Raw genomic sequence first — 51,937 nt, forward strand, 5'->3', positions numbered from 1 at the left:
CACCTGCAGCGGAAATCAACCAGCAGTCACTCATCCAAACGGTTTAAAACAACTAGCCAAATCAGCACCCAACCCAATAATCATACCCATTTCCCCTCAAATTTGCTAAAATTGACTTTTATCACTAAAAAATCAGAAATTAATAGTCAAAAAATGTCGTTAACATGGTATCATTATAGCAATGACAAATTATTAATGAAACATTCACATTCATATAGATGTCTACTGAATAGTTGAACAGGGGGCTTAAGATGCAATACGTCATCGCTGGAATAATACTTATCTTAATCGTATTCCTAATCGGATTTATCTCTAGAAAGAAATATTACGCCGAAATCGATCGGTATGAAGCCTGGAAAATAGATATTATGAACAAACCGGTTTCAGACGAACTTTCCAGAGTGAAGCAACTGAATATGACAGGTCAGACGGAAGAATTGTTTGACGGCTGGAGACAGGGTTGGGATGAGATTGTTGCTGTGCAGCTTCCTGATGTTGAAGAACTACTATTCGATGCAGAAGAGTACACTGATAAATTTCGCTTTAATAAAACCAAAGAGGTCCTGTCAAGAATCGATCAGGTTCTCACTGATATCGAAAAGAAGATCGAGCAGATCCTGAGCGAATTAAATGAACTGGTCGGCAGTGAAGAGAAGAACCGCGAAGAAATCCTGGCCCTTCAAGAAGAATTCCGAAACAGCAAGAAACAATTGCTCGCCTATCGTCATACATACGGTCAAACGGCAAAGCATATGGAAGCAGTCCTTGATAAGCTTTCTGAAAAAATCAATCAGTTCAATGAGCTGACAGAGCAGGGGAACTATCTGGACGCAAGGGAGATCGTCCTCAGCCTTGCAGAGGAAATGAAGTTGGTTGCCTACAAAATGGAGACGGTACCGAAACTGATCACCGACTTTGAGAACGTATTGCCGTCCCAATTGTCCGAGCTTGAAGCAGGATACATCGAGATGAAGGATCAGGGCTACACCCTTGATCATATTGAAGTGGACAAGGAAGTGGCCTCATTAAAGGAAACCCTTCAACACTTTAATAAAAACCTTGAGGAGCTTCAGGTCGAGGAAGTGGAAGAAGGCATACAGGAAATAAAAGTGAAGGTGGAAAGCCTTTACGATTTACTGGAAAAAGAAGTCCATGCCAAACATTTTGTAGAGCAGTATAGAGACCAAACGACGGAAGGGCTCATCAAGGCAAAGGAAGACAATGATGAGATTCAATCGGAAGTAAGCATCGTGAAGCAAGGCTACCATCTACATGATGCGGACCTTAGCACACCGAACGAGATTGATAAGAAGATCATCCAGCTCTCAAAGCGACATGAAATGTTGATGCATAAGGAAGAAACGAATGCGACGGCTTTCTCGAATTTAAGTGATGAGCTGAAAGATATCAGGAGTGGACTGGAAGAACTGAATCAACAGCAAAGTGAATTCTCCGTCTATCTGCAGAACCTCCGCAAGGATGAATTGGCTACAAGGGAAAAAATCCAGGAGCTTAAGAAAAAGGTGGCTGAAGCAAGCCGGATGATTTCAAAAAGCAATGTACCGGGATTGCCTGCCGATTACAAGGATCTTCTTGATGAAGTCCATCGTAAGATCGAGCAAGTGAATGCGAGCTTAACGGAAAAGCCTTTAAACATGAAGTTCATCCAGGAAACATTATTGGGTGCCGAGGATACGGTCGACCATTTCTATACGAAAACGGGAGATCTGATCGAGAATGTTCTTTTATCCGAGAAGATCATTCAGTACGGAAATCGCTACCGCAGCAAATATAGTTCGGTACGGGAAGGTCTTCAGACGGCTGAACAAGCCTTCCGTCAATATGATTACCGCAGAGCGTTGGAAGAAGCGGCCACAACCATCGAGAAGGTGGAGCCGGGCGCATTGAAGAAAATCGAGAAGATGATGGATCTTGAAGATCGATCATAAATAAAAGGACTGATGTAGATATTTCAATCTACATCAGTCCTTTTTTTATAAGACGATTGAACTTAACTGGCTTCAATCGTCCGTTTGGTTTGTCCTGCGAGTACGGCAATGACGAATCCGATGATGGCACCGATCATAGCCGGAACAATCCAGCCGATTCCTTGAGTATAGAACGGAAGGAATCCAAGAGATTGACTGATGGCCGTCACGTCGACGCCAGCGGTCTTGATGCCATCGATCAGACTGATCAGACCCGTTGGAATCAATGCCCCTACATACACAAGGGAGTAACCGTTGAATCCATTATGCAGGAATGATAAAAGAATCAGTACGATCGCCAATGGATAAATGAATATTAGAACAGGTAAAGAGACGGCAATCAACTGAGTCAATCCGATATTGGCGATGATCATGCTGAATAGAGAAATGATGATCACCAATTTAGGGTAGGATACCGGCAGGATCTTGGCGAAGAATTGTGAGCATGCCGACACAAGTCCGACTGATGTCGTAATGCACGCAAACGTAATCGCAAGTCCCAGGATGATCGTCCCCATTGAACCGAATAAATGGCTCGCTGCAGCTGAAAGGATCGCCCCACCGTTTGCCTGAACACCGATGGAATCCGTACTGCTCGCACCGATATAGCTTAAGGATAAATACACAAGGGCAAGTCCTGCAGCCGCAATGAATCCGGCAATGATCGTGATGCGTGTCAGGCTGGACTTATTGGTAATACCGCGGTCTTTGATGGAATTGATGACGACGATCCCGAACACTAAAGCAGCGATCGTATCCATGGTCAGGTATCCCTCGATGAATCCTTTGAATAATGGTCCATCCTGATAGGCTTCATGCGGTGCACCGAAGTCTCCCATCGGACTGATGATGCTTTTGACCACTAGAACTGTCAGGATGACAATGAGGGAAGGAGTCAAGATCTTCCCGATACGGTCGACTAGCTTTGACGGATTCATTGCAAGCCATGCCGTCAATCCAAAGAAGATAATCGTATAAATCAGTAAAGAGACACCGTATTTTGCTGTATCTTCAGGTAAGAAGGGGATGACCCCGATTTCATAGGCGACGGTCCCGGTCCGTGGTATTCCGAAAAACGGCCCGATCGCCAGGTACATAACAATGGTAAAGATAAGTCCGAATAATGGATGTACGCGGTTTGCGAGTGTCTGAAGATCCCCTCCGGACTTCGCAATGGCGATGACACCAAGCAGTGGTAGCCCCACTCCCGTAATAAGAAAGCCGATGATACCGGTCCAGACATGTTCTCCGGCCTGCTGCCCCAGGAATGGCGGGAAGATCATATTTCCTGCTCCAAGAAAAAGAGCGAAGAGCATTAATCCAATCGTCAAGATCTGACTGAATGATAGCGCTTTCTCGTTCATATATACCCCTCCGTTTGTAATCGTTATCATAAGCAAAAAATATCTTATCATAAGTTTGTAGAAAAATGTCGAAAAACTAAATAGTCTTACAATTTAGTATATTTAAATAACTTCCGTTTCTGCCACCTTTTAGATTCTCGCAAAAATTCTGTCATTTTTCAATAATAATTTTTGGAAAATGAAAAAATATTTGTGAATGATGTGAAAAATCGTTTTTCTACTATAATGAATCCTTATGCCGAAATGAATTTCATTTGGGATGGGCAGGATTTATGGTAAGATTAATGATTGAGTATAAAAGCGTCATGTAAAAGAAGGTGTAAACTTGATTTATTTTGATAATAGTGCGACAACCAAGCCATATAAGGAAGTGCTGGACACATTCCTGAAAGTAAATGAAAGCTATTATGCCAATCCATCGTCCATCCATTCGTTCGGTGGTCAGGTGGAAAAGTTAGTTCAACAATCCAGGGAGCAGATCGCTTCCCTATTAGGGATAAAAACAAAAGAGGTATTCTTCACCTCTGGCGGGACTGAATCAAATAATCTGGCGATAAAAGGAACCGCCCTGCAATACGGCAACAGAGGGAAGCATATTATTACGACCAAAATAGAGCATCCTTCCGTCATCAATGCCTTTAAGCAGTTAGAATCGTTTGGTTATACAACGACGTATCTCGATGTGGATCCAGAGGGCAAGGTCCGTCCCTCAGAATTGAAAGAGGCGATCCAGGATGACACGATCCTTGTTTCGGTGATGCAGGTGAATAATGAAATCGGGAGCGTGCAGCCCATCAGGGAGATCGCTGAGATCCTGAATGATTATCCCAAGATACTCTTTCATGTCGATGCCGTACAGGCATGCGGGAAGGTCCCCCTTATTCTCGACGAAAAGCTCATCGATTTATGCAGCCTATCCGCCCATAAAATTCATGGCATCAAAGGAACCGGCATGCTGTATGTGAGGGACGGACTTGAAATTTCGCCCATCCTCTCAGGAGGCGAGCAGGAAGGGAACCTCAGAAGCGGCACGGAAAACACCGGCGGGATCGTATCCTTCGCGAAGGCACTCCGGATGCATATGGAAGAAAGTAAACAGAAGTTGGTTATAATGGAAGAAAATCATCAATTCCTAAAGGAAGAGCTGGAGAAAATCGAAGGTGTGACGGTTCATACACCGGCACGGGATCACGCCCCCCATATTCTGAATTTTTCAGTGGCGGATTTTAAAGGGGAAGTACTCATTCACGCCCTCGACCGGCATGAAGTGTATGTATCGACGACAAGCGCTTGTTCATCAAAGCAAAGCAAGCCCAGTCAGACCCTCTTATCCATGGGTGTACCGGACAACCTTGCCGCTAATTCGATCCGGATCAGCCTGTCCTTCCATAATACGATGGAGGAATGCCAAGAATTTATTGGTTTACTAAATAAAGAAATTCAATACTTACAACATACAATGAGGAGATCAAGATGAAATATAATCGCATACTCGTACGATACGGTGAAATTTCAACCAAAGGAAGAAACCGTAAGATGTTCACAGCCAAGCTCCGTGAAAATATTTTGCACACGCTGAAGGATTTCCCGACGATTTCCGTTGCAGCGAGCCGGGATCGCCTCCACATTCAATTGGGAGACGAAAACGCAGAAGAAATCATTCCAAGACTTGAAAAGATTTTCGGGATCCAATCATTCAGTCCAGTCGTCAAAGTCCCTCAAAATATGGAGGACATCATGAAAGCAGGACTTGCTCTCGTTCAAAAGAGCTTTTCCCCCGGCAAAACCTTTAAAGTGGCTGCCAGAAGAGCGGATAAAAAGTTTGAACTCGACACGAATGAATTAAACTATGAAGTAGGGTCCTATATCCTCCGCAATTTGGATGGATTCAAGGTGGATGTAAAGAATCCAGACATTCAACTGAATGTGGAAGTGAGAAAAGAAGGCGTCTATCTCTCTTCTGAAATTTATCAAGGATCCACCGGAATGCCGGTCGGGGCGAGCGGGAAGGCGATGCTGATGCTTTCAGGCGGGATCGACAGTCCAGTCGCCGGTTATATGACGATGAAAAGAGGAGTGGAGATCGAAGCCGTCCATTTTCACAGCCCTCCGTTTACAAGTGAACGGGCGAAGCAAAAGGTAATCGACCTTTCGAAGAAGCTCTCTGCCTTCAGCGGAAAAGTGAAGCTGCATATCGTCCCATTTACGAAAGTGCAGCAAACGATTCATGATCAGGTTCCTGAAAACTATACGATGACGTCGACGAGACGGATGATGCTGAGGATCGCGGATCAGATCCGTGAGAAGAATGAAGGACTGGCACTCATTACCGGGGAAAGCCTCGGCCAGGTGGCGAGTCAGACGCTTGAGAGCATGCAGGCGATTAACGACGTCACGAATACACCGGTGTTACGACCGCTCATCGCCATGGACAAGCTTGAAATCATCGATATCGCGCAAAAAATCGATACCCATGACATTTCCATTCTTCCTTACGAAGACTGCTGTACGATCTTTACACCGCCTGCACCGAAAACTAGACCTAAAAAAGAAAAAGTGGAGTACTATGAAAGCTTCGTTGATTTCGAAACCCTCCTTACAGAAGCCGTGGACGGTACAGAAACGATGACAATCGACTTATCTACAGGCTCGAATGTAGAAAATACGTTTGACGGATTACTCTAAAAATTTAGGATAATTTACCAAAGAAAATAACTGTATGAAGCCATGTGTTTTGACACAATCTATATTCAACAAGGAGGTGAAAACACATGGCAAACAACAGTTCAAATCAATTAGTAGCTCCAGGAGCTCAACAAGCAATCGACCAAATGAAATACGAAATCGCTTCTGAATTCGGAGTTCAACTTGGTCCAGATGCAACAGCACGCGCTAACGGTTCTGTAGGTGGTGAAATCACTAAACGTTTAGTTCAAATGGCTGAACAACAAATCGGTGGCGGATATTCAAAATAATTAAATACAATGGCTACAAGGAGCGGGATTCCCCGCTCCTTTTCAATTTGTATAAAAAAGAAGGCTGTTTTTGAAAATTTAAGAAGCGAGTAGTGGTTGATTTCCGCTCCAGGTGCTCGCTTTCCGCCCGGAGGAAAGCGAAGTCTTGCACGGAAATCAATAGCGGTGCTACAAGTGAGCCTAAAAAATATTTTATAGAGATTGATCGTACTTAATCTAAATTTATTTATATCCCAGACCGTTTGTCGAATAATCTCACATATTGACGATGATAGAATATAACCAAATAATTTAAAAAATTAAAATTATTTTGTATAATAGAGAAGAATCGACAAACAAGGGGGAGTCATAAGTGAAGAGGGAAGAATTGATCGCACCGGAGAAGTACAATTTGGTGGAAGAAGTGGAGAAGTTTGCACGTGATGGAGAGAAGCTTGCCATCAAGTGGGAAAATGAAGAAGGTAAAAAAGAAGATATTACATACAAACAATTATTGAAGAATGTAAATAAAATTGGAAACGTTTTCTTAGGGGAGGGCCTTGAGAAAGGGGATGTCATCCTTGTCATGGTTCCCCGCTTAATTGAGGCATATGCTGTTTATCTTGCAGCACTAAAATCCGGGCTTGTCGTAATTCCAAGCTCTGAGATGCTTCGGACAAAGGATCTCGAATACCGGATCGATCACGGGGATGTGAAAGGAATTGTAGCGTATTCTCCGTTCGTCGAGCAGTTTGAAAACGTAAGGGGCATGGAAAATCTCAAGAAATTCGTAGTAGGGGAAGAGCAGGACGGCTGGCTTGCCATTGAAGAAGAAATGAAATCGGTCTCTGAAGATCTGTCATTCGCTGATACAAAACGGGCCGATATGGCCTTCCTTTCCTACACGTCAGGGACGACGGGAAATCCGAAAGGGGTTGTCCACACGCATGGATGGGCATACGCTCACCTGAAAACAGCGGCGCGTGAATGGCTGTGCATCGAAGAAGGGGATACGGTTTGGGCGACGGCAGGTCCAGGCTGGCAAAAGTGGATCTGGAGTCCGTTCCTGTCTGTCCTCGGTTCAGGTGCCACAGGTCTTGTGTACCAAGGGAAATTCGACCCGAACAAATATCTTCAGATGCTCGAGGATAACCATGTCAACGTCCTATGCTGCACGCCAACAGAGTATCGCCTGATGGCCAAAGTGGATAATCTGGGCACCTATAAGCTCGACCACCTGCACAGCGCCGTGTCGGCTGGGGAGCCGCTTAACAGGGAAGTCATCGATGCCTTCAAGAGACACTTCGAGATCGAAGTCCGTGACGGCTACGGTCAAACGGAGAACACCCTCCTTGTCGGGATCATGAAAGGGATGGAACTGAAACCGGGGTCCATGGGGAAACCGACGCCTGGGAATCGGGTCGAAATCATCAATGATGAAGGATACCCTTGTGAAGTCGGAGAAGTGGGAGACATCGCGGTTCACGTAGAGACGCCTGCCCTGTTCAAAAATTACTATAAAGATCCCGAACGGACGGCCATGCAGTTCAGGGGAGATTACTATATTACGGGAGATAAAGCGAAGAAGGATGAAGACGGCTACTTCTGGTTTGAAGGCCGTGGGGATGATATCATCATCAGTTCAGGCTACACGATCGGACCTTTCGAAGTGGAAGATGCCCTCGTGAAGCATCCATCGGTTCAGGAATGTGCCGTCGTGGGAAGTCCCGATGAAGTAAGGGGACTGATCGTAAAGGCGTTTGTCGTCTTACGCGAAGATGTGGAGCAAAACGATCCCGAACTGATCCCTTCCCTCCAACAGCATGTGAAAGACTTAACGGCTCCTTACAAATATCCGCGCAAGATTGAATTTGTGAAGGAATTGCCGAAAACGACATCAGGAAAAATCAGAAGGATTGAATTGAGACAAAAAGAACTGAGTTCAGTGAAAAACTGATCACGGATAGGGAGCCTATAAGGCTCTCTATTTTTTATGGTTTTTTCATTTCAGAATCTTCCTATAATATGATACATTTGAGAAATAGACTTTTAGGAAAGAAGGAAATGCATCATGGGTACTTTATGGAGAAACGGCACCATCTATACAATGCAACACGAAGGACATCATGTGGAAGCGGTTTTTACAGAGAACGGTCTGATCAAAGGTTTAGGTACAGCGGAAGAATTAGAGCGGAAGTTCACGATTGATTCAGTAGTGGATTTAGAGAAAAAGATCATGTTCCCGGGATTTGTCGATAGTCACATGCATCTCATCGGTCACGGTGAGACGTTGATGAGGCTTGATCTTTCCAGTATGAACAGCAAGCGTGAAGTGCTGGATGCCATCAAGGAAAAAGCCCAAGGCGTCGAAGAAGGAAAATGGATCATCGGGGAAGGCTGGAATGAGAATCTTTGGAGTGATGCAGCGGTCCTGACCAAGCAGGAAATCGATGCAGTCGTTCCGAACCATCCCGTGCTTCTAAAACGGATCTGCCGGCACGCCATGGTGGTGAATTCGCTTGCCTTCAAACATGCAGGCATCGACGAGAACACCCCGAATCCTGCAGGCGGCTTGATCGAACGAGATGATGAAGGCGGTTTAAATGGTTTATTAAAGGATAAGGCACAGGATCTGATGGTCGATGCCCTGCCTGCCATTTCCTCCGAGTATCTTGTCGAAGCCCTGACCAAAGGGATCGAAAGCTGCTGGGAGCATGGATTGGTCGGTGGACATACGGAGGACCTGAGCTATTACGGAAACTTCAAGAAAACATACAATGCGTTCCTTGAGGCCATTAATGAAGGCAATAGGAAATTCAGGGCTCATCTTCTCGTCCATCATGAAGTGATTGAGGATTGGAAGGAAGGTGGCCATAAGTTCCTGAGCGGAAATGAATTCATTGAGTTCGGCGCCATGAAAATTTTCGCCGATGGTGCATTGGGTGGCAGGACGGCACTGTTAAGCTATCCGTACGCCGATGATCCAAGCACGAATGGAGTCAGCATCCACACGAACGAGCGACTTCTTGAGCTTGTGAAAAAGGCAAGGAAGTATGAATTGCCGATTGCCGTCCATACGATCGGGGATCAGGCATTTGAAAATGTCGTAGACAGCATCCTGGAGGCACCTAGCCTTCATGGCAGACGGGACCGGCTCATCCATGCCCAGATCCTCCGAAAAGAACTGATCGAGAAGATCAAAGGGCTGCCTCTCATCCTGGATATCCAACCGAGGTTTGTGGCATCGGATTTCCCGTGGGTCGTTGAACGACTCGGAAAAGAAAACATGAAGTACAACTATGCGTGGAAAACGCTCCTTGACGAAGGCATCCCGTGTGCAGGCGGCTCGGATGCACCGATCGAACCGATCAATCCGCTTTGGGGAATCCATGCGGCGGTTACCCGTACGAATCCCCTGGACCCCGACAGGACCGTGTATCGTCCCGAAGAAAAACTGTCGATGTATGAAGCGATATCCCTTTTCACAAAGGGAAGCGCGTACGCCTGTCACCATGAGGAAGACCGAGGGGAGATCCGTGAAGGGTACACAGCAGACTTCACCGTCTTGGATATCGACCCGTTCAACGTCGATACGGACCAAATACTTGGCAAAGTCGTCGATATGACGATCGTCGACGAGACCATCGTCTATAAAAAAAATAAATAATCATTGCCCCCAAAACTTTTCACCGATATAATGGAGATATTTCGGAAATAGAAATAGTTTTGGGGGTGTTTTTATGAAGCAAGATCAAGCCGGGATCCTGTATACGGCATTTTCATACTTATTATGGGGGATACTGCCGATTTATTGGAAATGGGTCAATCATGTGTCGGCGGATGAAATCCTTGCCAACCGCATCTTTTGGTCGTTCTGGTTCATGCTTCTATTCTTGTTCGTCAGCAAGCGTTGGAAGGAATTCACCAACTATCTGAAAACATCTCTCACCAAAAAGAAGCAGTTATTCGCTTTGCTGCTTGCTTCACTGTTGATCAGTACGAACTGGTTTATCTACATATGGGCCGTGAATACGAATCAGATGGTGGAAGCAAGCCTGGGTTACTATATCAATCCATTGGTCAGCGTGCTGCTTGGCGTATTCATCCTGAAGGAAAGCCTGTCGAAGGCACAGGTCATCTCCTTTGGATTAGCCGCCATCGGGGTGCTGATCCTGACTCTTTCATACGGGGAATTTCCCTGGATTGCCATCGGACTCGCTTTCTCATTCGGCCTATACGGATTAGCCAAAAAGCTCATCCAGGTGGAATCATCCATCGGCCTTACACTCGAAACGATGACCATCGCACCAATATCTCTGATCTACCTTGGCTACATGTGGCAAGAAGGAACCCTTTCCCTCTTTCACGTTTCAGTAGGGACGGACCTTCTACTGATGGGAGCCGGGGCAGCGACAGCGATTCCATTATTGTTTTTCTCAAAGGGTGCCCAGCAGATCCCGCTGTACATGGTCGGATTTCTGCAGTATATCGCCCCGACGATCACATTGATACTCGGTATATTCATGTATCATGAAGAGTTTTCTGTTACCCATCTCGTTTCGTTCATGTTCATCTGGCTCGCCTTGACGGTCTTCACCGCATCGCGTGTACAGTATGCGAGGAAACGCAGACGGGATGCCAGATTGTCGGCATGATGAAAAACGCTCCAGTCATTTTGACTGGAGCGTTTTTGTGTGAAATTTAGTTAGTATTGTAAAACACCATTTTCAGAACCCATTCAACCTACAAAAACGAACGCTTCACTTTTTCCCAGAACGAGTTATCCTTCAATTTTACCGTTTTAATGACTTTGTCACTCAGTTTCGCTTCGACTTTTTCCACGTGCTGAATGCTTAATGCTTCATTGTCCATTCCCATGGCAGGGTAGTCGTTTCCGTCCTGGACGATCTTCAGTACGAGTCGGCGCTGGCCGCTCACGATGAAGGAGGATCCGAGTGTACGGTAGCGGTTGTTATTCAGGGAAGCCATTTCGCTCACCTGGATGCAAGGGAGCATGGGATCGACGACGGCGCCGTTGACGGATTTGTTATAAGCGGTGCTACCCGTCGGAGTCGCGAAGATCATGCCGTCGCCCCGGAATGTTTCGAAATGTTTGTCGTCGATGAAGACGTCCATGACGAAGGTTTTGATGATGCCGGAGCGGATGCTGAATTCATTCAGGCAGTGAAAGGACGTCTGATTGTCGACGGTCACTTCGATGGTCGGGTATTTACGTACTTCGATCTGCTCGGTTGTCATGGCTTCGATCATCTTGGATGTGTCATCAATATGGAAGTCACAGTACATGCTCAGCGTGCCGCCGGTTGAAATACCTGCATACAGGCAGTCCTCCCTGAAGCCGGTTTGCCGGACGGCCTGAAGGAATGTTCCGTCGCCTCCGATGCTGACGATGATATTCGCGTTCTTCGAAGATTCTACTATATTGAAGTCATATCGCCTTGCCAGTTCATATAATTGATCAAGTTTGGCCTGCATTCCTTCTTGATGAAGGGCATAGAAAAAGATATTTCGACGGTTATTCATCGTATGTACCTCCCAGGATAAAAGATAATTTTTCCCATTTACATGAAATTTTGCTAGAATCTAACTTAGTGAATATTCTATCATGTTTCCCCATGAGAATGATATTCATATCCTTACATAAGATAGGGTAAACGAGGGAGGAATATACAGATGAATGCAAAAAGGTGGACGGCATTAGGAATCGCTGGCGCATTATTCTTTGTTTCGGTAATCGTCAACTTTGCGACCTCTGCTGTGACAAGTGATGTTAATCAAGCATTTGAAGACATGTTCGGAGGGACGGACAATCCATTCTCCGAGGAAATCATCGATGAAGGGAATGCGAATAAACGGATCGCGGTCCTTGAAGTGGAAGGTGTCATCCAGGATACAGGTGGTGCAAGTTCCTTATTCGAAAGCCCGGGCTATAACCACGAGCTCTTTATGGATAAGCTTGATGCCGTTGAAAAAGACAAATCAGTCAAAGGGATCATTTTAAAAGTGAATTCTCCAGGCGGCGGTGTAGTGGAAAGTGCACAGATCCACTCGAAGCTAGTTGAAATCATGGAAAAAACGAAGAAGCCAATCTATGTATCGATGGGCGGTACGGCGGCATCCGGAGGCTACTACATATCAGCACCGGCTACAAAAATCTTCGCCAGCAAAGAAACGCTCACGGGTTCACTCGGGGTTATCATGCACAGCATCAACTACTCGGAACTTGCTGAGAAATACGGCGTCGATTTTGTCACGATCAAGAGTGGGCCGTATAAGGACATTATGAGTCCGACCCGTAAAATGACCGATGAAGAACGGAAGATCATTCAATCCATGATCGATAATTCGTATGAAGGTTTCGTGGATGTCATCGCTAAAGGCCGTGATATGTCTGAAGCGGAAGTGAAGAAGATTGCCGACGGACGTGTCTACGATGGAATCCAGGCGAAGGAAGTCAATCTGATTGATGAATTCGGCTATGTGGAAGATACGATTGCCGCGATGAAGAAGGATTATAAATTGAAAGATGCACAAGTATTTGAATACACGGCGGGCGATCCTTTCTCCGAATTCTTCAGTATGGGTGCAAAGAAAATGATGGGTCAGGATATGGAAGCGGCGGCACTGATGAAGCTTCTATCAAACCCGGGCTCTCCACGATTGATGTATCTCTATTCTGAATAAGGAAGGTGAATGAAGTGAGTGATCGCTATGAACATAATGAAACACGGGAGCATATCGAAGTCCAATCATCTTCTCCTGACTTTTCAAAGACCATCCCCCACGACGGATATTATTTGGCGGGATTCTGGATCCGATTCTGGGCGTATCTGGTCGATCTGATCGTCATCGGCAGCATCACGCGGCTGATCGTGAATCCAATCTTTAAACTATTGGACATTTCCTTATCCGACGGCTCGATGTTTGCCCCAATCTCAATTCTGACGAGCATCGTTTTTTACGGATACTTTATCCTGATGACGAAATACTTCAGCCAGACCATCGGCAAAATGGTATTCGGCATCCGGGTCATCGAGTTGAAGGGCACGAAGCCATCATGGGGAACCATCCTCTTCAGGGAACTGATCGGCCGGTTCATCTCGACGACCATCTTTATTTTATATGTGGTGGTGGCATTTACCCATAAGAAACAAGGGATCCATGATCTGTTTGCGGACACGACAGTGGTTCAGGAAAAGAAGAAGCTGGAATTTACTCCGGCTGTGTGAGGAAGAGAAGCAAACCTGCTGATGTGGCGGGTTTGTTTTTTTGTGTTTTAATTACATTTTATAGAAAATAACGCTATGACCTGATGAAATGACGCAATTATAAAAATTGTGACGTAATCTCCCGGGAAATGACGCAATAAGTCAAAAAATGACGCAATCACCACCCGAAAGGACGCAATCCCCATTCAGGACCCATCCTCAAGAGCCGATTCCCCCCACATTTTCATCTCACCGGAGTTTATTTTCCCCAACAAAGGCCATAATAAGAGGTTGAAGGGTGTGAATTTATGAGCTGGTGGATCTGGACGTTAATCATTATTGCGGCACTTTTTATTTTTCTATTATTCACTCTTATTATCACGAAGCTGACCATCACAATCTCCTTGTACCATGGAAATGACAATGATCATTTCAAGGTGAAGCTGAGGGCGTGGTTAGGTCTGATCAAATATACGATCGACATACCCCTCGTGAAGCTTGATGACGACGGTCCGAATGTTGTGGTCGAACAGGAAACGAAAAAAGGGAAGGAGAGCGATCCTTCCAAGAAAAAGGCTTCCAAAAAGAAGATCACGCCTCACGATTTCATTGCGAGTTTACATGATACAAAGGAAATCGTCATCCACGTCCAGTCCATGCACCGGATCATCCGTGGGTTTCTTAAAAAAGTCAAAATGGATCAGGTCGAGTGGAAGACTTTATTCGGGACAGGGGATGCGGCATCGACGGGGACGCTGACTGGTGCGATTTGGGGAATGAAGGGGAGTATCATAGGCATCCTGAGTGGGTATATACGCCTTCAATCTATGCCTGTCATCGAGGTGACCCCGACTTTTCAGCATGCAGTGATCCAAACGCAATTTTCATGTATTATCCAGTTTCGCATAGGGAATGCTATCCTAGTAGGTTTCAAGATACTTCGGTACTGGAGAGGCGGTATGGCTAAGTTCAAGACAAAGCCCCTTTCCACCATTTCTGGAGAAAAACATTCAGTTTAACTAGGAGGTCTTCATATGTCAGAACATCCGATTGAAGGTCTGATGACCACGGCAATGGAAAATTTAAAAGAAATGATCGATGTGAATACGATCATCGGTGATCCCGTTGAAACACCCGATGGAAGTGTCATCCTTACCGTTTCAAAGGTAGGCTTTGGGTTTGCTGCAGGTGGTAGTGAGTTCATCATCGACAGTAAGGGGAAAGACGACAGCGGTAAAGGCGGAGAAGGCGGCGGTGACAAGTCATCCCCTAAGCAGCAGCCGTTTGGCGGAGGTAGCGGGGGCGGTGTCTCCATTACACCGATCGCATTTTTGATCGTCAGTTCGAAAGGGATCAAGATGCTTCATTTAGATGAAAGCACTCACCTGATCGATCGCCTGCTGGACCTTGCTCCTGGTGCCATCGAAAAGATTCAGGGCATGATGAAAAAGGACGGCAATAAAGGGGATCAGAACGGACAGCACAATCAAAATCATAAGATGGAGCTGTAAATGATCGTGAGCTTACTCGACTGAGTGAGCTCATCTTTTTTTTGAAAAGGACCCCTATGATTTGCTTTCCCCCTCCCTTTTTCTGTACTATGAAAGGGTACATACTATTCATAGAGGAGGAACAAATAATGGCAAATATCACGTTTAAGAATAACCCTGTCACTCTATTAGGTAATGAGGTTAAAGTAGGCGACAAAGCTCCCAACTTCACAGTATTAGCTAATGATCTATCGGAAGTCACACTGAATGATTCCAAGGGCAAAGTACGTCTGATCAGTGTCGTTCCTTCCATCGATACAGGTGTTTGTGATGCACAGACACGCAAGTTCAATGAAGAAGCAACGAAATTTGATAATGTTGAAGTATTGACGATTTCAGTGGACCTTCCATTCGCACAAAAACGCTGGTGCGGAGCGAACGGAATCGAAAATGTCCAAACCCTTTCCGATCACCGCGATCTTTCTTTCGGTGAAGCATTCGGCGTGCACATCCAGGAACTTCGTCTTCTGGCACGTGCTGTATTCGTTGTAAACAGCAATGATGAAGTAACGTATGTGGAATATGTAAGCGAAGCGACTGACCATCCGGATTATGACGCTGCCGTAGAAGCAGTGAAAAACGCGAAGTAATCCGTCCAACCAGAATATTCTTTAAGACATGCTGACCTGACTTTCTCATGGTCAGCATTGTTTTTTTTACAAACGTCCCCGACAAAGGTAAAATAGATGAATGAAATTGTGATAAAGGAATGAATGCCCATGATAAATTCGCCAGTCGAATCATTATTTGGAATAATCGATGAAACGGCCACCCTGCTGAAGGATGAACTTGCCTGCAGTTATTTAGAAGCCGTTGCGGAAACGGTGGAGAACCTGTTTCAGGGGGACGTCCTCCAGGAAGAAGTCAGTGAACTGACCAAGAAGCGTCTGAACAAAAAATATGACGAAGCAAACGTTTCTCAACTTGAGAATGAAAATATCCGTAAAGCGTTCCAATTCGCTATTTTAAAAGGAATGAAGGAAAACGTACAGCCGAATCATCAAATGACGCCGGACTCACTTGGACTATTCATCAGCTACCTGGTGAATAAATTCACGGCGGGCATGAATAAGCTGACCGTCCTTGACCCTGCGATCGGAACGGGGAATCTCCTGACGACGGTGTTGAACCAGATGCCGGGTAAAGAAACCCAGTCCATCGGTGTCGAAATCGATGAAGTGCTCATCAAACTTGCCTACGTGGGAGCCGATCTTCAGAAGCATCCACTGCAGCTTTTTAACCAGGATTCATTGGAGCCGTTGTTCATCGATCCCGTCGACCTTGTCCTGTGTGACCTGCCAATTGGGTATTACCCGAACGACCTGCGCGCCCAGGATTATGAGCTGAAAGCGGATGAAGGCCACTCGTATGCCCATCATCTCTTCATCGAACAAAGCCTGAAGCATACGAAAGATGGCGGATACCTGTTCTTCATCGTGCCAAACGGCCTTTTCGAATCGCCGCATAGCGCACAGCTTCAAGGATATCTGAAAGAGAAAGCCGACATCCAGGGCTTCCTGCAGCTGCCACTTTCACTGTTTAAAAATAAAAACTCGGCGAAGAGCATCCTGATCCTTCAAAAGAAAAAAGAAGGAATCAAGCCTCCTAAAGAGGTATTGCTTGCTCAACTGCCAAGCCTATCGAATCAGAGAGCCCTTCAGGATATCCTGTCGAAGATTGATCAGTGGTTGGTACAGAATAAATAAAGACTGCCTTTTGGCGGTCTTTTATTTTTGGCGTTTTATTGAATGGGTGTTCGGGGTATGCAGGGAGTGAGGAGTTTATCGATGGTTTTTCAGTTTATCAACCGTTCCTTCAGGGAGTATTCGCATTTTTGTGAAAACATTTAATTTAACATGAAAACGATGTCATTTCAAGCTTTTTCTTGAAATAGGGTGGAGTCAGTGATTTAATGGGGAATTGAGAGATAAAAAACGATTCAATGAACAGAATAATGGTAGAGTCGATAGATCGAAAACAAAAGGAGCGATACAACGTGGCAAAAAAAGTGATTGCAATTAATGCTGGAAGCTCTTCGTTAAAGTTTCAGCTTTTTGATATGCCTGAAGAAACAGTCATTACTAAAGGTCTAATTGAACGTATCGGATTGAACGATGCGGTTTTCAATATAACAGTGAACGATGAGAAACGTGAAGAAGTAACGGATATCCCGAACCATGAAGTAGCGGTTAAAATGCTGCTAGAAAAGCTGACAGGCTATGGCATCATCAACTCACTTGATGAAATCGAAGGAATCGGACATCGTGTCGTACACGGTGGGGAAGTCTTCAATGAATCCGTTCTGATCACTGACGAAGTGATTAACAAAATCGAAGAACTTTCTGATCTGGCACCACTTCATAACCCTGCAAACTTAACGGGAATCAAGGCATTCCAAAGTGTGTTGCCGACTGTTCCTGCGGTTGCTGTGTTTGATACAGCGTTCCACCAAACGATGCCTGAAAGCTCATTCTTGTACAGCCTTCCGTATGAGTACTATGAAGATTTCGGAATCCGTAAATATGGTTTCCACGGTACGTCCCATAAGTATGTATCTCAGCGTGCAGCTGAAATGCTTGGCCGTCCGGAAGAGCAAGTGCGCCTGATTTCTTGCCATCTAGGGAATGGTGCAAGTATCGCAGCGATCGAAGGCGGTAAATCCATCGATACATCCATGGGCTTCACACCACTTGCCGGTGTTGCCATGGGGACTCGTTCAGGTAATATTGACCCGGCCCTTATCCCGTTCATTATGGAGAAAACAGGATCAACGGCTGATGAAGTATTGAATATCCTAAACAAGAAATCCGGTATGCTTGGTGTATCAGGATTCTCAAGTGACCTTCGTGATATCGAGATGCAGGCTTCAGAAGGTAACGAGCGTGCGGAACTGGCTCTTGAAGTGTTCGCTAACCGTATCCACAAATACATCGGTTCCTATGCATCACGCATGTACGGAGTAGACGCGATCGTCTTCACAGCAGGTATCGGTGAAAACAGTACATTGATCCGTGAAAAAGTCCTTCAAGGCTTGGAATTCATGGGCGTATACTGGGATCCTGCACGCAATCAGGTCCGTGGTAAAGAAGCATTCGTCAACTACCCGCATTCACCGGTAAAAGTCATGATCATTCCGACGAATGAAGAAGTCATGATCGCTCGTGATGTTGTGGAAAAAGGGAATATCTAATAAATGAAATGGGATCGCCAGCTATGGCGGTCCTGTTTTTTTGTTGGGAAAAAGAGGGACGGACCTCAAAAATGAGGAATCATGCGGAAAATGACCTGGATCATGCCGGATCTACGATAATCATGCGTGTATTTAAACTTTCATGCGAGATCCACTTCTATCATGCGACATACCAATGAATCATGCCGGATTGTCGGATTTTCTTTGCGAATAGAGAATACTGACTATTCCCACCATTATCCCCGTCACAAAGGATTTGTCCATTCCATATATGGTATACTATACGTAATTTAAGGAATGTAAGGAGTGGAGAGAAGTGAACTGGTCAGAACGAGATAATCAGGTATGGCAGTCGATCAAGGCTTGGAGAGAAGAGTTGTATGAATATGAAGCGAATGATTTGGAGCATACATATGTGAAATGGCTGGATTACGCGTTTGAATCGATTCCTGAAGATGTTCAGGATCAGTTTTTTCAGCGTGTTGATGGCTGGTTATTTCATATGCATTCCCTGATTCAAGGTTCACAGATGCAAAATGACGCACGGGAGCGGATCCTTGTGACGGCGCGGGCTTTCAATCAGGACATTCAGACGGTCGAGGATCTTCATTATTTAACGATTGACCAGCTTCATTACATAGCGGAACAGCATGCGGGACGCCATCGCATCTATTCCCTGTTGCAGGGAGGGGTAACGGGTACCGGGGGGCTGGTGGCTCTTGGATCGGATCTGCCTGCCATGCTCGTTATCAATCTCCGTTCGGTGCAGCTCATTGCCATCACGTATGGATTCGATGTTCAGACTCCGTTTGAAATGATGACCTCACTGAAGGTGTTTCATGCGGCGACTCTTCCTTCAAGGCTCCGTGCCCTTGCGTGGGAGGATCTGATGGAGGACTTGAACAAGAAGGATTCCAATTACTTCTACGACGGGTCGGAGCAGTTGACGGACTATACGTGGCTCGAGGGGTCCATGAAGCAGGCACTGAAAGCGATGGCCATCACCATGTTTAAGGGGAAGAAGTGGTCGGGTCTGCCTCTTGTCAGCATTGCCATCGGAGCGGGATCCAATTATCAGCTTTCCAGGAAGATCACTGATTTTGCCGAAAAATATTATCAATACCGCTATTTGCGCGATAAGAAAAATGAACAATAAAAAAGGGAATGATGTGTTCAACGCATCATTCCCTTTCTGTTTTTTCCGGATTGGTCCGGTACCAGAGCCATAAATCATTGATTTCCGAAGCCCGTTCAGAAATTTCATGATTGATCATGCAGGACCGTTCAAAATCTTCTTCCCCAGCCAGTTCATCCTGAAGGCGCTCGATCTTCTCATCAATTTCCCCGATCCGGTCTGGAATCGTTCCCCGGACTCGCTCCCACTCAAGGAGAATCACTTCCTGTTCTTCTGATGAATACAACGGCCATTCCTTCAACTGCAATGGAAGGTGGATGCCAAGTCTTGAATCATATGAAAAAAATTCGTTCCTCATCTATCTGCATGCTCCTCACATTTCATTCTTCTTTCATCCTACAATAAATTCTGCGTGAAGCCCAGTACGAAGGGTATGTCACCAATTGTCCATAAAATAATTATACAAATTTATGAATAAGTATTGATGTATCCCTCGGAAACTGCTAATATAAATTCATCTTAAAGAATAAATATTCATTAATATAGAAAATCAACAGGAGGAGATACGGATGAATAAAAAAGTGGTATTAGCCTACTCAGGTGGTTTGGATACGTCGGTTGCAGTTCAATGGTTAAAAGAAAAAGGATACGAAGTCATTGCATGCTGCCTGGATGTCGGGGAAGGAAAGGACCTTGATTTTGTACAGGAAAAAGCATTGACGGTTGGAGCGTCTAAAAGCTATGTGATCGACGCCAAAGAAGAGTTCGCAAATGATTACGCGCTTATCGCTTTGCAAAGTCATGCACTTTACGAAGGAAAATACCCACTGGTGTCCGCTCTATCAAGACCGTTGATTGCAAAAAAACTTGTAGAAATTGCCGAACAGGAAAACGCAACGGCAGTGGCACATGGCTGCACGGGGAAAGGTAATGACCAGGTTAGATTCGAGGTGTCCATCGCGGCATTAAATCCAAATTTAGAAGTAATCGCCCCGGTTCGTGAATGGAAATGGTCACGTGAAGAGGAAATTGAATATGCGAAAGACAAGGGGATTCCGATTCCCATCAATCTTGATTCACCATACAGCATCGACCAGAATCTTTGGGGTAGAAGCAATGAGTGCGGGGTGCTGGAAAATCCTTGGGCTGCACCACCGGAAGATGCATACGATCTAACATCAAGCATCGAAGAATCGCCAAATGAAGCGGATGTAGTTGAAATCACGTTCTCAAAAGGCGTGCCTGTTGAACTGAATCAAGTGGCATATCCTCTTGATGAAATCATTGCGAAACTGAATGTGCTGGCCGGTAAGCACGGAGTCGGCCGTATCGATCATGTGGAAAACCGTCTTGTGGGGATCAAGTCACGTGAAGTCTACGAATGTCCGGCTGCCATGACCCTGTTAAAAGCTCATAAGGAACTGGAAGACCTGACATTGGTGAAAGAAGTTGCCCATTTCAAACCGGTGATCGAGAAAAAAATGACCGAATTAATTTATGAGGGACTTTGGTTCTCTCCATTAAATAAAGCGTTGAAGGCCTTCCTTGATCAAACGCAAGTGTATGTAAATGGTGTCGTACGCGTGAAATTATTCAAAGGCCATGCCATCGTCGAAGGAAGAAAATCACCGAATTCCCTGTATGATGAAAACCTTGCAACGTACACAAAAGCGGATGAATTCGATCATGATGCTGCCATTGGATTCATTCAACTATGGGGTCTGCCGACGAAGGTGTCTTCCATGGTCAACGCTGAGAAGAAAGAGAAAGTCACTCTATGAGTAAGCTGTGGGGAGGACGTTTCACCAAGAAGCCGGAAGAGTGGGTGGATGAATTCAATGCATCCATCTCATTCGACCAGGAGCTCGTACTGGAGGACATTGAAGGCAGCATCGCCCATGTGAAAATGTTGAAAAAGTGCGGGATCCTGACAGATAGTGAATCCGATCAGATCCTCGATGGCCTCCATGTGCTGTATGGAAAAGCTGAAAAGAATGAGCTTCAGTTTTCCGTTGAGTATGAGGACATTCATTTGAATCTGGAGAAGCATCTGATCGATTTAATCGGTGAGGTCGGCGGCAAGCTCCACACGGGCAGAAGCCGTAACGACCAGGTGGCGACAGACATGCATCTCTTTTTAAAAAGACGTGTGGAAGAAATCGTCAAGCTCGTTGAGGAACTTCAGGAAGCGATCATAGTCCAGGCGGAGGACAACGTAGAAACGATCATTCCGGGATACACTCATCTGCAGCGTGCCCAGCCGATTTCGTTCGCTCATCATCTGATGTGTTATTTCTGGATGCTGAACCGTGATAAGGAGCGACTCGCTGATTCCCTGAAAAGAATCGATATCTCCCCATTGGGAGCAGGTGCACTGGCAGGGACGACATTCCCCATCGACAGGGAATATTCAGCTGAGCTTCTTGGTTTCGGTTCGTGCTATGAAAATAGTCTCGATGCCGTAAGTGACCGTGATTTCATCCTGGAATTCCTGAGCAACAGCTCGATCATGATGACCCATCTTTCCCGCCTTGCGGAAGAGATGATCCTGTGGTCCACGGAAGAGTTTCGATTCATCGAGCTCGATGACAGTTTCACGACTGGAAGCAGCATCATGCCGCAGAAGAAGAATCCGGATATGGCGGAGCTTGTCAGAGGGAAGACGGGCAGAGTGAATGGAAATCTCATTTCTCTTCTCACTGTGTTGAAAGGTCTGCCCCTTGCATACAACAAGGACATGCAGGAAGACAAGGAAGGCATGTTCGATACGGTGAAGACCGTCGTGGGATCACTTAAGATCTTTACGGGCATGATTTCGACGATGAAGGTGAACAGTGAACAGATGAAGGAAGCGGTCGGGAATGATTTTTCCAATGCGACAGAGCTTGCGGATTACTTGGCGACGAAGGGGATTCCGTTCAGACAGGCCCATGAAATCGTCGGGAAGCTTGTGCTGTATTGCATCGAGAAGGGCTGCTATCTGAAGGATGTATCGATTGAGGAGTATGGTGAGTTTTCTTCGTTGATCGAGGAGGATATTTATTCGATTCTGACTCCGTATTCGGCTGTAGAGAGACGGAAGTCGTATGGTGGTACTGGATTTGAGCAGGTGAAGGTGCAGATTGGGAAGGGGAAGGTTGAGTTAGGGGCTTTTGTTGAACAATCTGTGTAGAAGAAAAAGAAGCGATTGGGGTGAACGAGTCTCCCTCAACCGCTTCTTTCTTTTTTTGATGGATTAAAGATAATAAATCAATCTTCCACTTCTTCCGTTCTGACAACCAGTACGTCGCAGTGGGCAGCCCGGGTGATGTGTTCGGAGACGCTGCCGATGAGGAAGCGTTCGACGGCGTTGAGGCCGGTGGCTCCGCATATGATGAGGTCTGCTTTGACGTTTTTGTTTGCTTCTCTTGGGATGATCACTTTCGGGGAGCCGTATTCGACATAGGTTTTGACTTTGGTCAATCCGGCTTTCCCCGCTTCTTCTTTGTACTCGTTTAATAATTCTTCAGCATACTTGATGGCTCTTTCTCCCACAGTGCGGTCGTAGGATTCGATGGCCGCGAAAGAGCGGGTGTCGATGACGTGGATCAGGGAAAGAACGGCGTCGTTCCGTTTGGCGATGGCAATCGCTTTTTTGAAGGCCCATTCTGCTTCCCTGGATCCATCTACAGCTACTAATATGTTGTGATATTTTAAACTCATTGTGATCCCCTCCTTACATTCATCATACTATATTTTCCCACTTATATCTGTAGCCAATTTTCGAACAATAAAGGAGAATCGACTACTTATTTTTAAGGGGGAATCACCATGAAGAAGAGAGATCCGAAAGAGCAGTTCACATATGATGAAAATGCGAACCAGCAGGTAAGTCAGCAGATCATGGATTCATATACGAGCGGTGTCATCGATACGGAGAATGGTCAGTATGGTACGTATGAAAACGAACAATATGAAGAGTAGGTAAAGGAAAAGCTTGCAGAGAAAGTTAATGTTTCTGCAAGCTCTTTTTTATGGCTTAAGCTCCCCTGAATGAAAAGGTCCGTCCCTTCTGCTACAATACTTTATATTATAAAGAGAATAGGAGGTCACGGCATGAAGAAACCTGTGATCATTGTCGGGGCAGGCCTGAGCGGTCTCAGGGCCGCTTCCCTTCTCCACACGCAAGGCGTTGAGAGTGTGGTCCTTGAAGCCCGGGGAAGAATCGGAGGGAGAGTCATGAGCGAGACCATCGGAGGGACGGACCTTGGGAAAGTGGACCTCGGACCGACGTGGTTCTGGCCTGACTATGAGCCGCTCATCACACGTCTTGTAAAGGAGCTCGGTTTACAGACGTTCCTGCAGCATACGGAAGGAGCCCTTCTCTATGACCAGTCAGAAAATACTGTTCCCGAACGGCATGTGTTACCGGAAGGGGCTGTACAAAGATCTTTCAGGCTGCATGGCGGTGTGGAGGCACTCATTGATGCCGTCCATGATACTCTTCCGCCCGGTACTGTTCAGTTGAATACAACCGTAAAAACAATCAGGATGGATAACGGTGGCGACATCACGGTCGAAGCTGATGAGCAAGGCGGGAAGAAGGAATGGAAGGCAGAAGCTGTGATTCTTGCCATGCCACCACGACTTGTGGCACGACATCTTTCATTCTCACCTTCTCTTCCGGAAGCCCTTATCCAAAGCATGCTTGAAATGCCGACTTGGATGGCGGGACAGGCAAAGGCAATAGCCATTTATGAACGGCCTTTCTGGCGGAAGGATGATCTTTCGGGTCAGGTAACGAGCTGGGCAGGTCCCCTTCAGGAAATACATGACGCTTCACCAGATAAAGGGGCAGGTGCTTTGTTTGGATTCTTCGGGATGCCGGCTGCAACGCGCAGGGAGCTGGGTGAGGATAAAATAGTGGAACTTGTCCTGGAACAGCTGAAACGCTTATTCGGTGAGCAGGCGGGTTCGCCAATCTCCCTTCTGTACAAGGACTGGTCAGATGACCCACATACTGCGGTAAAAGAAGATGCTGAACCGCTTATGAATTTTCCTGAATATGGTCCACTTGGGCATGCAGGTGTGTGGGAAAGGAAAATCCTATTTGCCGGAACCGAAACAGCAGCCGAAAGTGGCGGTCATCTCGAAGGTGCTCTCCGGTCGGCTGAGCGTACGGTTTCCAGATTACTGGAGAACCCATATAAATAAAGAGAGAGCCATCACATAAACCCTGTGATGGCTCTTGATCTGTTATGCCTCTTCGTACACAACCTCAACATCCCCTTTATCCTCATGCATCTTGAATAGAGCCCCGGCAATCTTATCCCCCGAGAAATAAGTGTCTTCCTGAACAAAACCATTAATGGTCAAAGTCCCGACATAGATTCCTTTCGGCGTCAGTTCCTGATTCAGGCTGTAAGCGAGGTTTCTCAAGCCCGCTTTTCCGACCGATAATGAAGCAACGTCTGCACTTGGATAAAGCGAAAGTCCTCCACCTGTCAAAAGAATGGATCCTGAGTCTTTTTTCATGGAAGGAATGATTTCCTGAACGGCGACCAGTGCACCTGCCACGTTCACTTTAAAGTCATAAACGAAATCCTCCACGCTGATCGCAGTCGGTTGTCCAGGTCGGATGGACGCTGCATTATACAACAGGACCTCGATTTCATCACCAAATGCAGCTCTTACTTCAGCAATAGCCTTTTTCATGGACGATTCGGATGAAACATCACCTTGAAATCCTTTTGCTGTGATACCATGCGCCGCTAAATCACTTTCAAGCTTCTGCAGTGAAGAGAGGGTACGAGAAATGAGTGCCACCTTGTAACCTTTCAATCCAAAATTCTTCGCCGTCTCATAGCTAATACCTTTACCAGCTCCAATAATGACAATCGTTTTATTCATAATGTATTCCTCCGATTTTTATATTTGTATATGCAAATGAAAAGGTAAAAAAAAGAGCGCAACAATTCTCACTCTTTTTCAAGCTTTAGACTTGCTTCATGCAGCATCTTACTTAAATCCAGGCTGAAATCCTTCCCGAGTGTCTCGGAATAATCCTGGAACATTTCTTTGATTGACACGCGGAATTCGCGGTACAATTCTTCCCCTTCTTCCGTTAATGAAATGAAGGTTTGCTTACCGGACATTTTGCGAACAACGATGTTTCGCTTTTCCAGTTTATCAATGAAACGTGTACTGGTTGAAGGAGCAATGGCCAGCTTTTGACATAGCTCTTTCTGTGTAATTCCAGGCTTAAAGTGAATAACCATGATCATATAAAAGTAGGATGGAGCAAGTCCCCCGGCATCCAGGTGTTTTTCAGCAAGCTTGGTGATGCTGCGGGAAAAACGGCTTGCCGTGAAATATAAGCAGTGAATCAGAACATCTTCTTCTTGATTCATAAGGTCAACATCCTTTCATTTGCACATACAAATTAACACAAGCGATACCGCTATGTCAACATAAGCGGCAGTTATGATGCTCCTTTCAGTTTTTCTATTATACGGATACCAGACTTTTACATTAAAATAAAAAGGAGATAGTGGAAAAGGGGTGTTGGAATGAAAGCATTGATTCAACATGAATTTGGGGATTCCCATGTGCTTCAATTAGCGGAAGTGGAGACTCCAATTATTAGCGAAGATGAAGTGTTGATTAAAACGGCATATACGAGTGTGAACTATGCAGATATTAAATCAAGGAAGGGCAAAAAAGGAAAGGGGCGATTTCCTTTCACACTTGGTCTCGATGCAGCTGGGACTGTTGTGGAAGCAGGGGAATCTTCCGTTTTTTCAGCCGGGGACCGCGTCATTGCGTTTCCTATAGGCGGTTCTTACGCAGAATATGTGAAAGCACATAAACAATTGACGTTCAAGATTCCTGAGAGTCTTTCTTTTGAGCAGGCGGCAGCCATGCCTACCGTTTCGATCCTGTCCCATATCCTGTTACACGAAATAGGCCAGGTGAAGAATAGCGATACAATCGTTGTCCATAGCGGGGCCGGGGGAGTCGGTTCCATGCTCGTTCAATTCGCGAAGCTTGCCGGGGTTAAGACAGTCATTGCAACGGTCGGCAACTTGAGCAAGGGTGACTATGTAAAAAGGTTAGGAGCAGATCTTGTGTGTACATACGACACGTTTTCAGAAGAAGTGCTTCAAATGACGAATGGAAGGGGTGCGCAAGTCATTTTTGATTCCGTGGCCGGAGAAGTCACGACGGCGAGTATGGACTGCCTGGGTCTATACGGAACCCTTGTTCAATTCGGCAACAGTAGCGGCAGTGCGGGACATTTCAAGACGAGCGATGTACATTCCTCCTGCCGAAATGTAAAAGGGTTCAGCCTGGGGACAACGAGGAAGCATCGTCCGGACATGTTGGCTCCTGCTGCTGAAAGAGTGATTGAGCTATTTGCAACCGGCAAAGTAACGCTCCCCATTGCCAAGGTATTCGATTTAAGTGAAGCCAAACAGGCTCATGATTTGATTGAGAGTCGGGAGTATGAGGGGAAGGTATTGATTAAAGCAAGTAAGTAAAGCATTTTACAAGGGAGAGACCCGGGGATCTGCAAGCTAAAATAGCATGAAAAGGAGTCTAGATGATGGGATACATAGAAGAACTGAGGGAAATCGTGGGTCACAGGCCATTACTATTTGTAGGGGCAGTGACGGTTATTGTGGATGAAATGGGAAGGTTACTGCTTCAACAGCGTACGTATCCGAAAGGTGTCTGGGGAATTGCGGGCGGACTGATGGAACTTGGGGAATCCACTAAAGAGGTTGCGAGAAGAGAAGTATATGAGGAAACGGGATTGCGAGTCGATGAACTTCATTTAATCAATGTGTATTCAGGACCGGAGCACTATGTAAAGGCAGAAAATGATGATGAGTTTTACGTCGTAACGGTTGCCTATTATTCGGAGAGGTATGAAGGGGAATTGAACATCGATCCATCCGAATCGATTACGTGTGAGTTCTTTTATCCTGATGAACTACCAACCAATATGGTTAAAAGCCATAAAGTGATAGTGGATGAATTTTTATCTAAACATTATAGAAAAGGTGTTTAATCTTCGGTTTATGCTCTACTTACAACTGAAGCAACTGAGCAACAGCTGATGGTAAATAAACATGGTCGTTTATCGAAAAAGGATAAACGGCTATTTTTGTTGAATTCCATATGTAACAAGCTGCTCTGGATTGAGTGTTTAAATTTTATAATAAAAACAAAGGATTCAGAGTGATTGACTACACTAAGGAAATGAAATCATGAAATTACTGCTCACATCAGCAGGCGTCAATAACAAAAGCATACACGAAGCATTGGTTGCGATGCTCGATAAACCGATCGCCGATTGCACTGCCCTATGCATCCCCACCGCCATGTACGGACACCCCTGGGTCGGTCCCGGCGTCAGAACGTGGGAGTTCATCAGCGGAAATTCAGAGAATCCCATGGTGGATTTGGGATGGAAGTCTGTCGGCGTACTGGAACTAACAGCGTTGCCAAGCATCCATAAAGAACGCTGGGTACCACTCGTTAAAGAGACGGATGTCTTTCTCGTATCTGGCGGTGACGCTCTCTATTTGGCTCATTGGATGCGACAATGCGGACTTGCAGATCTTTTGCCGTCGTTGGATGCAGTCTATGTGGGAATGAGTGCAGGGAGTATGGTGATGGCGCCTGTCGTCGGAGAAGACTTTGTTGGCTGGAATCCTCCGAACGGCGAAGATGAAGTGCTCGGAATGGTTGATTTTTCGATATTCCCCCATCTGGACCACGAGATGCTGCCTGAAAATACGATGGCTGATGCAGAGAAATGGGCCAGAGGAATAAAGGGACCATCGTATGCCATTGATGATCAGACAGCCATCAAGGTGATCGATGGTGAAGTGGAAGTTATTTCGGAGGGGAATTGGAGACTGTTTTCATAAGGGTTGATACCTCTTCAAAAATATAAACATATAAGGTGGGTTAATGATTAACAGTATAGGATTTTTGAACGTAACTAAACGAAAACGATTATACTCTGTAATAGTAGTTGCTTCCATTCTGACCATACTATTTATCTGGTCAGAGCTCCGTGACAGGATGTACGATCTACATTACACCCCAAAAGCAAGCCAAATGACATTTGAATTCAAGACGCCAACACAGGTTCCATTTGCTGAAATGAAAGTGACCGGTTTTACTGTCGGAGAAGATCAGCGTGAAGCAGAAATGTCGTTATTAAACGCTGATATCAATATGATGGATATCCGAATTTCCTCATCAAAACCAGAGTATGAAGCAGATAAGATTGAAAGAGTGAAAATCGGACACGATATTTATGGTGATTTCATTCCGGATATCGCCGGGAGAAGAGTCCTTAGCTGGAGAGATGACCTGTATTATGAAGTGACGTATTACCCTAAATTAACCCCAAAAGAAGTGAGTAAAACACAGCTGATTCAAATGGCAGAGTCTTTTCAATGAATATTCCAGGTGGTAAGCATAAATGAAGTGGAGAATGTATCTATGTAGTATATCGGAAGAATGTCAGTTTAAAGCACCAGCAACTGAACTTGAAATGATTGCAGTCAAAGATATAGTAAAGGTTGAACTGCCGGTGAGACTTGCCCAATTATACAACGAGACGAATGGGGTTTATGGTGACTATGGAATTTCATTTATTTGGTCAACAGAACAGATGGTCAGGGAAAATGTACTTTGTAGGGTGGCTCATCAACAAAGTGGTGATAGATATTCTTTGTTATTTTTCTCCGATGCTGGCAATGGTGATTTATTTGGATATCTGACTGTAAACGGAAAAATAGAGTCTGAGGATATTTACATTTGGAACCATGAAGATGGCAGTCGAAGGGTAGTGGCAGCATCATTAAAGGAGTTTATTAAAGGGTGGATTACTGGCAAATTGACGGTTTAAATATTTACGGCAAAAGCTGAAGATCGAATTATTCATCTTCAGCTTTTATAAATTGGGTTGACAAAACCACTACTTCGTCATACTATATAGTGGTAGTTAGTATTACTTAGTACGTAGTGTAAAATAGGGGGTGAACATTTGGAAAACTTAACAGAAATGCTGAAAGGGGTTCTGGAGGGCTGTGTCCTTGAAATCATCAGCCGTGGCGAAACGTATGGGTACGAGATCACGCAGCAGCTGAGAGAACTTGGTTTCACGGATGTAGTGGAAGGCACGGTATATACCATTACCATGCGCCTTGAGAAAAACAATCTGGTGAATATTGAAAAGAAGAAAAGCTCTGTAGGGCCTCCGAGGAAATTTTACACCCTGAATGAAGCGGGGCAGGAGAAGCTCAAGATTTTCTGGGGGAAATGGGAATTTCTTTCAAGCAAGATGAATGAACTTAAAACAAAAGAAATGATAAGGAGAGGATAAAATGAAATTTATTGAAAAGATTACGGGAAGTTTTGCTGACAAGCGTGAATGGCGTGCGATGGAAGCCCGTGCGAAGACATTGCCAAGTGAGTACCTCAATGCCTACAAGGCGATCCAAAAATATATGTGGACAGCTGGAGGTATGACCGACTGGAAAGACACGAGCCGTGTGTTTAATGGCATTTTGGATCTGTTCGAGGAAGGGGCAGCAGAAGGCAGGGAAGTCACTGACCTCACGGGTGAGGACGTAGCCGCTTTCTGTGATGAACTGGTGAAAGACTCGGAAAAGTGGAGTGACAAGCACCGGGCGAAGTTGAACGATACGATCGGCCGTGGGAAAAAGTGAATCCATTAAGTGATATCGACTGAATGGCGGTTGGAAAAGACTGAACCAAGACTATTCAGTTGTTTTTTTACCACGGTAGTAAGTAATACTGATTACCGGTAACACTAAGTAGCTTTTAAAATAAAGGGAGGAAAAAAACATGAGTCATGCAACGATTTCAGTAAAAGGATTGAAAAAATCGTTCAAAGACAAGGAAGTCCTAAAGGGAGTGGATTTTGAGGTGCAGCGCGGGGAGATATTCGCCCTTCTCGGTTCCAATGGGGCGGGTAAGACAACGATCGTTAATATTCTTTCGACGCTGTTAAAGGCGGATAGTGGTAAGGGGAGTGTATGCAACTTTGATGTACAGCATCAACCGGATCAGGTTCGTCGAAGCATCAGTCTGACAGGACAGTTTGCTGCCTTGGATGGTATCCAGACAGGAAGAGAAAATCTGATCATGATTGGGAAGTTACGGGGAGTATCCAATCCGTCCAAAATCGCAGAAGATCTCCTGACACGTTTCAGTCTGACTGACGCGGCCGACAGGCGTGCAGATACGTATTCCGGCGGGATGAAGCGCCGGCTTGATGTCGCTATGAGCTTGATTGGTGCGCCTCCAGTTATCTTTCTCGATGAGCCGACGACAGGGCTTGACCCGGAAGCCCGGATGGAAGTCTGGGAAACCGTCAAGGAGCTTGCCGTTGGCGGAACGACCATCTTGCTGACGACCCAGTACCTGGAGGAAGCGGAACAGCTGGCGGACCGCATCGCCATCCTCCATGGAGGGGAAATCATTAAGACGGGTACCCTTACTGAACTGAAGGAAATGTTCCCGCCTGCGAAAGTGGAGTATATCGAGAAGCAGCCGACGCTGGAGGAAATCTTCCTCGCGTTCATTGGCAAAAAAGGAGGAAATGAAAATGAACAGTAATACAGGGGTATTATTTGGACGGCTGATGCGTGGCATTTTACGGAGCCCTGATACGATTATCACGGTTGCCATTACTCCGATTATGATGCTACTGTTGTTTGTTTATGTATTTGGCGGTGCCATTGAGACAGGGACGGAGAGCTACGTGAATTATTTGTTACCTGGAATTCTGCTGATTACGATTGCTTCAGGTGTCGCTTATACATCGCACCGGCTCTTTACGGATGCGAAGAGCGGGCTGATGTCGCGTTTTATTACGATGCCGATTAAACGCTCATCGATTTTATGGGCACACGTGTTGACTTCCCTTGTATCGAATCTGCTTGCCGTTATGGTCGTCATTCTCGTTGCGCTGTTGATGGGCTTTCGTTCTGGTGCTGATATGTTGGAGTGGTTAGCGGTAGCAGGAATACTGGTACTGTTTACGCTTGCGTTGACATGGCTTGCGGTTATTCCGGGATTGACGGCAGACTCGATGGAAGGCGCGACGGCATACTCCTATCCACTGATTTTCCTACCATTCATAAGTTCGGCCTTTGTCCCAACGGAAACGATGCCAACCGTTGTGCGGGTGTTCGCAGAGAACCAGCCTGTGACTTCGATCGTGAATGCGATTCGTGCCCTTTTGTATGGAGGGACGGTCGGCAGTGAAATCTGGACCTCGCTTGCCTGGTGTATCGGTATCATGGTCATTACTTATTTCATTGCCAGTAAGATATTTAATCGCCAGTTAGGATGAGCATTGAAGAAGCAGGAAAATGAGAGTTGCTGATGGAGAACCTATATAACTTCCAGGATGCAGGTGGACACAAGAGAGCGAGGCACTACTAAATAGTAGCCAAATGGACTTTTGTGTCTTCTTTTTGTTGTGATCCAGGTTAATGTTTTCATAGTTTTTTACGCTAAATGGAGGAAGTATCTTGATGGGAATGGAATACCATTAGTATGGTATTTGGTTTAGATTTTGATCCACATGAATAAATCTGAACAAAGACTATTATGGGAGGAATGTGTATGGCATTCGTTTCAATTTATACTGTTGGCAGGTTAGCTCACCCGTATGATCATCCGGCATCTCGAGAATTTTATGACGTTGGACAAAGAGTGATGCGTCAGGCTTACGTAGCAGGACATCTTATCGAAGAGTTTTCATCAGACGGTGTTTCGTTACCTGAAGAAGGAGATGGAAGTGGTTACCCCGTCCTGACATTAACGGTATGGAATAGCCTGCAATCCTTATATCGCTTTACATATGCGGGGAAGCACAGTCAGGCACTGCGGAACAGGAACAAATGGATGGAGCCTGATGATGGGAAGCGTTCTTCGTATGTAGTCTGGTGGACAGAGAAGGTCAAGGATGTCTCATGGGAGGAAGCTTTTACGAGATACCATTATTATCTTGAACATCATGCTACTCCTTTTGCGTTTGATTTAAAGAAAGCATTTGATGAGAGTGGAAAACCGTGTATTCTGAAGTGAAGATAGAGAGAAATTCCGGAAGGAGGAAGTTTCTATGTTGTTTATGATGATCGTCAAAGCCTCAAGAAACTCGGAAGCCGGAAATCCTCCGAGCCCCGAGCTCATGGAAGCCATGACAAAGTACAATGAGGATTTAGTGGAAGCAGGCGTACGGGTGATGGCAAAAGGACTTCATCCAAGCTCTGACGGTATCCGCGTATCGTACCCGAAAACAGGTGGTGAGCCGGTTGTAACCGAGGGTCCATTTGAAGTCGACGGGTTAGTGGCGGGGTTCTTCCTGATCGATGTGAAATCGAGGGAAGAAGCCATCGAGTGGGCCATGCGGGTGCCGGACCCTCAAGGGTATGGGGAAGAACAGGTGGAATTGCGTCAAGTCTTCTAAGTAACAGAACAGAAGGGAAAAGATGATTAATCTAGTGAACAATTGACTTGTAAATAGAAAAGAAGAAAGAAGGTTTTTAAATGCATGACTTGCAAACCCGCTATAATGCCTTTACCAAAATGCACGATGAATTTATCAGGGATTGGAGTCATGCGATGAGTTCGGGTGACACCTCTTCCGTTGAAAGAATGACAGAGGATTACTATGTAGCATTTTTTAATAGTGGAAGTGATAGACCCATTTTTTTTAACAAATTAGAAGCTATGGATGGTATGAAACAATCGGTCAGCCATTTTTCAGGGGCAGAAAAAAGGTTTGAAAACAGAGTCATTCGATTAAGGAGTAGCGAGAATGCAGTGGTTTTCTATGAACAATTAATTGTAAAAGAAGAGGAAGTATTAGCACGGTTATTTACAATTGAAAATTGGAGATTAGTGAATGGAAAATGGATGGTTATAAGAGAAATAGAAGAACGGATAAAATAATGCAGAAAAACAAAAGGGAGCGATTTTAGATGATAAAAGGATTCGGAGGAATCTTCTGGAGAACGAAAAACCTGGATGCTTTAAAGAAATGGTACGGTGAAGTGTTGAAGATTGAAATGGGGGATTGGAACGGAACCATGATTAAACCTGATCCGGAAAATGAAACGATCTTTTCTTTCTTTAAAGAAGATGACCCCTATTTCCCGACAGAACAACAGGTGATGTTGAATTTCCAGGTACATGATCTTAACGAAACGATGGAACATCTTGAACGGGTGGGTGTATCCCTTGCAAAGGAAAAAGAAGTGAGTGAATTCGGTCAGTTTATTTGGATTAAAGATCCTGAAGGCAGACTGATTGAGCTATGGGAGAAATAATGGTTGAAATCATACGGTTAGAAGGGTCGGATCTTTATGGGGTTAACACCGTCACAGCGTCAGGCAATCGATTATTTTACTGCCTATGCCCGTAAGAATAAAGCGGATGCGAGGGCTACCATTCAACATATTCTGAACATGTCCAATATTTCACGTGAGGTGTTTGAACAGGCAGTGAATCATATTAAAACTTACGCACAGATCGGTTTGCACTTCCATCCGGATCGACCGGCTTCCACTATGAAGAACGTTGCCCAGTCCCTGCTCGAACATGGGGAATATAAGAGTCAGTTTGAAACATTCATATCGAATGGAAAGGTGTCCCCCCATTCAGGTGGTGACCGGGATAGGTGGGAAGAGAATATGTTTGGAGGAGCTTACCAATCGGACGGTACATTGATGAGCGAACGGCCAAAGTACGGGGCATTGAATTTGATGCTGCATCCGGATGGGCCTTCTCCGCGGTTCGGCTCATGCTACTTTTTGTTATCCCCTAACGTTTCATCACGAGCGACCTTTACATATCTGGACTCGCACCAAAACCCATTTGAGAAGGGGACGTATCAAGAATTTGATATGATCCTGGCCGCGCTTTTGGAAGAAATGTTTTTAAGGGATTTTGCACTTGGAGAAAAGGATTTGACACCGACGAGGTTTATGCAACATGTATTGCATCATCTTGAACATGGCAGGAAAGAAAGCTTGGCGACTCGAAATTTGAATCATTACATAGAATCACAGGTTCATGGTCCCATTTCCCTGAAAGAAGATGTGGAAGTGCTGGTTGCCGACCCTTCCTTTAAGGACACGACTGTTGGTGAAACCCTGGAGCAAATGTGCTCCAAGTATTCCATCAATCTTAAATGGCATATGGGTTTTGTCCTTCATGTAAAGGATGTCCCTTCTGATTTCAGGGGACCAGCCATGCCGTCCCTGGCAAAGCGGATCGCTTATAAAGATAGGATTGATGCCCACATAATCGGATCAGCCGTCATAAGTTTGAGAAGAGATCCTGATTCCTGGAGTGATCGGGGTACTTATGAAGCTGTACTGCAGGAACTGAAGCTAATGTGGCATGTCCTTGTTAAGTACGGAAGACCGATGGAGAAGTGATTGAGGTGGATTTAAGGTGAAAAAAACATCCGTGACTGCAATATCTTTCAGTATGATATTGATCTGTGTTCTATCAAATGAATACTCTTTTCGTCATGCCGACCAGTCTTGTATCAAAAAAGATAAAACTCCAATTGTAGAAAAGACCTTTCTATCTTTTCATTGGAGTGTATCCTGTAAATAAGTCAGGACTGGCCCTTATAGTCTGTGGGCCAGTCCTTGCAAAGTCTATGAGGCGGAATTCTATCAACAATCGAAATTTAATTTGAATCCTGTCAAAGTCCATACTGTTGAAAATAGTAATATCAGGTGGGGAATTCTTTAAAAATCATCGTGAGATACTGGAATATAAAGAAGGTACACTGAGATAGATCGTCTTTGCTTACCTATCCCATGAAGAGGGAAATTTTACTTTGCCTTTACTAACCGTAGTTCTTCCGCCTTTGCCAATACACATTTCCTCTCATCCGAATCCAATTCCACATATTCAGAATCATAGATCCAGAATATGGTGTACAACTCATCTTCGTATTCTACAATATCGCCGAGATTATATTTCATTTTCTCTCCTTGAAGAAGACGATCCATTCTCAGTGAACGGTGTATATTTTACCATTACTTTATTACTATAAAACATTCCTACTTATTACTAAAAGGCGATTAAGATTGAGTTTTGTCATGAAAACACAGGTCTACGATGAAATTCATCATAAATTATTCTTCTAAGAATGTATGAATCGAACCGAACTAAATTTTTGAACTGGTCCATTTGAAAGGGAGCAAACGGACGTTCGTCTGTGATATAATGGAAGGACACAACATAATACGGAAGATGGGGTAGCGGCTCACACTCCCGAGTGAAGGGAGGTGATACGCTAATGATTGCTGTAGGAGATGTATTGCAGATTATGATTGCCTTTGGAACATTGATTGTAGCAATTGTCGCGGTTACACAAAAAAAGAAGTAACCATCGTCCCCACCGCTCATGAGGATCATTGATGATTACTTCTGTTTCGATTGACTCTGAGTGAGCCGCTGCACTTTCCATGCAGTTTATGTTGTGGAGGAGTCCTGATTGCCGTCAGGGCTCCTTTTTTAGTGTACTTAACTACTTTTATTATATACATAATGTGATTCGTTAGTAAAGAATAGTGAATAAATGAATCATTTTCCGCCAAGAATAAAATAAAGTATTGACAAAATTAACCTGTTTCGTATAGATTAATTGTAACATAACACTTACATTCCATGACGAGAACGAGTAGGTATGGAGTCTGTTCTACAGAGAGTTGGCGAATTGGTGGAAGTCAACGTTCAGATCATATTGAATATCCTCTCCGAGAAGCAAAGCTGAAGGTACTTTAAGCTTTGACGGGTTTCCGCCGTTACAAGGAACGCGTATGATTGTACGTTGAATGAGCGCTGTCACGTAAACTCGGAAGTCGGGTTTATGGGCAGAATCAGGGTGGTATCGCGGGTTACAAACTCGTCCCTAACTTAGGTTAGGGGCGGGTTTTTTTAGTTATATAAAAGAAGGTGTGATGACATGGAGAAGGTCAATGTAAACGAAAAGTCAATCGAAAGAGAGCAGCGGATCCAGGATTTCTGGAATTCGAATCATATTTTTGAAAAGTCAGTGGCAAACCGGGAAGGGGAAAAGACCTTTGTCTTCTATGAAGGTCCCCCGACGGCCAACGGACTTCCGCATGCCGGGCATGTCCTCGGACGTGTGATCAAGGATTTCGTCGCCAGGTATCAAACGATGCGCGGGTATCAAGTGAAACGTAAGGCTGGATGGGATACCCACGGACTACCGGTGGAACTCGGTGTTGAAAAGAAAATCGGTGTCTCCGGTAAACAGGAAATCGAGGAATACGGGGTAGAGAAGTTCATTGAGGAATGTAAAAAGAGTGTGTTCGATTATGAGAGGCAGTGGCGGACGTTCACCGAAGCGATCGGATACTGGGTGGATATGGATGATCCTTATGTGACCCTTCAAAATGATTATATCGAAAGTGTCTGGCACATCCTTTCGAAAATCCATGAAAAAGGTTTGCTCTATCAGGGGCATCGGGTCGTTCCATACTGCCCGAGCTGCCAAACGCCCCTCAGTTCCCATGAGGTAGCCCAAGGATATAAGGATGTAAAAGATCTTTCCGCGACGGCTAAATTCAAAGTGGAAGGAAGCGAGAATGAGTACTTTCTCGGCTGGACAACGACACCGTGGACGCTTCCGTCAAATGTGGCCCTTGCCGTCCATGAAGACGTAGATTACGTGAAAGCAAGGCGTGGAGATGAGACGTATATCCTTGCGAAAAACCTTTTGAATAAGGTGCTGGGAGAAGACGTTGAAGTGGTCAGTGAGCATAAAGGACACGACTTTGTTGGGGTTTCGTATCAACCGCCATTCGACAATCTTACACTTGAGCGCGGGCATGAAGTGATCTCGGCAGAATTTGTAACCGACGACAGTGGAACCGGGATCGTTCATCTGGCTCCTGCACACGGGGAAGATGATTACAATGCCATCAAAGAAAGCGGATTGGATTTCATCAATATCGTGGATGAGAAGGGTTGTTACACCAGTGATTTCAAGGCTCTCCAAGGGGAGTTCACTAAGGACAGCGATGTGAAGATCATCAAGATGCTGGCAGACAGCAACCTTCTGTTTTCTAAAGAAAAGTATGAACACAGCTATCCCCACTGCTGGCGCTGTGACTCACCGCTTATCTATTACGCGATGGAAGGATGGTTCATCAAGACAACGGCCGTAAAAGACACGATCATCAAGAACAACCAATCCGTCGAGTGGTACCCGGATCATATGAAGGAGGGACGCTTCGGGAAATTCCTCGACAATATGGTCGATTGGAACCTGGGCAGGAACCGCTACTGGGGTACGCCGTTGAACGTGTGGGTATGCGGAGATTGTGATCATCAGTTCGTACCGGGAAGTGTTCAGGAGTTGAAAGAACATGCGGTAAGCGGATGGAGTGAAGGTCTTGAGCTTCATAAACCGTATGTGGACGAAGTGACCGTGGAATGCCCGTCCTGTTCTCGTGAAATGAAGAGAACAAAGGAAGTCATCGATGTCTGGTTCGACAGCGGATCGATGCCATTTGCCCAGTATCATTACCCATTCGAGAATGAAGAGTTATTCCAACAACAATTCCCGGCGGATGTAATCGCGGAGGGAGTGGACCAGACGAGGGGATGGTTCTACAGCCTGTTGACAGTTTCGTCGCTCTTTACAGGGAAAGCGCCGTATAAGCGGGTCTTATCACTCGGGCACATCCTCGATGAAGACGGCCGGAAGATGTCCAAGAGTAAAGGGAACGTCATGAATCCAATGGAACTCGTTGATAAGTTTGGCGCAGATGCTCTCAGATGGGCATTGCTTGCAGACAGTGCTCCTTGGAATAATAAGCGCTTCTCGGAAAACGTCGTCAGTCAGGCGAAGTCGAAGCTTGTGGACACGCTGAATAACGTTCATTCCTTTTACACCCTGTATGCGGTGATCGACGGTTTCGATCCTGAAAAACATGAAGCCGGAATGCCTTCTCTGCTTGATCAGTGGATGGTATCACGATTGAATACAGTGGTAACAAAGGTAACGGAGCATTTGGATGGATATGACTTTACGGCAGGAGCAAGAGAGTTATCCATCCTGGTGGACCAGGTGAGTAACTGGTATATCCGCCGGTCCCGTGAACGGTTCTGGAGTGAAGGGCTGAATGAAGATAAACTGGCGGCGTACCACACGTTACATCGGGTATTGGTCAGTGTGAGCAGGTTGCTGGCACCGTTCACGCCGTTCATCGCAGAAGATATCCATATGAACCTGACAGGTGAAAGCGTGCATCTGGCTGACTTCCCGAATGCTGAACAGGATGAGATCAACCCGGCACTTGAACTGGAAATGGACCATGTGCTGCAAGTCGTCGAGCTTGCCCGTTCCGCCCGGAATATGACTAGCATCAAAACGAAGCAGCCCCTATCCGAGCTTACGGTGGTTGGTTCAAAACAAGATACAGAATCTCTCTGGAAGTATGAATACATCATCAAAGATGAAATCAACGTGAAGAGTGTTCAACTACAGGACACCGCAGGAGATTCCGTACAGTATGAAGTGAAGCTGAATTTCCCGACTGCCGGTCCGAAACTCGGAAAACTCGTAGGTGTCGCTCAGAAGCATTTACAAACGTTATCTTCTGAAGAAGCGAAGAAGGTTGTGGAACAAGGGTATGTTGACTTTGAATCTCCAGCAGGAGAAAAGGTTTCAGTCGAGACAGAAGATCTCATTGTTCATCAAAAAACCCATCAAGGATTGGAAATGGCTTCAAACTCTCAGTTTAGTGTATTCCTGGATACAACCATCACGGAAGATCTGCGGAAAGAAGGGAAAGCCCGTGAGTTGGTTCGTGCCGTCCAGCAATACCGTAAAGAATTGAATCTGCCGGTGGAACAGCGCGTGCATCTGGTGTTGGATGTGGATGATTCGATGAAAGAGGTAGTGGAGCAATTTGAAGATTTACTGCAGGGCAGTCTCTTGATCAAGAGCATGACGTTTGAGAAACGAGAAAGCATGAAGACAGTCGATTTGGATGGAGATCGATTAGGGATCTTTGTAGGAGTGTAATGCAACCAAGGGCTTACCCAAAACCAGGGTGAGCCCTTTTTTAAGGGAGATTTTTCTTGAGTAACTGGATATAATTTGAAATAATTGGTAGTAAGAAGGGTGTGATTAGGTATGAAGAATTACAAAGCTATGCTATTTGATTTAGACGATACGTTACTCGATCGAAATCAGGCAGTGGATAACATATTTCATATCATGTTGAAAGAGTGTTATGGGAATGTAGAGGATATGTTGAAAACGGAGATGCTGCGTAAGTTCAAGGAGTATGATCATCATGGTTATGGCGTCAGTGATAAAACAGCTGTATTCCATTCTTTCTTTGATGAATTCCCACCGGTATACCGGTTGCCGGAGCCTCAAGAATTCTGGAATCAACAATTCCCACAATGTTTTTCGATTAGTGAGCATACCGTTAATCTAGTGAAGAGGGTCCAGGAGCATATGAAAGTGGCCATCATCACAAACGGCACCGTACATAGACAAAACGCAAAGATCATGAATTCCGGTTTACATAAATGTTTTGATGTTATCTTGATTTCCGAGGAAGTCGGATTGGAGAAACCGGATCAACGCATATTCCAATTGGCGCTTAATAAGCTTCAAGTCCAGCCTGAAGACGCATTATTCGTCGGGGATAATCTGGAGCTGGATGTGGGTGGGCCACAATGTGCTGGTCTTAAGGGTATATGGTTCAATCCAAGTGGAATGGAAAACGATTCTAATATAAAGCCAGATGAAGAGATTCAATCGTTGGATGAACTGTTACATTATCTTTCTCCTAAACAATTCACTTGATGAGGAGGCAATGCCTTGCGTATTCATTATCATCAGTTTCGCTCGTTACCCGAAGACCATATCATGAATGGAATGGTGACATTACACGGATCTATATTTGAAACATCGGACGATTTGATCATTAAAATGGCCAATAAGCCTGAAATATTAATAGATGTGGCGATGGAAGATTCCAGAATCATTGGATATAAAATAGGCTATGAGCTGGATCCCGATACCTTTTATAGCTGGTTGGGAGGCGTGGATCCGGACTACCGAAAACAGGGAATTGCGGCAGAGTTGATGAAACGGCAGCATCAAACGTTGAAGGAACTTGGGTTTATGGTGGTGCAAACGAAAACCATGAATAAATGGCGCAGTATGCTGATTCTCAATATCAAGAATGGTTTTGATGTCATTGATACGTATATAGATGCGAAAGGCTTGCATAAGATCATTCTGGAAAAGAAGTTATAGCAGAGCGGAGGGGATTCCATGCTAAACAGTTCACCTGCACATGAACCAATACCTGTGACAACAGATGCATCGACCATTAGATTTAAAACGCTATTAATCTATTTGACCATGTTGGCGCTCCCAGGTTATGTCATCAATCAATTGCCTCTTCAGAACTATGACGGACTGAAAGGACTCATTTGGTTTTTATATTTTATGCCCGTCACGCTGGGTTATAAGAATATCAGGACATTCATCGTGCCACTAATGAAAGTGGAAGTCTTCAAGAAACCAGGAACCTACCTATGGATTTTTCTCACTTTTATGCTTCCTTACGTATTATTGCACCTAAGTCTCCATTTTGAAGTACTGCTCGACAAATACTATATTTTTTACTTCAACAATCATATGCTTCATGCAAGCAGCTGGCGAGAGACGGTCGAGGTGGCGGTCCTGACACCGATCTCTGAAGAAATTATATTCAGGGGCATTTTGTTGACGGTCCTTTTAAAATTCGTAAAGCCATTATGGGCAGTCGGCATTACATCGATCTTATTTGGACTCATCCACCCATCGGAAATTTGGCTGTTCACTGTACTGGCTGGCTTCCTTTTAACGATGACCGCTTATAAAACGAAATCGATCCTGCCGGCGATGGTGGCTCATTCATTGTGGAATCTATATATGGTGCAGTTGTTTCTTTATTTTTAGATGCCAGCCATTAAAAAACGCTCAGAAAAAATGACTCTGAGCGTTCTTGTGATCATCTTGCCTGCTTCTGATTATATCCCTGTTCCCCATAAGGCTGCATTTTCTCCAACCACTTTTCCTCCAGCTCAGCCAGAGCTTCTTTCTCCGTAAGAAATGGATCATCATTTTTTTTCAATTTTTCCAGCACCTCAAAGGTAAAAGCGTCTTTGCCAAACTCATTCCATGCCGTTTGTAACGATTTACTAGTCGTGAATCCATTGTTATCGAGCATGAACTTAATCCCGTTCAAGGTCTTCAAGTTCTTCGTGCTTCCGATATACATTTTATTGTTTTGCTTGTTTGTAATTTGAAAGACACCGGCTTCAACCGGTGTTTCTTTGTATTGTTGTTTTAACTCCCGTTTTCGATCCATGGTACAGACCTCCCGTTTATTTTTTTGCCCAATACTGGCTTCCGTCGGATTTCCGGTCGAGTAAGCCGTATTCAATCATGTATCTCCTGATGAGAACGTAATCTTCATAAATGTCTTTTAGGACCCCGTTTAATTCTTTTTCATCGTACACATGGTCTTTTTTCAACTGTTTCGAAATCTCACGAAGGACGACGAGCCTTTGTTTTTCCTTTGGAGGGAATTTTGTCAATGTCCCGTCGGAGAAGTATTTCTTCAGTATGTGATCCTGTTCGTCCTGAGTGACGTTGTATCGTTCGTCTACCATGGTGGCGGTTTGATGAACGGGTACAAACGTCGGGGCGTTTTCATCTTTTTCTTTCAGTAACTCCATCATGGTCAGAAAGGTCTTGGCTTGACGCTCCTTTTCTTTTAAGGCAAAACGGTGATGCCGGATAGTGGACGCACTTCCGATCTCCAACTCTTCTTGAACTTCCTTATCATTTTTCCCTTGATAAAAGAGGGTCAATAAACGCTTTTGGTGATCGGTCAGACCCGTGAGCTTTTTATCCATCCCGATTAAATAATCGAACACAGAAATATGCCTACGGTCAATATGAACACCCATATATTTTTCTGCCAGGTAAAATCGATCTTCGTGTGGATAGACCATGCCTTTTTCAATACTCTCTCCGCATAAAAGACAAACAAATGCATCATCTTCTTCCATATAGCCTCTTTTCATTTCTTCCAAAGAGGCACTCCAAAACAGGTTGGAAAGTTCCATTTCTTCACACGTCCTACTCTTTTGTTGGTTATTATATAAACTATAATTAATTTCGTTGGTTAATTTATAAACATATTATATTTTCGTTTGGTTTTTGTCAACTGGGAGTTTTTTGTGAAAATAAAGGGAATTGATCATTTGAAGTAGAATCTAAACTTACAAGATCCATCGACTGGAGGTCAAAAACATGAAAGAACATATCGTTGACGTCATCCATCAAATCGAAATCGATCACGATGTAAAAGTTTTATTTGCCTGTGAATCCGGAAGCAGGGAGTGGGGGTTTCCTTCTAAAGACAGCGACTATGATGTCCGCTTCATTTATATCCATAAGCCAGACTGGTATTTATCAATTGATCAAAAGAGAGATGTGATCGAAGTTCCTGCGAGGGATTCCGTCTCGATTCCGATTGAGCCGTTGTTGGATATGAGCGGGTGGGAGCTGACGAAGGCACTGAGGTTATTCCGGAAATCGAATCCGCCTCTTCTCGAGTGGCTCCAATCAACGATTGTCTACTACCAGTCTTATTCCACCATTAATCAAATGAGGGAACTGGAGCAAAAGATCTTTTCCCCCGTTTCTTGTATGCATCATTATGTGAGCATGGCGAAGGGGAATTTTCGGGATGTAGTTAAGGGAGAGGAAGTAGGGGTCAAAAAGTATTTGAATGTGCTCCGTCCCCTGCTGGCTGCTAAATGGATCGAGAAATGTGATTCGGTCCCTCCTATTGATTTTCAAGAGCTGGTTGAAGAACTGGTGCCAGGGGGTGAATGGAAGGCTTCGTTCGAAGATTTGTTAAAACAAAAGAGAGCGGGAGAAGAGATCTATCTCGAACCGAGGCTCGATACCATCTATGAACATCTTCAAAAAGAAATCGAACATGTAGAAGCATATGCGAAGTCGATTAAAAAAGACAGTCCTGATCCAACGGCTGAATTGGATATGCTGTTCAGGGGTGCATTGAGGGAAGTGTGGGATGAAGAGTGGATGGAGTTGGGACAACGGGGATGGTGAAGATTATACAGCCACTGATCAGGGACTGGTTTTTGTTAAAAATGTAAAAAACCATAGGATAATAGGTCGGAAGGGTTCAAGATTACGTTAGACCCAAGAGTTCCAACCCTAATCATGGGGTTGGTGCTCCTTTTTGGTCGTAATGGTCTTGAAGAGAGAGGGGGAGAGGGATTAATTGCGTCATAATCGACGATGATTGCGTCTTTTTAAGAATAATTGCGTCATTTTCACTTTTATTGCGTCCTTTTCAAATTAATTGCGTTTTTTGCCAAATAACCCCATTAAGCCTCACCTCTAACTAACGCCGTCCTTCCCCCTTATTACTACCCCTATTAAACCAATACATAAGAAAAAACCCGAGAGTAAATCCACCACTCAATGTCAGGATCAAACCCATCTCATAATCCCCAAGTAGGAATAAGAACATAAATATAATGATCCCGACAACGAATGGAAAGTACCAGCGATTCATCGGAACGCCTCCTTGTTAATTTTTGTAATTTACACTTATGGTTTTTTTACCCAACTACAGGGATTATAATCTTTTAGTGTCATAGTATCTTATCTACAAACCCCACCTTACCAAACCACCCAAATAAGATTATAATGGTAATATCTTCTACCTCTATGTACAGGCATGAAGAGAGATCTCACGATAGAGGTGATTCCATGAAACTGACTTTCTTAAGCATTCTCCGTCTGGTCATGTTCACCATGATCAGTTACATCTATTATTCTTCTGTTGGTACACCATCAACGGCACAAACCATGTATGTGATCATAGCGGGAATCGGATTTATACTGAATCATTTTGTACTGGCGGCCACTCGAAATCAGACCTATTATCCCCTTGCCCTCGATTTCGTCCTCATTACAGGGTTTGTCTATTTTTATCCTGGATCGTCTCTGTATTTGATCCTGTTTGGGGTAAATGCAGTGACACTGTTCTTGTCTGCTAAAGATAACCAGGTCCTATGGGGCTTCAGCTTAACCTTTTTCATCATTTGGTTCAGCTCTATGTACTATACTTATCAAGTGACAGGCACATTTTCACTCTTGGAAAATCTCATCAATTTCAGCTTAATCGTATTCGAAGCAGTCGTCGGACGGCTTATACATAAACTGTTCCATGCACGGGCCAAAATTGAAACCCAGTACGGGGAACTGCAGGAGACCCATTCCGCGCTGACCGCGGCCCATGAGCAGCTGCATCATTATTCAAAGCAGGTGGAGGAGTTGACGCTGATCCGGGAACGGAATCGGATTTCCGGGGAAATCCATGATACGGTCGGCCATAAGATGACGGCGCTTCTCGTTCAGCTTCAAGTAGCGAAAGAGCTGATGGATTCACGCCCTGAAATGAGCAGACAGAAAATGGAGCTCTGTGAAGACCTGGCGAGGGAGACCCTTCAGGAGATCCGCCTGTCGGTCAGGACCTTGAAGGATCACGATCAGCCGCAATCCTTCATCACAACAGTCCGCAAACTGCTGGAGGATTATCAGGTGATGACGGGTCTCATCTCCAGTTTTACCGTTAAAGGGGATGTGACGACCATCCCAATCTCCATCCAGCTTGACCTGACCCGGGTCATACAGGAATCGATCACCAATGCCGTCCGACACGGGGAAGCAAAGGAATGCAGTGTCATGCTGGAAGTTTCTGAATCTGAGGTGGAAATCCGAATTCAGGATGACGGAAAAGGGTCGGCGGATATCAATCCCGGATTCGGCTTGAAGCATATGAGAGACAGAATTCATGAACATGGAGGGACCACCGTCTTTGAAAGTACGAAAGAAGGGTTCCGTGTGAAAGCAACGGTGCCGTTAATAGAGATGAAATGGCAAATGGGGGGATCATAATGGTCAGAATAGTAATCGTCGACGATCAGGAATTAATGAGGGACGGACTTGCCACGATCTTGGATTTGAGACAGAAAATCGAGGTGGCAGGGGTTGCGTCTAACGGGCAGGAAGCGTTTGAGAAAGCCGGGGAGCTCCGTCCGGACATCGTTCTAATGGATATCCGCATGCCAATTGCTAGCGGAGTGGAAGGAACAAAACTGATTACCACCAACTATCCCGACATTAAGGTCCTCATGCTCACTACTTTCAACGACAGCGAGCTCATTTTTGAAGCACTGGAAGAAGGGGCGAGTGGATACTTACTGAAAGATATGCCGACGGATGCCATCGTCCAGGCGATCATGACGGTTCAATCGGGGGGCATGGTGCTACCGAAAGAGCTGACGGCGGATATCGTAAGGGAAATGAGACGGAATCAGCCGGCAGAACAAATCCACACAGTCCCGGAAATCGTTAAGGAACTGACGGAACGGGAACTGGAGGTTCTTCAACAGCTCGGTCTCGGACTGAACAACAAGGAAATTGCGGAGAAACTGTATATATCCGAAGGCACCGTAAAGAATCATGTGTCCAATCTTATCAGCAAACTCGAGTTAAGGGACCGCACCCAGGCGGCGATCTTTGCCGTCCGCTATCACATCACACATTATTGAACCATGACTTTCAGCATAGTATCCCTATGAAATACAGCTATCAAAGCTGTATTTTTTTATGTTCAAATTCTATCGCAGGAGGGATTTGGAAAAGGAAGATCCCCGCTATACTTAAGCTATAGTCAATGAAAAAAGGGTGTGGCGATATGTTGGAAGTGAAAGAGCTGAAGAAAAGCTATGGAAAAAACGAGGTCGTGAAGAACGTATCCTTTAGTATCGAAAAGGGGGAGTCGTTCGGATTGCTGGGACCGAACGGAGCGGGGAAATCAACGACGATTTCCATGATTTGCGGACTTGTCCCGTATGATCATGGGGAAGTGCTCGTGGCCAGTCAATCGGTGAAACAATTTCCGTTGTTGGTTAAAAAGAAAATCGGGGTGGTCCCCCAGGAAATTGCCCTGTATCCAACGATGTCAGCAAGGGATAATCTGTTGTTTTGGGGGAAGATGTACGGTTTGACCGGAGCTCAGGCAAAGAAACGGGTGGAGGAAGTCCTCGAAATCGTGGGACTGAAGGAGCGGGGGAAAGATAGGGTTGAAACCTTCTCCGGAGGGATGAAGCGGAGAATCAACATCGGAGCCGCCTTGATGCACGAACCGGAATTATTGATCATGGATGAGCCGACGGTGGGGATCGATCCACAGTCGCGCAATCACATCCTTGAAACCGTCAAAGCACTCAATGAAAAAGGCATGACCATCATATACACGAGTCATTACATGGAGGAAGTGGAGTTCCTTTGTAATCGCGTCGGCATCATGGATCATGGGGAAGTGATTGCCCTCGGGACGAAGTCAGAATTGTGCAGCCGGCTAACGGGAAGCAGCTTCATTCAGATAAAGGTGGAAAATCTATCGGATGAGGCGAGGAAGGAGTTGGAAAAGGCGGGGGATATAGGACGAATCGCTTTTCAACAGGAAGCCGGCATCATCGAAGTATTTGCACCGAACCCGCAGGAAGCCGTGGCCGCGGTCATCACGTCAGCCGTCCATGCGGGATTGAAGATTGAATCCGTTGAAATTAAAGAATCAAATCTTGAGACGCTATTCCTGCAGCTGACAGGACGAACGTTACGGGATTAGGAGGAGATAGACATGAGCATGTTCACCATTGCATGGAAAGATATCAGGATCCGTCTCAAGGATCGGAAGTCCTTTATCACACTATTATTGATGCCGATCGTCCTGACAGCCATCCTCGGATCGGCCTTAAGCGGTGCTTTCAGTGAAAATGGATCGCTGCCAGAACTCACTGCAGGAGTCGTGGTTACCTCACAAGATGAGCTGACAGATCAATTCCTGCACGACACCCTGCAGGGAAAAGAATTGAAGGACAGTATCACTTTAAAAAATTATAAAACAGAATCCGATTTGCGGGACGCCATCGAGGAGGGGAAGGTGGATGGCGGCCTCGTCATCCCGGACGGTTGGGGAGACGGGATAGTGAACGGGGAAACCGTACCGGTCAAACTTTACAAAGATCCTGGTAAGGAGATTCAGTACACCATCCTTTCCACTATCACCGAATCCTTCACGAACCGCGTGGCTACGGTATCGGCGGCTACACGGACCATGGGTCAGGAGTTAGGATCGGCTGTGCCGGTGTCCAATCAGAATATCGATCTTTCCGCTGCCATGAAGGATCTATCAGAAAAACTTTCTACGATTGCAGATTCAAAGGAAAACGGGGTCATCACTCAAAAAGACGGCAAGGAGCCTCTTTCAGGCATGCAATACTATGCTGCTGCCATGGGTGTCATGTTCATTCTATTCAACACCACGATTGGGGCCAAAACCATCCTTCAGGAGCGGAATACCGATACATTGGCAAGGCTGATGGTCAGTCCGATTCGTCACTCATCCATTATGGGAGGGAAGTTTCTGGGTACCCTCTCGTTCACGATCCTCCAGTTCACGGTGTTCATCATCGCCACCCGGTTGTTATTTGGAGTGGACTGGGGCAGCAATGGATGGCAGCTTCTCCTGTTGGGCCTCGCGTACTCCGTTACGGTTTCGGGTCTTGCCATGTTGCTTGCGGGATTCCTTACGGATGAAAAAACAGCAGATTCCATCGGGGGAATCGGCGTGCAGGTCCTCGCCCTGCTTGGTGGTTCGATGATCCCACTGGCATCGTTCCCTGACGCCTTACAGAAGTTCGCCTCCATCGCCCCCAATAAGTGGGCCCTCGGCGGCTTTCTCGATATCATGAACGGAACGTCGTGGAATAGTCTTGTCCTGCCTGTCACCGTACTCGTACTGAGCGGCCTTCTGGCATTGTGGATTGGTTCATTGAAATTAAAGCTTAGATAAGGAGAGAAATAGGATGAGAAAAATCATCAGCATAGCCCGATTTGAAGTGAAACGACTTTTTCAAAATCGCCGTGCCTTTCTGCTGCTGTTCGGAATGCCCCTGTTATTCACCTTCATCTTCGGGGGAGTCATAACCGGAGACGGGGAATATAAGCCGGAGATTGCCGTAGTGGACGAAGACCAGACGGAGGCGTCACAGACCCTGATCAATGAAATGAAAGCAAGCGATTCTTTTACATTTACAAAAGGAAATAGCAAGAGAGTTGCCGAACAGTTCGACAACCAGGAAATAACGGGATATCTTTCGGTGGAAAAAGGATTCGAATCAACGCTTCAAAATGAGGGAACACCGGAAGTCGTCTTTGTTTCAGGACCTTCCTTCGAAGGGGCGGCACTTGTGGAACAGCTCATCAATGACAGCCTCGTGAAACAGAAGGTAAGTACAGCTGCTGCAAAATTTTATCAAGAGACAACGGGAGAAAGTCCGGCCCTCATCCAGGAGAAAATCTCGGATGAACGGACCTTGGTACCTGCAGCTGTTGAAACCGTCTCTGTTACGAAAAATGAAAATAGGCAATCGATGAACAATTTGACGGCGCGTTCAGCAGGCTTCACGATCATGTTCGTCATGATCGCCATGCTATCAAGCACCGGTATCCTACTCGAGGCGAGACAAAACGGGGTATGGTACCGGATGATGTCCACTCCTGCCACCAAAGTGGAAGTATTATGTGGATACATGCTGGCATTCTTCGTCATCGGCTGGATCCAATTCGGAATCTTGATGACTCTGTCAGAGAAGATTTTTCACATCGAATGGGGGAATATGTTCGCCAATATGATTCTCGTTTCAAGTCTGCTTCTCTGCAGCATCGGACTTGGACTTTTCCTTGCCGGATTCGTCAAAACGTCAGAACAGCAATCGGTCTTCGGGAACCTGATCATCATCTCCACCTGTATGATCGCCGGCGTCTACTGGCCGGTTGAAATCATGCCGGACTTTATTCAGCATATCTCAACTTTCCTTCCACAGTATTGGGGGATGGAAGGGTTTGCTGAGTTGACGGTAAGGGGCGGAGATATCACGGATATCGTTACACCTGTAGGGATCCTGCTCGGGTTTGCAGTTGTGTTTTTGATGGTTGGGTTGAGAAAAGTGAGGTTTGAATAGAAGGAACGAATCAAGAATAAGCCATGGCCCCATGGCTTATTCTATATCCTGATAACCAAGTAATCCCCGTTGGTCATCTGAACAACGTCAGCCTTTAATCCTTTTGCGATATCAACGGTCATCTCTTTTAATTCCTCAAGATCCTCACTGTATAGTAGAAGCGGTCCCCCGTTGATGACTCTGTCACGGTTTGACGTTAAGTAGGCTAGTATTTGATAAGGTGGTTTCATTGAATTTTCCCTGCCCAAGAAGCATCACCCTTTCAAGTTGGTTTTCATGACAGCATGAGATTTTTTTGTGCTTTCGAGTAATGGACATTTTTTGACGGCCTCAATGAACGCATCGATGTCGCGTTTGATCGGCACAAGGGTGATCATGACCTTGCCGTCTTCATAATCTTTTCTTGTAAACTGATACCGTTTGACCCCCAATGCCCGGCATGCTTCGAATAAGGCGGCCTGACGCTGACCGAAGTTATCAAGGTTGATCCTGAAATGATTTTCTTTCGGATAGATGACAACGGCCATTCCTTCTTCAGAAAACAGCTTCTCAGCATTGTCCGTACCAAGCAGGTTGCTGACATACATATCATCCACATACAAGGAGGAGTGTTTTACGACCACTTTGCCTTCTTTGACTTCTGCAATGTCGCCAATCGTTTTACCCTTGGTGAATCTCTGCAAATAGTAAAGAAGAGCAAAACCTATCAAGGCACCTCCGGCAATACAGATCCATAGATTCTCCGGATTGAAAGCGTTTTGGAGAATGGATATCGTAAGAGACGTGACGAGTGCGACGATAAAGGCAAGATAATTTCTGGCTTCGAATGTTTTGGCGATCCCGTCTATGTAGGCTTTCCCCCTGTAAGTGAATTCCGTTTCTTCCAAGTCGCTCAGGCTTTCTTTCTCCATCTTCCGGACATCCCTGAATTGCTGGAGGGCCAGGGTGAGGAACGTCACAGCTACGAAGTTTTTACTTAATAGTGCGGGAATGGCCACGGCTCCCAGTGCCGCTGCTACAAAACCCGTGATGATTTGAATGAAATAGCCATTCGGGTAGCTCGGATACTGTCTGAAGTCTTCTTTGATCGTCAGGATCCTTGCCATGGTTCCGATGATGATCGCGCTTGTTATGGTATAGAGTTCGTTTGCAGTCAATCCAGCAGATTCCATAGATCTCACCTCGATTCAATGGGTCTATCTGGATTAGTATGGGAAACGTGAATGTGAATTATGCGACGTGGTGGTGCGAAGACACAAGAAAGCCAGGCACTTAAATCTGCCTGGCTTTCTTCTTCTGATTAAAATAACTCACTGCCGTCATCCGGCTCAATAAAGCGACTGTCAGAATGGACAGGATCATGTGTACGGAGGACGTCACAGGGCTCAGTTCCTCTGTTTTTACCACAAATCCACCAAAGGTTGTCAAAATGGCTAGGAGGATCAAGAGTAAGGCAGATTTCCTCATCACGTTAAATCTTAATGCAAGGAAAACGGCATATCCGATGAAGAATAACGCAATCATACCGAGCAATCCGTGGATCACATAAGTGAAATTGGCAAGTTCCACATTCGTGTTTCTTACTTCAAACAGTAATTTGCTGAGTTGGAAATGTTTAAAGAGTGCGCCGATTAACACCTCGAGCATGAGTGCGGAAAACCCGATCACTAATGGCTTTTTCACTTCATTCAACTTCACGTTTCCAGTTCCTCTCTGTAATCCTTCATGAAGGAAAATAAGAGAGATTAATAGAAAGAGGCTGAACATGACATCGAGTGTCGTGAAACCGGTCGGTGTGCCAAGTAGGACATTCATCCCGCCAATCATCGCCTGAGTAAATAACAGAACCAATGACAGTAATGAGATGACTTTCACGGCTTTATCGGTTGTCTTTCTCCAGGCAATGATGGCGTTGATCAGAATGACCAGTCCGAGCAGTGTCGTGAATAACCGGTGAGAGTATTCGATTACGACACGATAATTGGTGATATCCGGAATGACTTTTCCGTTACAGATCGGCCAATCACTCCCGCAAGCATCACCTGAATGTGTCGCTACGACCAGGTTGCCGAGCACCAATGCAGCGATGGTGACGATGATCGTAAAGAATGAGAATCTATTTTTCATATCATTGGAGTCCTTTCGTGTTAGAATCAACATATATTGATATCTGTTCATATACTAACAGGATTGTGAGATGGAACACAATCGTTAAACGTCGATGTCACATAACGTTCATCTATCGTTAGAAAATATTGGAAAGAATATTAATGGTAGC

57 protein-coding genes and 1 other annotated feature are annotated in these 51,937 nt (G+C 45.3%); of the genes, 44 read left to right on the top strand and 13 right to left on the bottom strand.

Annotation, left to right across the window (positions count from 1 at the left end; all coding sequences use genetic code 11):
* Positions 1-251: 251 nt before the first annotated feature.
* A complete protein-coding gene (gene ezrA / locus BVI01S_RS13975; RefSeq protein ID WP_061810656.1) occupies positions 252-1,949 on the top strand; it encodes a septation ring formation regulator EzrA in 1,698 nt (565 codons plus the stop codon).
* 62 nt (positions 1,950-2,011) lie between these two features.
* Here the strand turns inward: ezrA and brnQ are convergent, their stop codons facing one another.
* Positions 2,012-3,352, bottom strand: coding sequence for a branched-chain amino acid transport system II carrier protein (brnQ, locus tag BVI01S_RS13980; protein ID WP_061810658.1), 1,341 nt, complete (start codon positions 3,350-3,352; stop codon positions 2,012-2,014).
* 325 nt (positions 3,353-3,677) lie between these two features.
* Between brnQ and BVI01S_RS13985 the strand changes: the two genes are divergently transcribed.
* From BVI01S_RS13985 to rarD, 6 genes are all read left to right on the top strand, one after another.
* Positions 3,678-4,829: a cysteine desulfurase family protein gene (locus tag BVI01S_RS13985; RefSeq protein ID WP_061810660.1), complete on the top strand. Its 1,152-nt coding sequence runs from the start codon at positions 3,678-3,680 to the stop codon at positions 4,827-4,829.
* Positions 4,826-6,037, top strand: a complete 1,212-nt coding sequence (thiI, locus tag BVI01S_RS13990) for a tRNA uracil 4-sulfurtransferase ThiI (RefSeq protein ID WP_061810662.1) — start codon at positions 4,826-4,828, stop codon at positions 6,035-6,037. Before BVI01S_RS13985 ends, thiI begins: the two co-directional genes overlap by 4 nt.
* An 86-nt stretch (positions 6,038-6,123) precedes the next feature.
* Entirely contained in the window at positions 6,124-6,327 is a 204-nt protein-coding gene (locus BVI01S_RS13995) for an alpha/beta-type small acid-soluble spore protein (protein ID WP_034765764.1), read from the top strand.
* A gap of 352 nt (positions 6,328-6,679) precedes the next feature.
* The gene (mbcS, locus tag BVI01S_RS14000) at positions 6,680-8,263 is read left to right on the top strand and encodes an acyl-CoA synthetase MbcS (protein ID WP_061810664.1); all 1,584 of its coding nucleotides are present in this window, start codon (positions 6,680-6,682) and stop codon (positions 8,261-8,263) included.
* 114 nt (positions 8,264-8,377) lie between these two features.
* Entirely contained in the window at positions 8,378-9,973 is a 1,596-nt protein-coding gene (locus BVI01S_RS14005) for an amidohydrolase (protein WP_061810666.1), read from the top strand.
* A 73-nt stretch (positions 9,974-10,046) separates the two neighbouring features.
* The gene (gene rarD, locus BVI01S_RS14010; protein ID WP_034756193.1) at positions 10,047-10,961 is read left to right on the top strand and encodes an EamA family transporter RarD; all 915 of its coding nucleotides are present in this window, start codon (positions 10,047-10,049) and stop codon (positions 10,959-10,961) included.
* Positions 10,962-11,049: 88 nt separating this feature from the next.
* Here rarD and BVI01S_RS14015 read toward each other — a convergent pair whose 3' ends face one another.
* Entirely contained in the window at positions 11,050-11,850 is an 801-nt protein-coding gene (locus BVI01S_RS14015; protein WP_034756196.1) for an NAD kinase, read from the bottom strand.
* Between the two features lie 150 nt (positions 11,851-12,000).
* Here BVI01S_RS14015 and sppA point away from each other — a divergent pair, with 150 nt between their 5' ends.
* The 8 genes from sppA (at position 12,001) to BVI01S_RS14055 (ending at position 19,431) form a co-directional block, all read left to right on the top strand.
* Entirely contained in the window at positions 12,001-13,011 is a 1,011-nt protein-coding gene (gene sppA / locus BVI01S_RS14020) for a signal peptide peptidase SppA (RefSeq protein ID WP_061810667.1), read from the top strand.
* Between the two features lie 92 nt (positions 13,012-13,103).
* Positions 13,104-13,556, top strand: a complete 453-nt coding sequence (locus tag BVI01S_RS14025) for an RDD family protein (protein WP_034760383.1) — start codon at positions 13,104-13,106, stop codon at positions 13,554-13,556.
* A 287-nt stretch (positions 13,557-13,843) separates the two neighbouring features.
* Entirely contained in the window at positions 13,844-14,554 is a 711-nt protein-coding gene (locus tag BVI01S_RS14030; protein WP_061810669.1) for a DUF2953 domain-containing protein, read from the top strand.
* Between the two features lie 15 nt (positions 14,555-14,569).
* The gene (gene ytfJ, locus BVI01S_RS14035; protein WP_034756205.1) at positions 14,570-15,046 is read left to right on the top strand and encodes a GerW family sporulation protein; all 477 of its coding nucleotides are present in this window, start codon (positions 14,570-14,572) and stop codon (positions 15,044-15,046) included.
* A gap of 128 nt (positions 15,047-15,174) precedes the next feature.
* Positions 15,175-15,675, top strand: a complete 501-nt coding sequence (tpx, locus tag BVI01S_RS14040; RefSeq protein ID WP_034756208.1) for a thiol peroxidase — start codon at positions 15,175-15,177, stop codon at positions 15,673-15,675.
* Between the two features lie 129 nt (positions 15,676-15,804).
* Positions 15,805-16,791, top strand: coding sequence for a class I SAM-dependent methyltransferase (locus BVI01S_RS14045; protein WP_408005903.1), 987 nt, complete (start codon positions 15,805-15,807; stop codon positions 16,789-16,791).
* A gap of 290 nt (positions 16,792-17,081) precedes the next feature.
* Positions 17,082-18,275: an acetate kinase gene (locus tag BVI01S_RS14050; RefSeq protein ID WP_034756211.1), complete on the top strand. Its 1,194-nt coding sequence runs from the start codon at positions 17,082-17,084 to the stop codon at positions 18,273-18,275.
* Between the two features lie 316 nt (positions 18,276-18,591).
* The gene (locus BVI01S_RS14055; protein ID WP_061810670.1) at positions 18,592-19,431 is read left to right on the top strand and encodes an EcsC family protein; all 840 of its coding nucleotides are present in this window, start codon (positions 18,592-18,594) and stop codon (positions 19,429-19,431) included.
* Between the two features lie 25 nt (positions 19,432-19,456).
* Here the strand turns inward: BVI01S_RS14055 and BVI01S_RS14060 are convergent, their stop codons facing one another.
* A complete protein-coding gene (locus BVI01S_RS14060; RefSeq protein WP_061810672.1) occupies positions 19,457-19,768 on the bottom strand; it encodes a hypothetical protein in 312 nt (103 codons plus the stop codon).
* Positions 19,769-19,979: 211 nt separating this feature from the next.
* Between BVI01S_RS14060 and BVI01S_RS14065 the strand changes: the two genes are divergently transcribed.
* Positions 19,980-21,191 (top strand): argininosuccinate synthase, encoded by a 1,212-nt coding sequence (locus BVI01S_RS14065; RefSeq protein WP_061810673.1) that lies wholly within the window; start codon positions 19,980-19,982, stop codon positions 21,189-21,191.
* Entirely contained in the window at positions 21,188-22,582 is a 1,395-nt protein-coding gene (argH, locus tag BVI01S_RS14070; protein ID WP_061810674.1) for an argininosuccinate lyase, read from the top strand. Before BVI01S_RS14065 ends, argH begins: the two co-directional genes overlap by 4 nt.
* A gap of 77 nt (positions 22,583-22,659) precedes the next feature.
* On the opposite strand, the gene BVI01S_RS14075 is transcribed toward argH, so the two are convergent.
* Positions 22,660-23,112 (bottom strand): universal stress protein, encoded by a 453-nt coding sequence (locus BVI01S_RS14075; protein WP_034756224.1) that lies wholly within the window; start codon positions 23,110-23,112, stop codon positions 22,660-22,662.
* 108 nt (positions 23,113-23,220) lie between these two features.
* Between BVI01S_RS14075 and BVI01S_RS22765 the strand changes: the two genes are divergently transcribed.
* On the top strand, positions 23,221-23,373 hold the full coding sequence (locus BVI01S_RS22765; RefSeq protein ID WP_167562120.1) for a hypothetical protein: 153 nt from the start codon (positions 23,221-23,223) through the stop codon (positions 23,371-23,373).
* A 132-nt stretch (positions 23,374-23,505) separates the two neighbouring features.
* Positions 23,506-24,603 (top strand): flavin monoamine oxidase family protein, encoded by a 1,098-nt coding sequence (locus tag BVI01S_RS14080; protein WP_061810676.1) that lies wholly within the window; start codon positions 23,506-23,508, stop codon positions 24,601-24,603.
* Between the two features lie 42 nt (positions 24,604-24,645).
* Here the strand turns inward: BVI01S_RS14080 and BVI01S_RS14085 are convergent, their stop codons facing one another.
* Together BVI01S_RS14085 and BVI01S_RS14090 are read right to left on the bottom strand one after the other, a co-directional pair.
* Positions 24,646-25,299, bottom strand: a complete 654-nt coding sequence (locus BVI01S_RS14085; RefSeq protein WP_061810677.1) for an SDR family NAD(P)-dependent oxidoreductase — start codon at positions 25,297-25,299, stop codon at positions 24,646-24,648.
* A gap of 68 nt (positions 25,300-25,367) precedes the next feature.
* Positions 25,368-25,799, bottom strand: a complete 432-nt coding sequence (locus BVI01S_RS14090; protein ID WP_034756232.1) for a MarR family winged helix-turn-helix transcriptional regulator — start codon at positions 25,797-25,799, stop codon at positions 25,368-25,370.
* 159 nt (positions 25,800-25,958) lie between these two features.
* On the opposite strand from BVI01S_RS14090, the gene BVI01S_RS14095 reads away from it, so the two are divergent.
* The 14 genes from BVI01S_RS14095 to BVI01S_RS14160 all read left to right on the top strand — a co-directional run bounded on the left by BVI01S_RS14095 (position 25,959) and on the right by BVI01S_RS14160 (position 34,892).
* A complete protein-coding gene (locus BVI01S_RS14095; protein ID WP_061810678.1) occupies positions 25,959-26,930 on the top strand; it encodes a quinone oxidoreductase family protein in 972 nt (323 codons plus the stop codon).
* Positions 26,931-26,992: 62 nt separating this feature from the next.
* Positions 26,993-27,463 (top strand): NUDIX hydrolase, encoded by a 471-nt coding sequence (locus tag BVI01S_RS14100; protein WP_369690889.1) that lies wholly within the window; start codon positions 26,993-26,995, stop codon positions 27,461-27,463.
* Between the two features lie 199 nt (positions 27,464-27,662).
* Positions 27,663-28,328, top strand: coding sequence for a Type 1 glutamine amidotransferase-like domain-containing protein (locus BVI01S_RS14105; protein ID WP_061810680.1), 666 nt, complete (start codon positions 27,663-27,665; stop codon positions 28,326-28,328).
* 43 nt (positions 28,329-28,371) lie between these two features.
* Positions 28,372-28,869: a hypothetical protein gene (locus tag BVI01S_RS14110; protein WP_156477335.1), complete on the top strand. Its 498-nt coding sequence runs from the start codon at positions 28,372-28,374 to the stop codon at positions 28,867-28,869.
* 22 nt (positions 28,870-28,891) lie between these two features.
* Complete coding sequence (locus BVI01S_RS14115) at positions 28,892-29,320, top strand: SMI1/KNR4 family protein (protein WP_034756246.1); 429 nt, start codon at positions 28,892-28,894, stop codon at positions 29,318-29,320.
* Between the two features lie 138 nt (positions 29,321-29,458).
* Positions 29,459-29,797 carry a PadR family transcriptional regulator gene (locus BVI01S_RS14120; RefSeq protein ID WP_034756248.1) on the top strand — a complete coding sequence of 113 codons (339 nt, stop codon included), beginning with the start codon at positions 29,459-29,461 and terminating at the stop codon, positions 29,795-29,797.
* Position 29,798: 1 nt separating this feature from the next.
* Positions 29,799-30,143, top strand: a complete 345-nt coding sequence (locus BVI01S_RS14125) for a DUF1048 domain-containing protein (RefSeq protein ID WP_061810682.1) — start codon at positions 29,799-29,801, stop codon at positions 30,141-30,143.
* Positions 30,144-30,282: 139 nt separating this feature from the next.
* Entirely contained in the window at positions 30,283-31,056 is a 774-nt protein-coding gene (locus BVI01S_RS14130) for an ABC transporter ATP-binding protein (protein ID WP_061810683.1), read from the top strand.
* Positions 31,046-31,795 (top strand): ABC transporter permease, encoded by a 750-nt coding sequence (locus tag BVI01S_RS14135; RefSeq protein ID WP_061810685.1) that lies wholly within the window; start codon positions 31,046-31,048, stop codon positions 31,793-31,795. The genes BVI01S_RS14130 and BVI01S_RS14135 overlap by 11 nt, the downstream gene beginning before the upstream one ends.
* Positions 31,796-32,070: 275 nt before the next feature.
* Entirely contained in the window at positions 32,071-32,535 is a 465-nt protein-coding gene (locus tag BVI01S_RS14140) for a DUF3291 domain-containing protein (protein ID WP_034756259.1), read from the top strand.
* Between the two features lie 34 nt (positions 32,536-32,569).
* The gene (locus BVI01S_RS14145; protein WP_061810686.1) at positions 32,570-32,917 is read left to right on the top strand and encodes a YciI family protein; all 348 of its coding nucleotides are present in this window, start codon (positions 32,570-32,572) and stop codon (positions 32,915-32,917) included.
* Positions 32,918-32,997: 80 nt separating this feature from the next.
* Positions 32,998-33,402, top strand: coding sequence for a hypothetical protein (locus BVI01S_RS14150; RefSeq protein WP_061810687.1), 405 nt, complete (start codon positions 32,998-33,000; stop codon positions 33,400-33,402).
* 29 nt (positions 33,403-33,431) lie between these two features.
* Entirely contained in the window at positions 33,432-33,779 is a 348-nt protein-coding gene (locus tag BVI01S_RS14155) for a VOC family protein (protein ID WP_061810688.1), read from the top strand.
* Between the two features lie 36 nt (positions 33,780-33,815).
* Positions 33,816-34,892 carry a DUF3626 domain-containing protein gene (locus BVI01S_RS14160; RefSeq protein WP_061810690.1) on the top strand — a complete coding sequence of 359 codons (1,077 nt, stop codon included), beginning with the start codon at positions 33,816-33,818 and terminating at the stop codon, positions 34,890-34,892.
* A 408-nt stretch (positions 34,893-35,300) separates the two neighbouring features.
* On the opposite strand, the gene BVI01S_RS22570 is transcribed toward BVI01S_RS14160, so the two are convergent.
* Positions 35,301-35,453 (bottom strand): hypothetical protein, encoded by a 153-nt coding sequence (locus BVI01S_RS22570; protein ID WP_156477336.1) that lies wholly within the window; start codon positions 35,451-35,453, stop codon positions 35,301-35,303.
* Positions 35,454-35,770: 317 nt separating this feature from the next.
* On the opposite strand from BVI01S_RS22570, the gene BVI01S_RS22975 reads away from it, so the two are divergent.
* The 5 genes from BVI01S_RS22975 to BVI01S_RS14180 all read left to right on the top strand — a co-directional run bounded on the left by BVI01S_RS22975 (position 35,771) and on the right by BVI01S_RS14180 (position 41,473).
* Positions 35,771-35,860, top strand: a complete 90-nt coding sequence (locus BVI01S_RS22975; RefSeq protein WP_219927342.1) for a putative holin-like toxin — start codon at positions 35,771-35,773, stop codon at positions 35,858-35,860.
* Between the two features lie 272 nt (positions 35,861-36,132).
* Positions 36,133-36,390: a binding site (T-box leader), on the top strand.
* A gap of 49 nt (positions 36,391-36,439) precedes the next feature.
* Positions 36,440-39,532 carry an isoleucine--tRNA ligase gene (gene ileS / locus BVI01S_RS14165; protein ID WP_061810691.1) on the top strand — a complete coding sequence of 1,031 codons (3,093 nt, stop codon included), beginning with the start codon at positions 36,440-36,442 and terminating at the stop codon, positions 39,530-39,532.
* Between the two features lie 111 nt (positions 39,533-39,643).
* Positions 39,644-40,327, top strand: coding sequence for an HAD family hydrolase (locus tag BVI01S_RS14170; protein ID WP_244886943.1), 684 nt, complete (start codon positions 39,644-39,646; stop codon positions 40,325-40,327).
* A gap of 15 nt (positions 40,328-40,342) precedes the next feature.
* Positions 40,343-40,783 (top strand): GNAT family N-acetyltransferase, encoded by a 441-nt coding sequence (locus tag BVI01S_RS14175; protein WP_061810692.1) that lies wholly within the window; start codon positions 40,343-40,345, stop codon positions 40,781-40,783.
* A gap of 18 nt (positions 40,784-40,801) precedes the next feature.
* Entirely contained in the window at positions 40,802-41,473 is a 672-nt protein-coding gene (locus BVI01S_RS14180) for a CPBP family intramembrane glutamic endopeptidase (protein WP_034756277.1), read from the top strand.
* A 52-nt stretch (positions 41,474-41,525) separates the two neighbouring features.
* Here BVI01S_RS14180 and BVI01S_RS14185 read toward each other — a convergent pair whose 3' ends face one another.
* Both BVI01S_RS14185 and BVI01S_RS14190 read right to left on the bottom strand, forming a co-directional pair.
* A complete protein-coding gene (locus BVI01S_RS14185; RefSeq protein ID WP_034756282.1) occupies positions 41,526-41,885 on the bottom strand; it encodes a GIY-YIG nuclease family protein in 360 nt (119 codons plus the stop codon).
* 16 nt (positions 41,886-41,901) lie between these two features.
* A complete protein-coding gene (locus tag BVI01S_RS14190) occupies positions 41,902-42,648 on the bottom strand; it encodes a DUF2087 domain-containing protein (RefSeq protein ID WP_034756284.1) in 747 nt (248 codons plus the stop codon).
* A 187-nt stretch (positions 42,649-42,835) separates the two neighbouring features.
* Between BVI01S_RS14190 and BVI01S_RS14195 the strand changes: the two genes are divergently transcribed.
* A complete protein-coding gene (locus BVI01S_RS14195) occupies positions 42,836-43,663 on the top strand; it encodes a nucleotidyltransferase domain-containing protein (RefSeq protein ID WP_061810693.1) in 828 nt (275 codons plus the stop codon).
* A 298-nt stretch (positions 43,664-43,961) separates the two neighbouring features.
* Here BVI01S_RS14195 and BVI01S_RS22575 read toward each other — a convergent pair whose 3' ends face one another.
* On the bottom strand, positions 43,962-44,135 hold the full coding sequence (locus tag BVI01S_RS22575; protein WP_156477337.1) for a hypothetical protein: 174 nt from the start codon (positions 44,133-44,135) through the stop codon (positions 43,962-43,964).
* A gap of 197 nt (positions 44,136-44,332) precedes the next feature.
* Between BVI01S_RS22575 and BVI01S_RS14200 the strand changes: the two genes are divergently transcribed.
* The 5 genes from BVI01S_RS14200 to BVI01S_RS14220 all read left to right on the top strand — a co-directional run bounded on the left by BVI01S_RS14200 (position 44,333) and on the right by BVI01S_RS14220 (position 49,659).
* Complete coding sequence (locus tag BVI01S_RS14200; protein WP_061810694.1) at positions 44,333-45,523, top strand: sensor histidine kinase; 1,191 nt, start codon at positions 44,333-44,335, stop codon at positions 45,521-45,523.
* Positions 45,523-46,179, top strand: coding sequence for a response regulator (locus BVI01S_RS14205; protein WP_061810695.1), 657 nt, complete (start codon positions 45,523-45,525; stop codon positions 46,177-46,179). Before BVI01S_RS14200 ends, BVI01S_RS14205 begins: the two co-directional genes overlap by 1 nt.
* Positions 46,180-46,325: 146 nt before the next feature.
* A complete protein-coding gene (locus tag BVI01S_RS14210) occupies positions 46,326-47,261 on the top strand; it encodes an ABC transporter ATP-binding protein (protein WP_061810696.1) in 936 nt (311 codons plus the stop codon).
* A gap of 12 nt (positions 47,262-47,273) precedes the next feature.
* Entirely contained in the window at positions 47,274-48,488 is a 1,215-nt protein-coding gene (locus tag BVI01S_RS14215) for an ABC transporter permease (protein ID WP_061810697.1), read from the top strand.
* A gap of 13 nt (positions 48,489-48,501) precedes the next feature.
* A complete protein-coding gene (locus tag BVI01S_RS14220) occupies positions 48,502-49,659 on the top strand; it encodes an ABC transporter permease (RefSeq protein ID WP_034756296.1) in 1,158 nt (385 codons plus the stop codon).
* Between the two features lie 41 nt (positions 49,660-49,700).
* On the opposite strand, the gene BVI01S_RS14225 is transcribed toward BVI01S_RS14220, so the two are convergent.
* From BVI01S_RS14225 to BVI01S_RS14235, 3 genes are all read right to left on the bottom strand, one after another.
* Positions 49,701-49,889, bottom strand: coding sequence for a capping complex subunit for YIEGIA (locus tag BVI01S_RS14225; protein WP_034760392.1), 189 nt, complete (start codon positions 49,887-49,889; stop codon positions 49,701-49,703).
* A 24-nt stretch (positions 49,890-49,913) separates the two neighbouring features.
* Positions 49,914-50,831 (bottom strand): YIEGIA family protein, encoded by a 918-nt coding sequence (locus BVI01S_RS14230; RefSeq protein ID WP_061810698.1) that lies wholly within the window; start codon positions 50,829-50,831, stop codon positions 49,914-49,916.
* Positions 50,832-50,931: 100 nt separating this feature from the next.
* Positions 50,932-51,786, bottom strand: coding sequence for a COX15/CtaA family protein (locus BVI01S_RS14235; protein WP_034756300.1), 855 nt, complete (start codon positions 51,784-51,786; stop codon positions 50,932-50,934).
* Positions 51,787-51,937: the final 151 nt, after the last annotated feature.

The sequence above is a fragment of the Rossellomorea vietnamensis NBRC 101237 genome (genome assembly GCF_001591825.1).
Taxonomy (GTDB): domain Bacteria; phylum Bacillota; class Bacilli; order Bacillales; family Bacillaceae_B; genus Rossellomorea; species Rossellomorea vietnamensis.

What these genes read in the sequence shown, in the direction of transcription:
- BVI01S_RS14205 (WP_061810695.1), top strand. Translation starts at nt 45,523, where the DNA reads ATGGTCAGAATAGTAATCGTCGACGATCAGGAATTAATGAGGGACGGA.
- BVI01S_RS14080 (WP_061810676.1), top strand. Translation starts at nt 23,506, where the DNA reads ATGAAGAAACCTGTGATCATTGTCGGGGCAGGCCTGAGCGGTCTCAGG.
- BVI01S_RS14045 (WP_408005903.1), top strand. Translation starts at nt 15,805, where the DNA reads ATGATAAATTCGCCAGTCGAATCATTATTTGGAATAATCGATGAAACG.
- BVI01S_RS22975 (WP_219927342.1), top strand. Translation starts at nt 35,771, where the DNA reads ATGATTGCTGTAGGAGATGTATTGCAGATTATGATTGCCTTTGGAACA.
- BVI01S_RS14235 (WP_034756300.1), bottom strand. Translation starts at nt 51,786, where the DNA reads ATGAAAAATAGATTCTCATTCTTTACGATCATCGTCACCATCGCTGCA.
- BVI01S_RS14115 (WP_034756246.1), top strand. Translation starts at nt 28,892, where the DNA reads ATGAAGTGGAGAATGTATCTATGTAGTATATCGGAAGAATGTCAGTTT.
- BVI01S_RS22575 (WP_156477337.1), bottom strand. Translation starts at nt 44,135, where the DNA reads ATGAATCGCTGGTACTTTCCATTCGTTGTCGGGATCATTATATTTATG.
- BVI01S_RS13995 (WP_034765764.1), top strand. Translation starts at nt 6,124, where the DNA reads ATGGCAAACAACAGTTCAAATCAATTAGTAGCTCCAGGAGCTCAACAA.
- BVI01S_RS14030 (WP_061810669.1), top strand. Translation starts at nt 13,844, where the DNA reads ATGAGCTGGTGGATCTGGACGTTAATCATTATTGCGGCACTTTTTATT.
- BVI01S_RS14075 (WP_034756224.1), bottom strand. Translation starts at nt 23,112, where the DNA reads ATGAGTTTAAAATATCACAACATATTAGTAGCTGTAGATGGATCCAGG.
- BVI01S_RS14230 (WP_061810698.1), bottom strand. Translation starts at nt 50,831, where the DNA reads ATGGAATCTGCTGGATTGACTGCAAACGAACTCTATACCATAACAAGC.
- BVI01S_RS14125 (WP_061810682.1), top strand. Translation starts at nt 29,799, where the DNA reads ATGAAATTTATTGAAAAGATTACGGGAAGTTTTGCTGACAAGCGTGAA.
- brnQ (WP_061810658.1), bottom strand. Translation starts at nt 3,352, where the DNA reads ATGAACGAGAAAGCGCTATCATTCAGTCAGATCTTGACGATTGGATTA.
- BVI01S_RS14200 (WP_061810694.1), top strand. Translation starts at nt 44,333, where the DNA reads ATGAAACTGACTTTCTTAAGCATTCTCCGTCTGGTCATGTTCACCATG.
- thiI (WP_061810662.1), top strand. Translation starts at nt 4,826, where the DNA reads ATGAAATATAATCGCATACTCGTACGATACGGTGAAATTTCAACCAAA.
- BVI01S_RS14060 (WP_061810672.1), bottom strand. Translation starts at nt 19,768, where the DNA reads ATGAGGAACGAATTTTTTTCATATGATTCAAGACTTGGCATCCACCTT.
- BVI01S_RS14130 (WP_061810683.1), top strand. Translation starts at nt 30,283, where the DNA reads ATGAGTCATGCAACGATTTCAGTAAAAGGATTGAAAAAATCGTTCAAA.
- BVI01S_RS22570 (WP_156477336.1), bottom strand. Translation starts at nt 35,453, where the DNA reads ATGAAATATAATCTCGGCGATATTGTAGAATACGAAGATGAGTTGTAC.
- BVI01S_RS14105 (WP_061810680.1), top strand. Translation starts at nt 27,663, where the DNA reads ATGAAATTACTGCTCACATCAGCAGGCGTCAATAACAAAAGCATACAC.
- BVI01S_RS14185 (WP_034756282.1), bottom strand. Translation starts at nt 41,885, where the DNA reads ATGGATCGAAAACGGGAGTTAAAACAACAATACAAAGAAACACCGGTT.
- BVI01S_RS14150 (WP_061810687.1), top strand. Translation starts at nt 32,998, where the DNA reads ATGCATGACTTGCAAACCCGCTATAATGCCTTTACCAAAATGCACGAT.
- BVI01S_RS14160 (WP_061810690.1), top strand. Translation starts at nt 33,816, where the DNA reads ATGGGGTTAACACCGTCACAGCGTCAGGCAATCGATTATTTTACTGCC.
- ileS (WP_061810691.1), top strand. Translation starts at nt 36,440, where the DNA reads ATGGAGAAGGTCAATGTAAACGAAAAGTCAATCGAAAGAGAGCAGCGG.
- BVI01S_RS14095 (WP_061810678.1), top strand. Translation starts at nt 25,959, where the DNA reads ATGAAAGCATTGATTCAACATGAATTTGGGGATTCCCATGTGCTTCAA.
- BVI01S_RS14180 (WP_034756277.1), top strand. Translation starts at nt 40,802, where the DNA reads ATGCTAAACAGTTCACCTGCACATGAACCAATACCTGTGACAACAGAT.
- argH (WP_061810674.1), top strand. Translation starts at nt 21,188, where the DNA reads ATGAGTAAGCTGTGGGGAGGACGTTTCACCAAGAAGCCGGAAGAGTGG.
- BVI01S_RS14085 (WP_061810677.1), bottom strand. Translation starts at nt 25,299, where the DNA reads ATGAATAAAACGATTGTCATTATTGGAGCTGGTAAAGGTATTAGCTAT.
- BVI01S_RS14135 (WP_061810685.1), top strand. Translation starts at nt 31,046, where the DNA reads ATGAACAGTAATACAGGGGTATTATTTGGACGGCTGATGCGTGGCATT.
- BVI01S_RS14015 (WP_034756196.1), bottom strand. Translation starts at nt 11,850, where the DNA reads ATGAATAACCGTCGAAATATCTTTTTCTATGCCCTTCATCAAGAAGGA.
- BVI01S_RS14155 (WP_061810688.1), top strand. Translation starts at nt 33,432, where the DNA reads ATGATAAAAGGATTCGGAGGAATCTTCTGGAGAACGAAAAACCTGGAT.
- BVI01S_RS22765 (WP_167562120.1), top strand. Translation starts at nt 23,221, where the DNA reads ATGAAGAAGAGAGATCCGAAAGAGCAGTTCACATATGATGAAAATGCG.
- BVI01S_RS14090 (WP_034756232.1), bottom strand. Translation starts at nt 25,799, where the DNA reads ATGAATCAAGAAGAAGATGTTCTGATTCACTGCTTATATTTCACGGCA.
- BVI01S_RS14210 (WP_061810696.1), top strand. Translation starts at nt 46,326, where the DNA reads ATGTTGGAAGTGAAAGAGCTGAAGAAAAGCTATGGAAAAAACGAGGTC.
- BVI01S_RS14100 (WP_369690889.1), top strand. Translation starts at nt 26,993, where the DNA reads ATGATGGGATACATAGAAGAACTGAGGGAAATCGTGGGTCACAGGCCA.
- BVI01S_RS14190 (WP_034756284.1), bottom strand. Translation starts at nt 42,648, where the DNA reads ATGGAACTTTCCAACCTGTTTTGGAGTGCCTCTTTGGAAGAAATGAAA.
- BVI01S_RS14140 (WP_034756259.1), top strand. Translation starts at nt 32,071, where the DNA reads ATGGCATTCGTTTCAATTTATACTGTTGGCAGGTTAGCTCACCCGTAT.
- BVI01S_RS14170 (WP_244886943.1), top strand. Translation starts at nt 39,644, where the DNA reads ATGAAGAATTACAAAGCTATGCTATTTGATTTAGACGATACGTTACTC.
- BVI01S_RS14005 (WP_061810666.1), top strand. Translation starts at nt 8,378, where the DNA reads ATGGGTACTTTATGGAGAAACGGCACCATCTATACAATGCAACACGAA.
- tpx (WP_034756208.1), top strand. Translation starts at nt 15,175, where the DNA reads ATGGCAAATATCACGTTTAAGAATAACCCTGTCACTCTATTAGGTAAT.
- BVI01S_RS14225 (WP_034760392.1), bottom strand. Translation starts at nt 49,889, where the DNA reads ATGAAACCACCTTATCAAATACTAGCCTACTTAACGTCAAACCGTGAC.
- BVI01S_RS14195 (WP_061810693.1), top strand. Translation starts at nt 42,836, where the DNA reads ATGAAAGAACATATCGTTGACGTCATCCATCAAATCGAAATCGATCAC.
- BVI01S_RS14145 (WP_061810686.1), top strand. Translation starts at nt 32,570, where the DNA reads ATGTTGTTTATGATGATCGTCAAAGCCTCAAGAAACTCGGAAGCCGGA.
- BVI01S_RS14220 (WP_034756296.1), top strand. Translation starts at nt 48,502, where the DNA reads ATGAGAAAAATCATCAGCATAGCCCGATTTGAAGTGAAACGACTTTTT.
- ezrA (WP_061810656.1), top strand. Translation starts at nt 252, where the DNA reads ATGCAATACGTCATCGCTGGAATAATACTTATCTTAATCGTATTCCTA.
- BVI01S_RS14215 (WP_061810697.1), top strand. Translation starts at nt 47,274, where the DNA reads ATGAGCATGTTCACCATTGCATGGAAAGATATCAGGATCCGTCTCAAG.
- BVI01S_RS14065 (WP_061810673.1), top strand. Translation starts at nt 19,980, where the DNA reads ATGAATAAAAAAGTGGTATTAGCCTACTCAGGTGGTTTGGATACGTCG.
- ytfJ (WP_034756205.1), top strand. Translation starts at nt 14,570, where the DNA reads ATGTCAGAACATCCGATTGAAGGTCTGATGACCACGGCAATGGAAAAT.
- sppA (WP_061810667.1), top strand. Translation starts at nt 12,001, where the DNA reads ATGAATGCAAAAAGGTGGACGGCATTAGGAATCGCTGGCGCATTATTC.
- BVI01S_RS14110 (WP_156477335.1), top strand. Translation starts at nt 28,372, where the DNA reads ATGATTAACAGTATAGGATTTTTGAACGTAACTAAACGAAAACGATTA.
- rarD (WP_034756193.1), top strand. Translation starts at nt 10,047, where the DNA reads ATGAAGCAAGATCAAGCCGGGATCCTGTATACGGCATTTTCATACTTA.